General features: G+C 68.2%; 48 protein-coding genes (2 of these 48 cut by a window edge). 23 read left to right on the plus strand and 25 right to left on the minus strand.

All coding sequences use genetic code 11. The annotated features are described in order from the left end of the window. Nucleotides 1-524, plus strand: partial view of a benzoate/H(+) symporter BenE family transporter gene (locus EGM71_RS20555; RefSeq protein WP_188486802.1) — the 3' portion only. It extends 664 nt beyond the left edge of the window; 524 of the gene's 1188 nt are visible here — the last part of the coding sequence; its start codon lies off the left edge, out of view; its stop codon occupies nucleotides 522-524. A gap of 37 nt (nucleotides 525-561) precedes the next feature. On the opposite strand, the gene EGM71_RS20560 is transcribed toward EGM71_RS20555, so the two are convergent. The 6 genes from EGM71_RS20560 to egtB all read right to left on the minus strand — a co-directional run bounded on the left by EGM71_RS20560 (nucleotide 562) and on the right by egtB (nucleotide 6503). Then, nucleotides 562-1107: a DUF2628 domain-containing protein gene (locus EGM71_RS20560; protein ID WP_188486804.1), complete on the minus strand. Its 546-nt coding sequence runs from the start codon at nucleotides 1105-1107 to the stop codon at nucleotides 562-564. A 72-nt stretch (nucleotides 1108-1179) separates the two neighbouring features. Next, nucleotides 1180-1950 carry a GYF domain-containing protein gene (locus tag EGM71_RS20565; RefSeq protein ID WP_188486821.1) on the minus strand — a complete coding sequence of 257 codons (771 nt, stop codon included), beginning with the start codon at nucleotides 1948-1950 and terminating at the stop codon, nucleotides 1180-1182. 26 nt (nucleotides 1951-1976) lie between these two features. Further along, entirely contained in the window at nucleotides 1977-2867 is an 891-nt protein-coding gene (locus tag EGM71_RS20570; protein WP_188486823.1) for a D-hexose-6-phosphate mutarotase, read from the minus strand. Nucleotides 2868-2928: 61 nt separating this feature from the next. After that, entirely contained in the window at nucleotides 2929-4176 is a 1248-nt protein-coding gene (locus tag EGM71_RS20575) for a lytic murein transglycosylase (protein WP_188486825.1), read from the minus strand. An 84-nt stretch (nucleotides 4177-4260) separates the two neighbouring features. Further along, nucleotides 4261-5235, minus strand: a complete 975-nt coding sequence (gene egtD / locus EGM71_RS20580; protein WP_188486826.1) for an L-histidine N(alpha)-methyltransferase — start codon at nucleotides 5233-5235, stop codon at nucleotides 4261-4263. Beyond that, nucleotides 5232-6503 carry an ergothioneine biosynthesis protein EgtB gene (egtB, locus tag EGM71_RS20585; protein WP_188486828.1) on the minus strand — a complete coding sequence of 424 codons (1272 nt, stop codon included), beginning with the start codon at nucleotides 6501-6503 and terminating at the stop codon, nucleotides 5232-5234. Before egtB ends, egtD begins: the two co-directional genes overlap by 4 nt. Before the next feature lie 151 nt (nucleotides 6504-6654). Between egtB and EGM71_RS20590 the strand changes: the two genes are divergently transcribed. Then, nucleotides 6655-7935, plus strand: a complete 1281-nt coding sequence (locus EGM71_RS20590) for a GGDEF domain-containing protein (protein WP_188486830.1) — start codon at nucleotides 6655-6657, stop codon at nucleotides 7933-7935. A gap of 3 nt (nucleotides 7936-7938) precedes the next feature. Here EGM71_RS20590 and EGM71_RS20595 read toward each other — a convergent pair whose 3' ends face one another. After that, the gene (locus EGM71_RS20595) at nucleotides 7939-8331 is read right to left on the minus strand and encodes a YchJ family protein (RefSeq protein WP_188486832.1); all 393 of its coding nucleotides are present in this window, start codon (nucleotides 8329-8331) and stop codon (nucleotides 7939-7941) included. A gap of 102 nt (nucleotides 8332-8433) precedes the next feature. Between EGM71_RS20595 and EGM71_RS20600 the strand changes: the two genes are divergently transcribed. Then, nucleotides 8434-9213: a sulfite exporter TauE/SafE family protein gene (locus EGM71_RS20600; protein ID WP_188486833.1), complete on the plus strand. Its 780-nt coding sequence runs from the start codon at nucleotides 8434-8436 to the stop codon at nucleotides 9211-9213. Nucleotides 9214-9309: 96 nt separating this feature from the next. Here EGM71_RS20600 and EGM71_RS20605 read toward each other — a convergent pair whose 3' ends face one another. The 4 genes from EGM71_RS20605 to folE form a co-directional block, all read right to left on the minus strand. Beyond that, entirely contained in the window at nucleotides 9310-12690 is a 3381-nt protein-coding gene (locus tag EGM71_RS20605; RefSeq protein ID WP_188486835.1) for an ATP-binding protein, read from the minus strand. Nucleotides 12691-12706: 16 nt separating this feature from the next. Continuing rightward, complete coding sequence (locus EGM71_RS20610) at nucleotides 12707-13408, minus strand: DUF4194 domain-containing protein (protein WP_075675802.1); 702 nt, start codon at nucleotides 13406-13408, stop codon at nucleotides 12707-12709. Next, nucleotides 13395-14864 (minus strand): DUF3375 domain-containing protein, encoded by a 1470-nt coding sequence (locus EGM71_RS20615; RefSeq protein WP_180854315.1) that lies wholly within the window; start codon nucleotides 14862-14864, stop codon nucleotides 13395-13397. Before EGM71_RS20615 ends, EGM71_RS20610 begins: the two co-directional genes overlap by 14 nt. 112 nt (nucleotides 14865-14976) lie before the next feature. Next, nucleotides 14977-15588, minus strand: coding sequence for a GTP cyclohydrolase I FolE (gene folE / locus EGM71_RS20620; RefSeq protein WP_004141296.1), 612 nt, complete (start codon nucleotides 15586-15588; stop codon nucleotides 14977-14979). Between the two features lie 637 nt (nucleotides 15589-16225). Here folE and EGM71_RS20625 point away from each other — a divergent pair. The 6 genes from EGM71_RS20625 to EGM71_RS20650 all read left to right on the plus strand — a co-directional run bounded on the left by EGM71_RS20625 (nucleotide 16226) and on the right by EGM71_RS20650 (nucleotide 21906). After that, on the plus strand, nucleotides 16226-16681 hold the full coding sequence (locus EGM71_RS20625) for a MarR family winged helix-turn-helix transcriptional regulator (protein WP_012481667.1): 456 nt from the start codon (nucleotides 16226-16228) through the stop codon (nucleotides 16679-16681). A 108-nt stretch (nucleotides 16682-16789) separates the two neighbouring features. Next, nucleotides 16790-16999, plus strand: coding sequence for a DUF1656 domain-containing protein (locus tag EGM71_RS20630; RefSeq protein ID WP_010487502.1), 210 nt, complete (start codon nucleotides 16790-16792; stop codon nucleotides 16997-16999). Next, the gene (locus EGM71_RS20635; RefSeq protein WP_188486837.1) at nucleotides 16996-17913 is read left to right on the plus strand and encodes an efflux RND transporter periplasmic adaptor subunit; all 918 of its coding nucleotides are present in this window, start codon (nucleotides 16996-16998) and stop codon (nucleotides 17911-17913) included. The genes EGM71_RS20630 and EGM71_RS20635 overlap by 4 nt, the downstream gene beginning before the upstream one ends. After that, a complete protein-coding gene (locus EGM71_RS20640; protein WP_188486839.1) occupies nucleotides 17910-19370 on the plus strand; it encodes an efflux transporter outer membrane subunit in 1461 nt (486 codons plus the stop codon). The genes EGM71_RS20635 and EGM71_RS20640 overlap by 4 nt, the downstream gene beginning before the upstream one ends. Nucleotides 19371-19373: 3 nt before the next feature. Continuing rightward, nucleotides 19374-21413 carry an FUSC family protein gene (locus EGM71_RS20645; RefSeq protein WP_188486841.1) on the plus strand — a complete coding sequence of 680 codons (2040 nt, stop codon included), beginning with the start codon at nucleotides 19374-19376 and terminating at the stop codon, nucleotides 21411-21413. A 94-nt stretch (nucleotides 21414-21507) separates the two neighbouring features. Then, nucleotides 21508-21906, plus strand: coding sequence for a hypothetical protein (locus EGM71_RS20650; protein ID WP_188486843.1), 399 nt, complete (start codon nucleotides 21508-21510; stop codon nucleotides 21904-21906). Between the two features lie 106 nt (nucleotides 21907-22012). Here EGM71_RS20650 and recD read toward each other — a convergent pair whose 3' ends face one another. From recD to recC, 3 genes are read right to left on the minus strand one after another with little or no spacing between them, the layout of a single operon-like run. Beyond that, nucleotides 22013-23893, minus strand: a complete 1881-nt coding sequence (gene recD, locus EGM71_RS20655) for an exodeoxyribonuclease V subunit alpha (RefSeq protein WP_188486845.1) — start codon at nucleotides 23891-23893, stop codon at nucleotides 22013-22015. Continuing rightward, nucleotides 23890-27570 (minus strand): exodeoxyribonuclease V subunit beta, encoded by a 3681-nt coding sequence (gene recB, locus EGM71_RS20660; protein WP_188486847.1) that lies wholly within the window; start codon nucleotides 27568-27570, stop codon nucleotides 23890-23892. Before recB ends, recD begins: the two co-directional genes overlap by 4 nt. Beyond that, a complete protein-coding gene (recC, locus tag EGM71_RS20665; RefSeq protein WP_188486849.1) occupies nucleotides 27567-30914 on the minus strand; it encodes an exodeoxyribonuclease V subunit gamma in 3348 nt (1115 codons plus the stop codon). The genes recB and recC overlap by 4 nt, the downstream gene beginning before the upstream one ends. Nucleotides 30915-31103: 189 nt before the next feature. Here recC and EGM71_RS20670 point away from each other — a divergent pair, with 189 nt between their 5' ends. The 6 genes from EGM71_RS20670 to EGM71_RS20695 are packed head-to-tail and all read left to right on the plus strand — an operon-like array spanning nucleotide 31104 to nucleotide 35203. Then, nucleotides 31104-31892, plus strand: a complete 789-nt coding sequence (locus EGM71_RS20670) for an ABC transporter ATP-binding protein (RefSeq protein ID WP_014039019.1) — start codon at nucleotides 31104-31106, stop codon at nucleotides 31890-31892. Further along, nucleotides 31892-32641, plus strand: a complete 750-nt coding sequence (locus EGM71_RS20675; RefSeq protein WP_005414955.1) for an MlaE family lipid ABC transporter permease subunit — start codon at nucleotides 31892-31894, stop codon at nucleotides 32639-32641. The genes EGM71_RS20670 and EGM71_RS20675 overlap by 1 nt, the downstream gene beginning before the upstream one ends. Before the next feature lie 59 nt (nucleotides 32642-32700). Beyond that, nucleotides 32701-33225, plus strand: a complete 525-nt coding sequence (gene mlaD, locus EGM71_RS20680; protein ID WP_014039020.1) for an outer membrane lipid asymmetry maintenance protein MlaD — start codon at nucleotides 32701-32703, stop codon at nucleotides 33223-33225. Continuing rightward, the gene (locus EGM71_RS20685) at nucleotides 33222-33884 is read left to right on the plus strand and encodes an MlaC/ttg2D family ABC transporter substrate-binding protein (RefSeq protein WP_014039021.1); all 663 of its coding nucleotides are present in this window, start codon (nucleotides 33222-33224) and stop codon (nucleotides 33882-33884) included. The genes mlaD and EGM71_RS20685 overlap by 4 nt, the downstream gene beginning before the upstream one ends. Then, a complete protein-coding gene (locus tag EGM71_RS20690; protein WP_014648936.1) occupies nucleotides 33874-34185 on the plus strand; it encodes an STAS domain-containing protein in 312 nt (103 codons plus the stop codon). The genes EGM71_RS20685 and EGM71_RS20690 overlap by 11 nt, the downstream gene beginning before the upstream one ends. A 1-nt stretch (nucleotide 34186) precedes the next feature. Beyond that, nucleotides 34187-35203 carry an MlaA family lipoprotein gene (locus EGM71_RS20695; protein ID WP_188486851.1) on the plus strand — a complete coding sequence of 339 codons (1017 nt, stop codon included), beginning with the start codon at nucleotides 34187-34189 and terminating at the stop codon, nucleotides 35201-35203. Between the two features lie 100 nt (nucleotides 35204-35303). Here EGM71_RS20695 and EGM71_RS20700 read toward each other — a convergent pair whose 3' ends face one another. From EGM71_RS20700 to rmuC, 3 genes are all read right to left on the minus strand, one after another. Further along, nucleotides 35304-35849 (minus strand): glutathione peroxidase, encoded by a 546-nt coding sequence (locus EGM71_RS20700; protein ID WP_014039024.1) that lies wholly within the window; start codon nucleotides 35847-35849, stop codon nucleotides 35304-35306. Between the two features lie 158 nt (nucleotides 35850-36007). Continuing rightward, the gene (locus tag EGM71_RS20705; protein ID WP_188486853.1) at nucleotides 36008-36391 is read right to left on the minus strand and encodes a hypothetical protein; all 384 of its coding nucleotides are present in this window, start codon (nucleotides 36389-36391) and stop codon (nucleotides 36008-36010) included. A 61-nt stretch (nucleotides 36392-36452) separates the two neighbouring features. After that, complete coding sequence (gene rmuC, locus EGM71_RS20710; RefSeq protein ID WP_188486855.1) at nucleotides 36453-38021, minus strand: DNA recombination protein RmuC; 1569 nt, start codon at nucleotides 38019-38021, stop codon at nucleotides 36453-36455. 55 nt (nucleotides 38022-38076) lie between these two features. Here rmuC and EGM71_RS20715 point away from each other — a divergent pair, with 55 nt between their 5' ends. Continuing rightward, nucleotides 38077-38682 carry a glutathione S-transferase family protein gene (locus EGM71_RS20715; protein ID WP_188486857.1) on the plus strand — a complete coding sequence of 202 codons (606 nt, stop codon included), beginning with the start codon at nucleotides 38077-38079 and terminating at the stop codon, nucleotides 38680-38682. Nucleotides 38683-38749: 67 nt separating this feature from the next. On the opposite strand, the gene EGM71_RS20720 is transcribed toward EGM71_RS20715, so the two are convergent. Next, complete coding sequence (locus tag EGM71_RS20720; protein ID WP_188486859.1) at nucleotides 38750-39757, minus strand: zinc-binding alcohol dehydrogenase family protein; 1008 nt, start codon at nucleotides 39755-39757, stop codon at nucleotides 38750-38752. 91 nt (nucleotides 39758-39848) lie between these two features. Between EGM71_RS20720 and EGM71_RS20725 the strand changes: the two genes are divergently transcribed. Genes EGM71_RS20725 through EGM71_RS20735 form a run of 3 tightly spaced genes read left to right on the plus strand, consistent with a single transcriptional unit; the run spans nucleotide 39849 to nucleotide 41911 of the window. Beyond that, complete coding sequence (locus EGM71_RS20725) at nucleotides 39849-40820, plus strand: LysR family transcriptional regulator (protein WP_188486861.1); 972 nt, start codon at nucleotides 39849-39851, stop codon at nucleotides 40818-40820. 15 nt (nucleotides 40821-40835) lie between these two features. Next, entirely contained in the window at nucleotides 40836-41465 is a 630-nt protein-coding gene (leuE, locus tag EGM71_RS20730; protein ID WP_101766349.1) for a leucine efflux protein LeuE, read from the plus strand. After that, complete coding sequence (locus EGM71_RS20735; RefSeq protein WP_188486863.1) at nucleotides 41462-41911, plus strand: hypothetical protein; 450 nt, start codon at nucleotides 41462-41464, stop codon at nucleotides 41909-41911. The genes leuE and EGM71_RS20735 overlap by 4 nt, the downstream gene beginning before the upstream one ends. Before the next feature lie 33 nt (nucleotides 41912-41944). Here the strand turns inward: EGM71_RS20735 and EGM71_RS20740 are convergent, their stop codons facing one another. Next, nucleotides 41945-42856, minus strand: a complete 912-nt coding sequence (locus EGM71_RS20740; RefSeq protein ID WP_188486865.1) for a LysR family transcriptional regulator — start codon at nucleotides 42854-42856, stop codon at nucleotides 41945-41947. A 121-nt stretch (nucleotides 42857-42977) separates the two neighbouring features. Between EGM71_RS20740 and EGM71_RS20745 the strand changes: the two genes are divergently transcribed. Further along, nucleotides 42978-43973, plus strand: a complete 996-nt coding sequence (locus tag EGM71_RS20745; protein ID WP_188486866.1) for an aldo/keto reductase — start codon at nucleotides 42978-42980, stop codon at nucleotides 43971-43973. A gap of 175 nt (nucleotides 43974-44148) precedes the next feature. After that, nucleotides 44149-45576, plus strand: a complete 1428-nt coding sequence (locus EGM71_RS20750) for an amino acid permease (RefSeq protein WP_188486868.1) — start codon at nucleotides 44149-44151, stop codon at nucleotides 45574-45576. A 93-nt stretch (nucleotides 45577-45669) separates the two neighbouring features. Here EGM71_RS20750 and EGM71_RS20755 read toward each other — a convergent pair whose 3' ends face one another. Beyond that, complete coding sequence (locus EGM71_RS20755) at nucleotides 45670-46911, minus strand: dipeptidase (RefSeq protein WP_188486870.1); 1242 nt, start codon at nucleotides 46909-46911, stop codon at nucleotides 45670-45672. 179 nt (nucleotides 46912-47090) lie between these two features. Then, nucleotides 47091-48260: a class I SAM-dependent rRNA methyltransferase gene (locus tag EGM71_RS20760; protein ID WP_126929264.1), complete on the minus strand. Its 1170-nt coding sequence runs from the start codon at nucleotides 48258-48260 to the stop codon at nucleotides 47091-47093. A gap of 349 nt (nucleotides 48261-48609) precedes the next feature. On the opposite strand from EGM71_RS20760, the gene EGM71_RS20765 reads away from it, so the two are divergent. Both EGM71_RS20765 and EGM71_RS20770 read left to right on the plus strand, forming a co-directional pair. Then, nucleotides 48610-49572: a TerC family protein gene (locus EGM71_RS20765; RefSeq protein WP_088028162.1), complete on the plus strand. Its 963-nt coding sequence runs from the start codon at nucleotides 48610-48612 to the stop codon at nucleotides 49570-49572. 106 nt (nucleotides 49573-49678) lie between these two features. Then, nucleotides 49679-50449, plus strand: coding sequence for a rhomboid family intramembrane serine protease (locus tag EGM71_RS20770; RefSeq protein WP_188486872.1), 771 nt, complete (start codon nucleotides 49679-49681; stop codon nucleotides 50447-50449). A gap of 92 nt (nucleotides 50450-50541) precedes the next feature. Here EGM71_RS20770 and EGM71_RS20775 read toward each other — a convergent pair whose 3' ends face one another. The 4 genes from EGM71_RS20775 to yidC all read right to left on the minus strand — a co-directional run. Continuing rightward, on the minus strand, nucleotides 50542-51648 hold the full coding sequence (locus tag EGM71_RS20775) for a glycerophosphodiester phosphodiesterase (protein WP_188486874.1): 1107 nt from the start codon (nucleotides 51646-51648) through the stop codon (nucleotides 50542-50544). Between the two features lie 101 nt (nucleotides 51649-51749). Then, nucleotides 51750-53099 carry a tRNA uridine-5-carboxymethylaminomethyl(34) synthesis GTPase MnmE gene (gene mnmE, locus EGM71_RS20780; protein WP_188486876.1) on the minus strand — a complete coding sequence of 450 codons (1350 nt, stop codon included), beginning with the start codon at nucleotides 53097-53099 and terminating at the stop codon, nucleotides 51750-51752. A gap of 3 nt (nucleotides 53100-53102) precedes the next feature. Then, a complete protein-coding gene (locus EGM71_RS20785) occupies nucleotides 53103-55775 on the minus strand; it encodes a polysaccharide deacetylase family protein (RefSeq protein ID WP_188486878.1) in 2673 nt (890 codons plus the stop codon). Nucleotides 55776-55890: 115 nt separating this feature from the next. Further along, nucleotides 55891-57016 carry the 3' portion of a membrane protein insertase YidC gene (yidC, locus tag EGM71_RS20790; RefSeq protein ID WP_087924107.1) on the minus strand. 590 nt of this gene lie beyond the right edge of the window, so the window shows 1126 of its 1716 coding nt (coding positions 591-1716); its start codon lies off the right edge, out of view; its stop codon occupies nucleotides 55891-55893.

The raw sequence follows: 57016 nt of genomic DNA on the forward strand, positions 1-57016 counted from the left end.
CCCTGCCATTGTTCGTGGTCACCATGGCCTCGCAGAACATTCCCGGTGTGGCAGTGATGCGCGCGTCCGGCTACGACGCCCCGGTGTCGCCGTTGATCGGCTGGATCGGCGTGGTCAACACCCTGCTGGCGCCCTTCGGTGCGTATGCGCTGAACCTGGCCGCGATCACCGCCGCCATCTGCATGGGCCGCGATGCGCACGAGGATCCGGCGCGCCGCTATACCGCGGCGATGGCGGCCGGTGCCTTCTACATTGTCGTGGGGCTGTTCGGCGCCACGGTGGCCGCACTGTTCGCGGCCTTCCCCAGGGAGCTGGTGGCCTGCGTGGCCGGTATCGCCCTGTTCGGGACCATCGGCAACAGCCTGGCCAGTGCACTGGCAGTGGAGCGCGACCGCGAGGCGGCGCTGGTCACCTTCCTGGTTACCGCCTCGGGCGTATCCCTGGCCGGGATCGGCTCGGCGTTCTGGGGCCTGGTGGCCGGTGCACTGTGCCTGCTGGTGCTGCGGGCACGAGCGGCGACCTGAGCAACCGTAGCAGGCCGGCGTGATCAGGCCGCCATGATCAGCCCGGCAGGCGGGCGACGGTGTTGATCACCGCGCCGGCCGCCATGCCGATCACCACCGCCCACACGCTGGTGCCGCCACGACGCTGCAGTTCGGCACGAATGCGGTTGTGCTGGCCGGCGTGGGCAACCTTCACTTTGCCCAGCAGCCGCATGCAATGGCGCAGGTACAGGGTGTTGGCGGTCACCGCGATGCCGAACCGTGGCACCGTCAGCAACGCCACCGTGAGCAGCGGGCTGGCCTGGGCCGTCAGCAGCGCGATGCCGAACAGGACCAGTTCGAAGAGGATGGCCGCCAGGTACATCTTCCGGTGCAGCAGCCAGTACGTCGGCACCAGGAAGGCGGGCCAGTGCCACGGCCGCGGCGGCTGCGGCACCGGGCTGTCCAGGTGCCAGCGCTGGCGGTAGAGCGCCGCATTGGGCCCCACGAAGAGATTCAGATAGTCCGCGTCGGACGGAGCGGTCGTGCCATCCACCTCTGCAGCAGGCGCGAGATAGGGATTGTCATCCGCCGGGGACGCCGGCGGGGTATCCAGATGAGCCATGTCGGCGATTCCTTGCCCGTGATGAACCTGCGGTAGCGGCAGGTGCGGGCGAAACTGGAGCCGTCCCCGGCGTCAGCCTCCCACCACCTGCCCCACGTACATCACCGCAATGACGACGATGGTGACCATGGCCGCTGCAACGGCATTGGTATCCCCCCGTTCGGCCAGCTCGCTGCGCAGGCGTGTCTCGTCGTCTCCGGCCAGCGCGCGGGCACGGGCGATCTCACGCTGGCAATGCGTCAGGTACCAGCGGTTGGCATACACCGCAGCGGTGATGTTGATCACAAGGGTGATGACCATCGAAACGCCTTCCGGCACGCCCAGCAACGCCTCGGCGATGCTGAAGAACACCAGCATGCCGGCCCAGATCGCCGCCAGCCGGTACATCCTGCGGTACACCATCCAGATCACGCCGATCAGGAAGGCCGGCCAGTGCCAGGTGCCGTTGCCGTCGGCAATGCCCTGGTCCAGCCGCCAGCGCTGTCGATAGATCGGGAAGTTGCCGCCGACCACGGCGGCGTACAAGGCGATGTCGCCTTGCAGCTGCGGAGCGGTCGCGGCCGCGGGCGAAGCGGCGGTCGCACGATAGGGGTCGGACGGATCGGCGGTCTGGGCGTCGCTGCCGATGACGGCCTGCACGGATTCAACCGGCGGCGGGGTCGGACCGATCGGCGTCACCGAAGGATCCAGCTCGGCCAGCGGCCGCCACGATGCCATCCCTTCGCGCCACAGCAGCGTGCGTGCGGTTACGGTGCCGTCCTGCCGCAGGCGGCGCAACCCGGCCAGGTCCACCGGCCCTTCGCTCTGCTTGCTGTTGGCGTACCACCACTGTGCTTCCTGCATGCCATCCATTCCTGTCGATCCCATCGTTACTCTGAAAATCCCGCCACGGCCTGCAGCGGTTCACTGGCCAGCACCTGCACCAGCTGGTGGCGCGCGCCGGGTGCAAGGGTAATCTGCTCTGGCCCGGCATTGGCCACTTCCAGGCACACGTAGTCGTGCCAACCGTCGCCGACATCAGCCATCTTCGCCGCCGCCTCCGCGCCCGGGTTCCAGGCCACCAGGGTCTGGCTGCCTTCGCTGCGGATCTCGATCCGCCGCTGCAGGACGGGATCGCGAAGCAGGTAGTGGCCACCGGCACCGGTATAGATGCGGTCGCTGCGCCCCGGATCGCGCGGGTCACGCAACGACCAGGGCCCCTGTTGCTGGTGCAGGTGCGCGTAGTCCTCGTACTTGTCCAGATAACGCAGGCCATCGAGGCCATCGACCTCGACACGACGGGCATCGCCTACCCGGAAGTAGCTGTGCAGGGCCTGGGTGAAGGTCACCGGGGACGTGCTGGTGTTCTCGGTGGTCAGCTGCTGGTGCATCTGGCGACCGATGCGCAGCTGCATCTGCAGGCGCAGGCCACATTCGGCAATCGACAGAGGCGCCAGCTGCAGCTCCAGCTCACCGTCATCGCCCTGGCGGGCCTGCAGCAGCTCCCAGCGCGCGGTGCGCACCAGGCCGTGTGCCGGCACGTCACCACTCTGGCCCTGGCGACCAAACCACGGCCAGCACACCGGAACCCCGCCCCGTATCGGCGTGGGCAGCCCGGCACGTTTCGGCGACAGCCACAGTACGTCCGGCTGCCCTTCCGGAATGAACGACAACAGTTGTCCACCGAACACGCTGATGACCGCGGTGGCGCTGGGGGTGCGTACCTGCCAGGCCTCCAGCCCGTGGTACAGGCCGGTGCTGATGTCCGGGTTCGACTGCATGCGATGACGCTCCTTGAAGACCGCGGCGATGATGTCGCGGCCAGCCTGCGAACGGCAAGGCCTAGCGTGTGGCGGGCGACATTGCTGCTGCCTCCTGCTGCAATGCGCGCAGGATGCGCTGGCCGGCGCGCCCATCCGCATTGGCCCAGCCCAGGCGCTGCTGCTCGGCCTGGATCGCGCGACGCGTGGCGGTGCCGATCATGCCGTCGGCGCTGCCGATGTCGTGGCCACGCGCCAGCAGCAGGGTCTGCAGCTGGCGGCGTTCATCGCGGCCGAGGCCGGGATCATCGGTCGGCCAGGCCGTGGCCAGGCCGGTGCCGCCACGCAGCTGGTCGGCCAGCGTGGCAATGGCCAGTGCATAGCTTTCGGCGGCGTTGTAGCTGTAGATCGCATCGTAGTTGCGGAACACCAGCAGCGCCGGGCCCTTGATGCCGGCCGGCAGCAGCAGGGCCGCGCGCGCGTCTGCCGGCAGGTTGGCCGGGGCCAGCACGCTGCCATCGAGCGCGGTCACGCCCTGCGCGCGCCAATCGGCAAGGGCTCGACGCTGGGTGCGGCCGGCCTGGCTGGCGTTGAAGCCGGCGGGAATACGGACCTCCATGCCCCACGGTTCGCCACTGCGCCAACCGGCACGCTTCAGATAGTTGGCGGTGGAGGCGAGCGCGTCGGGAATGCTGCCGACCAGATCGCGGCGGCCATCGCCATCACCATCGACCGCGATACGTGCGTAGGTGCTGGGCATGAACTGGGTGTGCCCGAAGGCGCCGGCCCAGGAACCGGTCAGCCCCTGGGCCTGCAGGTCACCGCGATCGATCAGCTTGAGCAGCGCCAGCAGTTCGCCACGGAAGAAAGCCTGGCGGCGGCCGGCACAGGACAGCGTGGCCAGCGACTGCAGCAGTGGGCGTTTGCCGAATACGCGGCCATAGTCGCTCTCCACCCCCCAGACCGCGACGATGGTGGCCGGATCGACGCCGTACTGCGCGGAGACGCGATCAAGCAGATCGCGTTGTTGCTGCAGCTGGGTGCGGCCATCATCGACGCGCTGGCGGTCGACCAGCGCGGCCAGGTAATCCCAGATCGGCGTGGTGAATTCCGGCTGTGCGTCGAGCAGCCCGAGCACGCTCGGGTCCGGCGTGAGTCCGGCGGTGATCTCGTTGAAACGGTCGGCGCCGATGCCCTGGGCCGCGGCGGTAGCCTGCAGGCCCGCCAGGCAGCGAGTGAACGCCGGATCGTTGCTGGCGGCGGGGGCCGCAGGCAGCGTCGGGTTCGACGCGAGGGCGGCCGCCAAGCCGAGCGTGGTCAGAATGGGCATGGCGTCCTCCGTGTTGCCGTTGCACGGCCATCTTAGGGGCAGCGGTGCGGCCGAACCTGAAGGGGCACCGGCTGGCCGCTCGCCCTAGGCGCTGCGCAGCAGGCGCAGGCCATAGGCGGGGCTTTCGGCATCCCATCGTTGCGCGACCTGCAGGCCGGCCTGCTGCAACAGCGCGTCGAAGCTGTCATCGGTGTACTTGTGGCTGTACTCGACGCGGATGGGTTCACCGGCGGCGAAGTGGAAGGTGCGGCCCTCCAGGTGGACGTCCTGCGCCCGCTGGCTGACCAGGTCGGTTTCAATGCGCAGCCGCGCGGTGCTGTAGCGGGCGCGGTGGCGGAATCCGTCGAGATCGAAATCACTGCCGATCTCGCGATTGAGACGGGCCAGCAGGTTGAGAGTGAATGCGGCGGTGACGCCCTGCGCATCGTTGTAGGCCGCCTCGATCAGCGCCGGATCCTTGTGCATGTCGATGCCGACCAGGGCCAGGCCGTCGCGGCCCATCGTCTGGCGCATCGCACGCAGCAGGGCGAAGGCATCCTCTTCGGCGAAATTGCCCAATGTGGAACCGGGGAAGAACAGCATGCGGCGTGCCGGCGTGCGCTCGGGTGTGGGCACGGCGACGGCGCGGGTGAAGTCGGCGCAGACCGGCAGCATCTCGACCTCGGGCAGCGCGGGTGCCAGATGGTCGATGCTGGACAGCAATGCGGCTCGCGAGATCTCGATCGGGGTATAGGCCACCGGATCCTGCAGCGCAGCCAGCAGCAATGCGGTCTTGCGGCCACTGCCGCTGCCCAGCTCCACCACGTGCAGGCGCGGGCCAACCACGCGCGCGATATCGGGCAGCACCCGGGCCAGCAGCGCCAGCTCGGTGCGCGTGGGGTAGTACTCGCGGGTCTGGGTGATCTGTTCGAACAGACGCGAGCCGCGAGCGTCATAGAAGTACTTGGAGGGCAGCTGCCGCGATGCGCGTGACAGCCCGGCCACCGCATCGGCCAGGATCTGCTGGCGGCTGGGGGTCAGGTCGGTCAGCGCCTGCAGAGCGTCCTGCACCGTACTCATGCGGGATCCCGGGCCAGGCGCAGGCCTGAGAACTGCCAGCGTGCCGGTGGCATGAAGAAGTTGCGGTAGCTGGCGCGTACATGATCGCGGGGCGTGGCACAGCTGCCGCCGCGCAGCACCCATTGGCCGCACATGAACTTGCCGTTGTATTCGCCGAGGTTGCCGTCAAAAGGACGGAAGCCCGGGTAGGCGCCATAGGCGCTGGCGGTCCACTCCCAGACATCGCCGAACAGCTGCCGCAGCCCACTGCCCTGCCCCGCCCATGGGTGCAGGTGATCGTCGTCGGCAAAATGGCCGCGCGTGGGCTGCGACGCAGCGGCGGCCTCCCACTCGAACTCGCTGGGCAGGCGTGCACCGGCCCAGCGGGCGCAGGCGTCGGCCTCGTAGTAGCTGAGGTGGCAGACCGGCGCATGCGGATCCAGCTCGCGCCAACCACCGAGGGTGTACTCGCGCTGCAGGGCATCGTCCCAGTACAGCGGGTGCCGCCAGCCCTCGGCTTCACGCAGCGCCCAGCCTTCGCTGAGCCACCAGCGCGGTTCGCGGTACCCCCCAGCTTCGATGAAGGCGCGGTACTCGGCGTTGCTGACGGGGCGCTCGGCCAGCGCATGCGCGGGCAGCAGCACGCGGTGCGGTGGCGATTCGTTGTCGTAGGCGAAGGCGGCGTGCCGGGGCCAGGCCGCGGCACCGACGGTGACGATGCGTTCGGGTGTTTCGATCCAGCCCTGCGCCGTGGCGGTGCTGGCGATGGGCCGCAGATCCTCCCGATAAGCGGGCTGCAGCGGATTGCACCAGAACGCATGCTTGACGTCGGTCAACAGCAGTTCCTGGTGCTGTTGTTCGTGCTGCAGGCCCAACTGAAGGTGCTGCAGCGCCTGCGCGTCAAGGTCGCCTGCCGCCAGCCGCGATTGCACCTGCATGTCGACCTGTTGCCGGTAGTCGCGCACCTGCTGCAGCGAGGGCCTCGACAGCAGACCGCGCTGCGGCCGCGCATGCGCCGGGCCGATGCTCTTGTAGTAGCTGTTGAACAGATAGTCCCAGGCTGGATCATGCGCCGGCGCGGTGGCGAATCCGGCCAGCACGAAGCGTTCAAAGAACCAGGTGGTATGGGCCAGGTGCCATTTGCTGGGACTGGCGTCGGCCATGCTCTGCAGCATGGCGTCCTCGGCACTGAGCGGCGCGGCCAGCTGCATGCTGCGGGCACGCACCCGTGCGAAGCGGTGGGCGAGATCGTGCTGCGGGGCAGCGACGGCGGCGGGTACGCTGTCCATGCGTGCAGCATCGACGCAGTGTGGTGAGTGCGACGTCATGGCACCGCACTGCGCCGTTCACATGGTTGCGGGCGTACCTATTCAAGAAGCGCGTGAGGACGCCGCTAACGGCAATGTTGCGGCCGCATCGCCACCGCACTGGACTTCCCGCGTGCCCCTGCATCCTCTCCGCCAGCCTGCGCATTACCTGTTCGTGCTGCCCGCCGTGCTGGTCGTCCTGGTGCTGTGGATGGCGCTGGGCACCGAGGATGTGGCCAGCCCGGCCCAGCGCATCCTGCCCTGGCTGCTGGCCTGCCTCGGCGCCGGCCTGGCCCTGCTCTACCACCAGATGCGCACGCTGTGCCTGCTGCTGGTGGTGGCAGTGGTGTTCGCCCTGCTGCATCGGGACGTCGCTGGCTACCTGCGCAGTGGCCATGTCGACGCCTTGACCCCACTGCGCTTCCACGCGATATCGGCGTGGGTGCCACTGCTGTTCGCCGGACTGGCGCTGTGGCCGGAACGCGGACGCCGACGCCAAGACCTGCTGCTGCGCGGCGTGGTCTACGGCGCGGCGCTGGTAGTCTTCCTGCTGCTGGCGGCACAGCAGCCGCAGGGCATGCACGATCTGCTGTCGAACCGTCACTGGGCCTGGATTCCCGCCGACTGGAACGCGCTGGCGCAGCTGCCGGCGCTACTGTTCCTGCTGGCGACCGCCGCGCTGGGCTGGCAGGCGTGGCGGCATCCGCGGCCACTGCACACGGCGATGCTGCTGGCCCTGCTGTGCCTGTGGTGGATGCTGCCACGGATCTTCCTGCAGCCCGTGCTGCTGCCGGCGCTGAGCAGCGCCGCCCTGCTGCTGATGCTGGGCGCGATGCTGCAGGAATCCTTCCACATGGCCTTCCGCGATGAGCTGACCGGCCTGCCGGGGCGGCGCGCGTTCAACGAGACCCTGCAGCGGGCGCGCGGCACCTACAGCATCGCGATGGTGGACGTGGACCACTTCAAATCGTTCAACGACACCCATGGCCACGACACCGGCGACGACGTGCTGCGCCTGGTGGCCTCGCGGCTGGCGCGGGTCGGCGACGGTGGCCGCGCTTTCCGTTATGGCGGCGAAGAGTTCGCGGTGGTGTTCCTGGATCGCCCGACGGCGGCCTGTGTCGATGCCGTGGAAGCGCTGCGGCAGAGCATCGAGGACACCCGCATGCAGCTGCGCGACCGCAGCACCCGCAGCCGTGACGACGAAGCCGGCCGCCAGCAGCGCGGACGCGGCGGCAACGGCCAGGTGGTGCAGGTGACGGTAAGCATCGGGCTGGCCGACAGCCGCGTGGATCCGCGGCCGACGGCAGTGGTCAAGGCCGCCGACCAGGCCCTGTATGCGGCCAAGGACGGGGGACGCAACCAGGTCCGCGCGCACGGCGGCCCGCGCGTGCTGGCCGCATCAAGCGTGTAGAGCTCAGACCGCGTCGAGGTAGTACCAGCGGCCATCGATGCGCTGGAAACGGCTGTGCTCGGTCATCTTCACCGCGCTGCCGCCGCCCACCCGATAGCGCGCGGTGAACCTGACCTCGGCACTGTCGGTACCGGTGATCGCGTGGTCATGCACGGTCAGGCCCAGCCAATGCGTACGCTGGCCGGGGGCATCGTCCAGCGACAGCTCGGCCGGACGCGTGTCCGGATGCCAGGTCTGGCGCAGGTAGTCGGCCAGGCCACGCACATAGGCGCTGTAGCGCGAACGCATCAGGTGCTCGGCATCAGGCGCGGCTTCACCGGCATGGAAACGACCACAGCAGGCGGCATAGTCGGCGGGAAGGCCACAGGGGCAGGGATCAGCGGGTTTTCGGCTCATGCCGGCATTGTCGCCGGGTTGCAGGGATTGATCCACGCGCGGCGGGAGTCACCTGGAGCAGGACAGGCGTATGCTGTCGCGCCCCCACATTGATTGATCGCCGTGCTGGAACTGGTTCCCTCTGAGTTGTGGTGGCTGGTGGTGATCGCCTTCATCGCCGGTCTTGTGGATGCCGCTGTGGGTGGCGGTGGCCTGGTGCAGCTGCCCGGCCTGTTCACGGTGCTGCCGCAGCAGACGCCGGCGATGCTGTTTGGTACCAACAAGTTCAGTTCGATGTTCGGTACCGGTGCGGCGGCCTGGCGCTATGCGCGCAATGTGCGCTTCCCGTGGAAGCCGGTACTGTTCGCGGCCGGCACGGCCTTCATATTCTCCTTCGCCGGGGCCACTGCGGTAAGCCTGCTGCCCAAGGACGCGGTGCGCCCACTGGTGCTGGTGCTGCTGATCGCGATGCTGGCCTACACGCTGTGGAAGAAGGACTTCGGCGCATTGCACCGGCCACAGGAGATCGGCCGCCGCGAACTGGTGATCGCGCTGGCGATCGGCGCGGCGATCGGCTTCTACGACGGCTTCTTCGGGCCGGGCACCGGCAGTTTCCTGATCTTCCTGTTCGTGCGCTTCTTCGGCCTGGATTTCCTGCGCGCCTCGGCGGCGTCGAAGGTGGTGAACCTGGCAACGAATGTTGCAGCGATCTCGTTCTTCGTGCCGACCGGCAACATCCTGTGGCTGTTCGCGCTGCCGATGGCGGCAGCCAACATCATCGGTTCGGTGGTGGGCACGCGCCTGGCGCTGAAGGGCGGCACGCCGTTCATCCGCAAGCTGTTCGTGGGGCTGGTGGTGGTGCTGATCGCACGGATGGCGTGGGACACGTTCCGTGGAGCGTGAATGCGGTTGCCGGCCAGCGGCCGGCACCACCGGGCCATGAACCCTGCCCATGGGTAGTGCCGGCCGCTGGCCGGCATTCCCCTTCAATCGGCCGGGTCAGGCCTCGGCTTCTTCCGGTTCGTTGGCCTGCTGTCGGCTACGCTCGGGCAGCTTCAGGCGCTTGCCTTCCTCGTCGTACTCGATCAACAGCACGCCGGAGTCGTGGCGGCCGCTGATTTCGACGAAGCAGGCACCACCGATGAACGGCTCCAGCGTCATCACCGACTTCAGCGGGGTGGCGACCACCATCTGGAAGCCGAAGTTGTCGAAGATGTTCATCGCCAGTGCGGTGAACTCGTTGTCGGCCTTGTCGAAGGCTTCGTCGAGCACGACCGCGGCATAGCTGGGCAGCTGGCTGTCTGCACCGCCGAGCTGGTAGCGCAGCGCCGCCGCCAGGCAGGTGGTGGCCAGCTTCTGGCGCTGGCCGCCGGACTTGCCGGCACCGCTGCGGTAGATCTCGACCTGCTGGCGCGTCTCTTCATCCAGCTCGACGCCGATGAACTCCACGTGCATGCGCACGTCCAGCACCAGCTCGCGCCAGCGCTTGTCCTCGCCTTCCTGCGAGCCGAGCCGGTTGACCAGCTGGCGCAGCACGGTGAACTGCGACTCGGCCAGCTCGCGCTGCTCGGTCTGCTGCTGCGACAGCACTTCACGCAGCTGCAGGTGGAATTCGCCGACTTCCGGCAGGCGGCGATCGCTCAGTTCGATGGTCAGCAGCGTGCCACGGTTGAACGGCACCTGCTCCAGGCTGGCGTTCACTTCGTCCAGGCGCTGGCCAATCGACTTGCGTGCCTCTGCACTGTGGCGCTGCAGGGCCAGCAGGTTGTTCTTGCTCTGGTTCTGCAGCAGATCGAAGAAGCGCTCTTCGTGCTGCGGCAGGCCATCGCGCTCCAGCCGTTCGAGGCGGGCGAGGAAGTCCTCGGCCGACGCCACCGACACGGTGAAGTCACCCGACTCCTCCGGCCATTGCTGGATGAAGCGACGGAAGCAGCCGATCAGCTGGTTCTCGATGCGGTTGAGGTCCTGCTGCGAGGACGACAGCTGCTCGTTCAGCGCATTGCTGACCTGGCGCATGTGCGCTTCGAGCGTTTCCAGGCTGAGCGGACCCTGTTCCTGCAGGCGCTCGGAAAGGCCGGCTTCCTGCTCCTGGGCCAGGCTCGGCAGCACCAGCGCACGGCTCTGCTGGCGTGCGCGGTCCAGGCGATCGCGCTCCTTGACCAGCTGGCCACGTTCGACGCGGACGTCTTCATAGGTGCGGCGGGACTGCTCGATGTCGGCGCGCACGGCGTCGATCTGCTTGGCCAGCTTGGCGAGATCGGCGTTGCCTTCGCGCAGGTCGCGCAGGGTGGCCTCGATATCGGTCAGGCGCTGCTGCGGGGCGGCGATGTCGATCTCGTTCCAGCTGATGCTGACCAGCTCGTGGCAGGCCAGGCGACGTTCGTTGTCGCGGTCACGCTGGCCGCGCAGGCGCGCGATGTCGGTCTCGCAGCTGGCGATGCGCTTGGCCAGTTCCTGCGCTTCGCGCTCGAAAGCGCCCACCTTGTCGTGGTTGTTGAAGCCGAGGATCCAGCGGCGACGGTCGCCCACCGCACTGCGGTCGTCCTTCTCGAAACGGTCGCCCGGATGCTTGACCTGGCCTTCGCGGGTGATGCCACGGTCGACGTTGCGCAGCTGCTTGGCATCCACGCACTCGTAATCGAAGCGCTTGCCAAGCTCACGGCGCAACCAGCTTTCGAACACGTGCTCGCGCAGTTCCAGCTTGTGCAGCAGCGACTTCGCCGACGGCTCGCGGGCGAACGCATCGTCGTTGCGGCGCACGCGGTAGTAGGTGAATCGCATGCCCAGGTGGGTACGGTTCACCCACTCGGCGACGTCGTTGTAATGCTTGTCGTCGACCAGCAGTGACAGCGCGAAGCCACCCAGCACACGCTCGATGGCGCCCTGCCAACCCTGCTCTTCCGAGCGGACCTGGATCAGCTCGCCGACAAACGGCAGCGCCGCTTCGGCGATGCCGGTTTCCTCGGCCAGGCGCGCGCGCAGCTTCTGCATCGGCGCCGGGATGTTGGAGGGGGTGCGCTGCATCGCTTCAAGTTCGATGCGTACTTCGCCGAAGCGGCGCTCGTCATCGCGCTTGCCGCCGAGGCGATCGCTGATCGCGTCGTCCAGTGCCGCCGAGGCACGCTGGCGGTCCTGCAGTTCGTTCTGCGCGCGCTCGACCAGCTCGGCGAAGCCATGGGCATCGTCGGGCAGTTCGGCTTGCAGCTGCTGTGCAGCTTCCTGGGCCTGGTCACGCTTGGCCTTGCGGCGGTCGCGCTCGGCTTCGGCGCGGCCCTGCTCGCGTTCCAGTTCCTCGATGCGCTCACCGCCCTGCTGGCGGCGCTGCAGTTCCAGTTCGGCCAGGCGCTCGGTGTGGTTGTCCAATGCGGCGCGACGCTGGGCTTCTTCGCCAAGCAGGCCACGGTCACGCACATCCATCTCGCGCAGGCGCGCTTCGATCAGCGCCTGGCGGCGGCTTTCGCGGAAGCTGTCGACGCCGAGCTTCAGCGCTTCGTCGTCACCGCGCTGGCGGTGCATTTCCTTCAGATCGTTGTAGTAGGCGCGTGCCGGCAACAGGGTTTCCACCTGGCGGCGTGCGGTGACCACTGCCTGGTGCGCGCCATCGAGCTCGGCGAAGTCGCTGACCAGACGCTCGGCGGCGTCGAAGGTCTTCGGCGTGTCGAGCATGAAGTCGCGCAGGAAGACGTTGAGGTCGCCCAGGTTCTTCGCCGACTGGGTCTTGTGCAGCAGGCGCAGCGCCATCTCGTTGTCGATGCCGAGCAGGTCGCGGAAGCGCTCGGCGTAGCCGGAGAAGGTGTCGAAGTGATGCAGGTCGGACAGCTTCTGCTTGAGCTTGCGCAGGTCCAGGTCGAAGCCGCCGAGATCCTTGGCAATGTCGAACGGACGCTCGGCGATCATGTAGTGCTTGCGCACGTCGCCGGCCGAGGTGCCGTTGCCGGAGATCCACAGCAGGCGCACCAGGCTGACCACGCGGCCATCACCGGCGCGGTATTCCAGCACCAGTGCGGTCCAGGTCGCGCCCTTGCGCAGGTACTGGGTGGCGATTTCGCCGGTGCCACTGTCCTGCTGGTCGGCCCACGCGCCACGCACGTAGGACACCAGGTTGCGGTCGCGGCCACTGCGCTCGGCTTCACGCGCGGCGGCGTTGAAGTCGACGATGGCCGGCGGCGTCAGCAGCGCGGACATGGCATCGAGCAGGGTCGATTTGCCCGAGCCGGAACGGCCGACGAACAGGAAACCGCGCTCGGCGATCGGCACTTCGGTCAGGCCGTTGAAGGTGCCCCAGTTGTGCACCTGCAGGCGGCGCATGCGGAACTGCTGCAGGCGCGGGTCCGGCAGGCCTTCGTTGAACAGGGCGGGGGTGTGCTTGGAGATAGCCATGCGATGGTCGGGTCTCTCAGGCCTCGGCGGCCGGGGTTTCGCGCAGCTGGCGGTAGACCGCCGAAAGCTGGGACACGTCTTCGGCGGAGAACAGCAGCTTCAGCGCCGGCGAGACTTCGTGGCGGTCTTCCTGGCCGCTGAGGCGGGTCAGGATGTGGTTGTCCTTCATCTTCTGCACCGCCGAAGCGACACGGCGGTTGAAGCCGGCGCGATCGGTGGACAGGTTCTTTTCGTAGATGGCCAGCGCTTCGGCCATCTCGGCGTCGGCGACCACCGCGCGGTTGCCACGCGCATCGGCCTCGGCCAACTGCTGGCGCAGGAACAGCAGCAGCACCGAATCAATGAAGGTCAGCGGCGAGGTGCGCAGCAGCACCGGCGCATCAACATCTTCGGTATCGGCCTGGCGGGTGAAGGCCACGCCGCTGTCACGGTCGAGCACCAGTTCCAGGAACAGGTCCGCCAGCGACGAACGGATGGCCGCCTCGCTGCGGATCAGCGCCGGCCACAGCTTGGCGTGGCGCAGCTGGTCGATGCTGGGGCCGATCAGCAGCTGGCACAGCGCGCGACGCGCATCCAGCGGCAGCCGCCCGGTATCGCCGAGGTAGTACACGTCGTTGCCACGGCGGGGCTGCGCCACGGTCGCCACCGGCTCGGCCTCGTAGGCGTCTTCCGCCACGTCGGCCAGCGGTGCTTCGATGGGGTCTTCATGCCAGCTCATGGCGTCTCTCCTGGGTGAACCAAACCAGCGGGATGCGGGCACGACGGATCTGGCCGTCGCCACCACGCCATTCGGCAAGCTCCTGCTCGCCGGCGACCACGTTGCCGAAGCGCGTGCCCAGCGACAGGTAGCCGATGACGCTGCCGAGACCCTGCGGTGCTTCGCGCTGCGACAGGGCCTGGGCGATGCTGAGCCGCGGCTGCGCATCGAGCAGGTCGTGCAGGTCGCGGCGCAGGGTACGGAAGTCGATTTCGGATGACGCGACCAGATCGCCGACGCTTTCCAGGCTGATGGCCGCGGCGTCGTTGTACTCGACATTGCCATCGACCTGGGCACTGCGCGGATCGTGCAGCTTCCACTGCGACCACGAGCGCAGGCGGCTGGTGGTCAGCTGCAGATCGCGGCCGATGCCTCGCTGTGCGGGGAATTCGTCACGCAGTGCCAGCGCTTCGGACTGCGCCTGCTTCAGCAGCTGGTTGAGGCGGCGCTGCTCCAGATAGCCACGGCTCTGCACGAAGCCACGCAGGCTGCGCGCGAAGTTCTGCAGCACGTCGTGCACCTGCCCACCGCGTTCGAGCATGGTGCTGGTGAAGCCGCGCAGGAAGTTGCGTTCGTTGCGGTCCAGGCGGCGGGCAAAGCCGCGCGCCAGCACCGCTTCCAGCGCGGCATCGAGCTGGGCGCTCTGCTCGGCGTCGTTGAGCAGGCGCCAGAACGCCTGGAAGCTGCGGCCGGCATCGCTCTCGCCGATCACATCCACGCCTTCGAACAGCTGCGACAGCACATCGCCGCGCTCGCCCTCGTCGTCGATGATGCGTTCGCGGAAATCGCGGTTGAGCTGCTCGAAGTCGTCGCGCACGCGGCGGAAGTCCTCGGTCAGCTCGTCGGCCAGGCCGATGATCTGGCGCGCACGTTCCAGCGCGCGCTTGCCATCCAGCGCGATCACGCGGCCAGCGCCGACACGGGCGATTTCGGCGTCGATGCGGTCACGCTCGTCGCGCAGTGCCGACAGGCGTGCATCCGGATCGGACTCGGTCTGCGCGGCCAGCTGCGAGAGCTGTTCGATGACCAGTGCCAGCCGGCTTTCGGTGGCGGCCACGCGAGCCTGCTCGAGGCCGTCGGCGAAGCGGATCGCCTGCAGTGCCGCGGTCGACAGTTCGTACTGCTCCTGGTCGGCACCTTCGGGCAGGCGACGTTCCAGCCAGCCCTGGGCCAGCCAGTGCGCGATGTAGGCCTGCGCGGTACGCGGCAGGTCGCGCGACAGTTCGTCGCCGTTGAGCTGGTCCAGCGCGCGTTGCAGGCGCTCGTTGAGCACCGACGACGACAGCGTGCGCTCGCCGTCCATCAGCAGCCCCTGCAGCAGGCCGATGATTTCCGGGGCGTGGTCGGCGGCAAGCAGCTTCCATTGAGGCTGTTCGCGCAGATGGCGGTAACGGGAGATGCGTTCGCGATGCTTCATGCAGCGAAAGGAGTCATGAGGGCTGGCGGGGACGAGCAGCCACGCACGGCGGCCGCGCGGGCAGCCGTGGGCATGCCGGCCCGCAGGGGCCGGCGGAGTGCGGGCAAGCGGCTCAGCGCTTGCCGCCCACTTCGATGAAGCGCAGGAACTCGGCGCGGGTACGCGCGTCGTCGCGGAAGCTGCCCAGCATCTTGGAGGTGACCATGCTGACGCCGCGCTTGTGGATGCCGCGGGTGGTCATGCATTCGTGGGCGCCTTCGACAACCACGCCGACGCCGATCGGCTGCAGCACATCCTGGATGCACTGGGCGATCTGCGCGGTCATCTTCTCCTGCACCTGGAAACGGCGGGCGTAGGCTTCGACGACGCGGGCCAGCTTGCTGATGCCCACCACCTTGCCGGCCGGCAGGTAGCCGACGTGCACGCGGCCGATGATCGGCGCCATGTGGTGTTCGCAGTGGCTTTCGTACTCGATGTCACGCAGGACGATCAGTTCGTCATAGCCGGCCACTTCCTCGAAGGTCCGCTCCATGTAGGCGCGCGGATCGTCGCGGTAACCGCTGAACCAGTCGCCATAGGCTTCGGCGACGCGGCGGGGGGTATCCAGCAGGCCTTCACGGGACGGGTCCTCACCGGCCCAGCGCAGCAGGGTGCGCACGGCATCCTCGGCCTGGTCCTGGGTCACGTCGCCCTGCGGGGCGGCCTTTTCGTTGTTCTTGCTCATTGCGTACAGCGTCCCGAACGGGGGGCGAGCATCGTACCCGACCGGGGGGTGGGTCGTCCTGTTGGGACGGTTCATCGGGGGGTTCTTGCGGCGCCTCATGGCTGCTGAGCGAGAGGGGGAGGGGCAGGCCAGGCAGGACACGCCGCAAGTACGTCCCTGTAGGCTCGGCCACGGCATCCATGCCGTGGACGGTCCTGCCCGGCCTGCCCCTCCCCCTCTCCGACAATTTCTCGCGGGCGCGGTCGGACCGCCCGAAAGCGGGGTCAAAAGCTGGGGTTCATGGCTTCGGAAACGGCGCGCCGCTGCTGTGGTGTCTTCTGCATTGGTGGGTGCGGACCTTGGTCCGCACTGCATCTGCTTCTGCCTTTAAAGAGCCAACCCACCGCGCTCGCGGGATGTGGCGGAGGGCCGGACGGGGCACGGCCGTGAGGCGCATGGATGCGCCGATCGAGCTTACATGGGTGAGGGCGCTTAGCTTGCGAAGCCCCGGAGGGGTACTTGCAGCGTGCCCTGCCCCGTCCGGCCCTCCGCCACCCCAGCCGATAGCCAGCAGGCGCAACGCTTTCCTCACTACACCCCGCCCATTCATAAAAAACCATTGATAGGAATGAAATTAGTAGTATCCTATCTATCTCTTATGGACCGACCCCTCGACGAGCGCACCGTGCTGCAGATGCAGCTCAGCTCCGGCCTGCTTTACGCAGGGCGGCAGTGGCAGCGCCTGGCCGACAGCCGGCTCGGCAGCTACGGCATCTCCACCGCCTGCACCATGCCCCTGCTGATGATCGGCCGCTCCGGCGGTGGCATCCGCCAGGTGGCGCTGGCCCAGCAGCTGGGCATGGAGGGTCCCTCCCTGGTGCGCCTGCTGGACAAGCTGTGCGCCAGCGACCTGGTCCGCCGCGAGAGCGACGCCAGCGACCGCCGCGCCAACCTGCTGTGGCTGACCGATGCGGGCCATGCGCTTGTCAGCGAGCTGGAAGACCAGTTGATCGGCCTGCGCCAGGACGTGTTCGGCGAGCTTTCCATGGATGAACTGCACGCCGTGCTGAAGGCATGGCGCCTGCTGGCCGAGGCCGCCGACCGCATCACGTAAGACCGCTGCCCCCGAACACCGCCGCTGCCGTGCACACGCCAGCGGCTTTTGCCCGTTGCCGTTGTTCTGTTGTCCCTCCCCTCCCCCTCCTCGCCCCCGCCCCTACCAATGCCCGGTGAATTCAGTCTCCACGGAGTGTTCGTCCCGACCCTGCTCGGGTTGATGTTGTTGGCCTATCTGGTCAACAGCGGCCTGCACGCGCTGCTGCAGCGTGCCGGCGCCTATCGCCATGTCTGGCACCCGGCGCTGTTCAACCTGGCGCTGTACGGGATCGTGCTTGGCCTGCTGTTCCACCTCCTGCGTTGGATGCAATCGTGAACAAGATCGTGAAGAAGACCCTGCCGGTGCTGCTCACCAGCGCAGCCGTGATCGTCGCCCTGCTGGTGCTGCGCCAGCTGTGGGTCTATTACATGGATGAGCCGTGGACCCGCGACGCCCACGTCGGTGCCGACGTGGTGCAGGTGGCGCCGGACGTGTCCGGGCTGGTGGAAACGGTGCAGGTGGCCGACAACCAGGCGGTGAAGAAGGGCGACCTGCTGTTCGTGGTCGACCGCGCCCGCTACCGCATCGCGCTGGAGCAGGCCCGCGCCAGCCTGGCCGAGCGCCAGGCCTCGGTGGCGCAGCTGCGCCGCGAAATCGGCCGTGACCGCAGCCTGCAGGACCTGGTCGCCGCCGAGGACGCCGAAGTGCGCCGCGCCAAGCTGCAGGCCGCACAGGCTGCGCTGGCCACCGCGCAGGCCGCGGTCGACCTGGCCGAGCTCAACCTGGGCCGCACCGAGGTGCGCGCGCCGGCCGATGGCCGCGTCAACGACCGCACCATGCGCGTGGGCGACTACGTGGTGGCCGGCAAGCCGGTGCTCGCGCTGTTGGACACCGGCTCGTTCCGCATCGATGGCTACTTCGAGGAAACCCGCCTGCGCGGCGTGGCCCCGGGGCAGAGCGTGGACATCCGCCTGATGGGCGAATCGGCACCGCTGCGCGGCCATGTCGAGAGCATCGCCGCCGGCATCGAAGACCGCTACCGCAGCAACGGCAGCAGCCTGCTGCCGAACGTGACCCCGGCCTTCGACTGGGTGCGATTGGCGCAGCGCATCCCGGTGCGCATCGCCATCGACGAAGTACCCAAGGGCGTGGAACTGATCGCCGGGCGCACCGCCACGGTGACCGTGGACACCGGCCGCCATCCGCACAACGACAAGGCCGGCACTTCGCCGACACAGGCGGGCCTGTGAACACCGCCCTGCCCCGTCTCGGCCTGATCGTCGCGCTGGCCAGCCTGGCCGCGTGCAGGACCGTCGGCCCGGACTATGCATTGCCGGAAGGCTCGGCGTTCAAGCGCCCGGAGGCCAATGCGGCCTTCATCGATACGCAGAACCCGCAGGTAGCCGCCAACCAGGCGCTGCCCGACCGCTGGTGGTCGCTGTACAACGACCCGGTACTGGACGGCCTGATCACCCGGGCACTGCGTGACAACGTGGAACTGAAGGCCGCCGATGCGCACCTTCGCCGTGCCGCAGCGGTGTACGAACAGGCACTGGACGCCGGCGGCTTCGAGTACGAGGCCGAGGCCGGCGTCAGCCGCGCGCAGCTGTCGGCCGAATCGTTCCTGCAGGAGCACGAACTGCCGGTGATCAACCTGGCCGATGGCAAGTTCGCGGTCAGCTACCAGTTCGACCTGTTCGGCAAGCTCAAGCGCGGCGCCGAAGCGGCGCGTGCCGACGAGCAGTCGGTCGCCGCAGCGCGCGACCTGGCCCAGGTCAGCGTGGTCGCGCAGGTCGCCGACAGCTACCTGGAAATCTGCCACGCCAACCACGAACTGCACGTGGCCGAGCATTCGCTGCAGCTGCAGCAGCGCAGCCGCACGGTCACCGAGCGCCTGATCGCGGCCGGACGCGGCACGCCACCGGAGCTGGCCCGCGCCAATGCCCAGGTCGCGCTGCTGGAAGCTGCACTGCCGCCGCTGCATGCGCAGCGCTCGGCAGCTGCCTATTCACTGGCCGCCCTGCTGGGCCAGACCCCGGGGCAGCTGCCGGCCGGCGTGATCGACTGTGCGCATGCCCCCGGCCTGGCGCAGCCGCTGCCGGTCGGTGATGGCCGCGCGCTGCTGCAGCGCCGCCCGGACGTGCGCCAGGCCGAGCGCAAGCTGGCTTCGGCCACGGCACGGATTGGCGTCGCCACTGCCGAGCTGTACCCTGACATCCGCTTGGGGGCCTCGCTCGGTGCCGCCGGCCTGCTGGAGGATTTCGGCACGCCGATGACCCAGCAGTGGTCGATCGGCCCGTTGATCTCGTGGACGCTGCCGTCGTCCGGCACGCACGCACGCATCCACGCTGCCGAAGCGGGTGCCGATGCGGCCCTGGCCGAGTTCGACCACACGGTGCTGCAAGCACTGCGCGAGACCCAGACCGCGCTGGACCGCTATGCGCAGGATCTGCGGCGGCTGCAGTCGCTGCGCATCGCGCAGGAGCAGGCCGCGCTGGCCGCCGAGCAGAACCGCCGGCTTTACCAGGGTGGCCGTACGCCCTATCTGTCCAGCCTGGATGCCGACCGCAGCCTGGCCACCAGCGACGCCACCCTGGCCGCCGCCGAAGCGCAGGTCTCGCGCGACCAGATCCACCTGTTCCTGGTTCTGGGTGGCGGCTGGCAGGCCAGTGCCGCCGCGTCCAACGCCACCACTGCCGCGAAGTAAGCCATGAACGCGCTGACCGACCGCCAGGCCTGGCTGTTCTCGATCAAGACCTACCTGGCCGCGGTGGCCGCGCTGTACATCGCCATGGCCGGCAACCTGTCGCGCCCGTACTGGGCGATGGGCACGGTGTACATCGTCAGCCAGCCGCTGCTGGGCCCAACCCGGGCCAAGGGCGTGTACCGCATCGTTGGCACCCTCGTGGCCGGCCTGGCCACCCTGCTGGTGCTGCCGGCGCTGGTGGAAACGCCACTGGTGCTGAGCGCGGCGATGTCGATCTGGCTGGCCGGCTGCCTGTTCATGGCCCTGCTCAACCGCGGGCCGCGCGGCTACGCGTTCCTGCTGGCCGGCTACACCACCGCCTTCATCGGCTTCCCGGCAGTGACCTCGCCGGAAACCATCTTCGACACGGTGGTAGCACGCAGCGAGGAGATCATCCTCGGCACGGTGGTGGCAGTGCTGTTTGCTTCGCTGCTGTTCCCGGCCTCGGTACGCCCGATGCTGCGCGCCCGCATCGGCAACTGGATGGAGGACGCCGCGCAGTGGTGCCGGCAGATCCTTGAACGTGGCCGCGCGCATGCGCCGCGCAACCGCCTCGCCGCCGACCTGGTGCAGTTCGAGGCGCTGATCGAGTTCCTGCGCCGCGATGATCCGCGCCATGCCGGTTCGGCGGTGTCGATGGAGCGCCTGCGCGAGCGCATGCTGCTGCTGTTGCCGGTGCTGTCCTCGATCGCCGATCGCCTGAGTGCGCTGCGCAGCGACGGCCAGGCCCTGCCGGAAGGGCTGCCGGCACTGGTGGACGATATCCATGACTGGCTGGATGGCCCGACCAACGCCAGCGAGTACGCCCGCCTGCGCGCGCGCATCAGCGCACTGAAGCCGCAGGTGGACCGCGACCTGCAGCACCTGCAGCTGGCCAGCCTGCTGCTACGCCTGGAGGAACTGGTCGACCTGTGGCAGGACTGCCGCACCCTGCAGCACGCGATCGACCACGGCACCGCGCCGCTGGACCGCGCGCACTACCGCATCCGCACCGAGCGCGTCGCCGCCGACAAGCACGTCGACTACGGCATGGCGCTGTTCTCCGCGCTCAGTGCCGGCGTGGCGCTGATGAGCTACTGCGTGCTGTGGATCGCGCTGGGTTGGGAAGGCGGTGGCAACGGCGCGATGATGGCCGCAGTGACCGCCGCGTTCTTCGCCGCACAGGACGATCCGGCACCGAGCATGGTGTCGTTCCTGGTGTGGGCGATGGTCGCCTCGGTGGTGGCCGGCGTGTACCTGTTCGGCGTGTTCCCGGCGGTGCACGACTTCGGCCTGCTGGCACTGGTGCTGGCGGTGGCGTTCCTGCCCCTGGGGCTGATGCTGCACCACCCCAAGAGCGCGCTGTTCGCGCTGCCGCTGACGGTGAACCTGGCCGCACTGTTGAGCCTGCAGAACACCTACAGCGCCAACATCCAGACCTTCCTCAATTCGTCGATCGCGATGTTCATCGGCATTGGCTTTGCGGTGGTGATGACCCGCCTGTTCCGTTCGGTGGGTGCCGAGTGGACCGCGCGCCGGTTGGTGCGGCAGGGCTGGACCACACTGGCCGAAGCCGCCGAAGGCCGTGGCCAGCAGGACCGCCAGCGCTTCGCCGCACGCATGCTCGACCTGCTGGGCCTGCTCGCACCGCGCCTGGCGGCCACGCCGGAGGGCAGCGACATCGCCTCGGTGGACATGCTCAATGAGGCGCGCATCGGCCTGAACATCCTGCAGCTGCGCCGCGCACGGCTGGAACTGCCCGAGCGCAGCCGCGAGGCAGTCGAGCACATTCTTGAAGAGATCGCCGTGCACTACCGCCGGCAGATTGCCGCGCGCAAACCGATTGTGGCCGCCGAAGCGCTGCGCGAGCGGCTGGATACCTCGCTGGGCCGGGTGGGCAGCGTTGCGGCCTGCAAGGCCCGCGATGAAGCCCTGATGGGTCTGATCGGCCTGCGCTTCGCGCTGTTCCCGGAGGCGAAGGCATTGGCGCCGGGGTTGGCGATGAGCGCGGCCGCGCAGCCGTAGCGCGATACCCTGTGCGTCCACAGACCCCGTTGCCGAGGTCGGATCCTTCGCCCCGGGCGAAGGCTCTGCCCCCTGCTCTGCACAGGAAGCTCCAATGAGTTACGACATGATGGTGTTCGAGGCCAGCGCCGCTCCACGTGAAGCGGCGGCCTTCATCGCCTGGTTCGAGAAGCAGACGCAGTGGAACGAGCGCCACGAGTACGACGACCCGGCGGTCAGCAGCCCGGCGCTGCAGGCGTGGTTCGCGGAGATGGCACAGGACTTCCCGCCACTGAATGGGCCGCTGAGCAACGACGATGACGACCGTGACGAGGTGACCGAGTACAGCATCGGTCAGCAGGTGATCTACGGCGCCTTCGCGTACTCGGTGGCCGAACGTGCGCATGGCCGCGTGCAGGACCTGGCCGAGACGCACGGCGTGGGGTTCTTCGATGTGAGTGCCGATGAAGTGGCGATCGTGTTCCCTGATGGGTTGGTACTGATCGCTGAATGACGCCGGGTCACAGCCCTCCCGGAGGGAGGGCTGTGACCCGGAGCATGTGTGCCTCGGCGACGAGGATCAGAGCCCGTTCCCGGTGGGAACGGGATCCGACCCCGATTCAGAACAACTGGCCCTGCACCGTGGGCTGTTCGATGCGCATCGGTTGTTCGGCGACCGTTTCCACACCCAGCCGCCAGGCCAGGCCACCCAGCCGGCTGGCGTGGCGCTTCAACGCCGCCTGCAGCACGTCAGCGCCGCCCGCCACATGCAGCACCTGGCGGGCGCGGGTCAGGCCGGTATAGACCAGTTCGCGTGACAGCACACGGCTGTCCTGGCGTGGCAGCTGCAACCACACTTCATCGAACTCCGAGCCCTGTGCCTTGTGCACGGTCATCGCGAAGGCGCTTTCGTGAGCGGGCAGTGCCGCCGGGTGGAAAGCACGTGGTTGTTCAACGGTGTCGCCGGGGAACCAGGCCACCATCGCGCCACTGCCATCGCGCAGGCAGATGCCGATATCGCCGTTGAACAGGCGGTGCCGGTAGCTGTTCTCGGTGACCAGCAGCAGGCGGCCCTGGAAGTAGCCCGGGGTGTTGCCGGCCAGCAGCTGTTCGATGCGGCTGTTGAGGCCGCGTGCACCCTGCGGGCCTTCGCGCAACGCGGTCAGCACGCGCAGGCGCCCAGCCTGCTGCAGGGCGAGCACTGGATCGGCCGCGTCGGCCAACGCGCGCCAATGGCCGAGCAGATGCTCGCGCTGGCCACGCAATGGATCGGCCTCACCTTCGTGGAAATGCACGCCAGCCAATGCACCGCCGCGCAGCAGCTGCAATGCGGCGGCGCTGTCGCCCTCGCGCACGGCATCGGCCAGCGGTGCCAGGTCCAGCGCATCGCTCTGCCGATAACCGCGCTGCAGCTGCACGCGGCGCCCGGCGAAGGCGCGTGGCACGGCCTGCGGCTGCAAGGTGGCCGGCGCCAGCAGGCCATGCAACGCCTGCGCGTCGTCGGCGCGGGTACCGATGCCATCACCGCTGGCGCGCAGGATCGCGCTGAGCACGTCGCCGGCCTCGACCGATGGCAACTGATCGGGATCGCCAAGCAGGATCAACCGGGTGCCGCTGGCAATCGCATCGACCAGCTTGGCCATCATCGGCAGATCGATCATCGAGGCTTCGTCGACCACCACAACATCCACCGGCAACGGATTGTCGGCGTGGTGGCGGAAGCGCGGTGAATCGGGAATCACCCCGAGCAGGCGATGCAGGGTGGTGCCGGTACTGGGCAACCCCGCGCACAGCGTCGGATCCAGGCCTTGTTCCTGCAGCCGTTGCACAGCCACCCGCAGGCTCTCGGCCATGCGCTCGGCGGCGCGACCGGTAGGCGCGGCCAACGCCACCTCGGGCAGCGGCAGGCCGGCATGCCGGGCCTGCGCGGCCAGCAGCAGCAACAGGCGCGCGATGGTGGTGGTCTTGCCGGTGCCGGGGCCGCCGGTGACCAGCGCCAGCGGATGGCGCAGGGCCACGCCGGCCGCGCGTGCCTGATGATCTTCACTGCCCGATGCCTGCGGGAACAGCTGCGCGAACAACGGCGCCAACGCCATCATGTCCGGTGCCGGCAGCGGATGCCGACCGATGCGCTGCAGCCCAACGGCCAACTGACGCTCGTACTCGCGGTAGCGGCGCAGGTAGAGCAGGCCGTTCTCCAGCACCAGCGGCGCATCCTCGGCAATGGCGTCGGCTTGCTCCGGTGTCGCTACCCACGGCGATGCACGCAGCTGTGCCAACCAGTCCTGCGCGGCAGGCCACTCAGGCACGCCTTCCAGCAACCGCTGCGGTTGTGCCGGATCGAACGCGGCGTGGCCCTGCGACACCGCCAGCGAGGCCAACGCGGCCGCCAGCGCCACGCTGTCCGGGGTGTCGTCGCGCAGCCGCTGCAGGCTGGTCGCCAACGCGTGATCGAGGGTACGCAGCTGGCCCTTCTGGTGCAGTTCCTTCAACAGGCTCATGCGCTGGCTCCGCGCGCACGCTCGGCCAGCTCGGCCTGGGCCTGTTCGCCACCGGCGAACAGCGCATCGAGTGCATCCACCAGCGCCAGCGGGAAGCGGTCCACATGCACGCCGTTGCCGGCAGCATCCAGGCCGCGGCAGAACAGGTAGCGGATGCCGCCCATGTCGCGCTCGTAGTCGTAGGCTGCGCCCAGGCGGAAGCGCAGCCAGCGATGCAGCGCCACGGTATAGATCAGCGCCTGCAGGTCGTACTCGCTATGGCGCATGGCAATGGCCAGCAGGTCCGGGCTGTAGCCGGGCAGGCGGTTGGATTTGTAGTCGAGCACGTACCAGCGCCCGTCGCGCACGTAGGTCAGGTCGATCATGCCGGTCATCAGCCCTTCCAGGCGGCGGCGCTGGCCGAAGCCCCGGCGCGCGCTGGAAACGCCGTGCGCATGCAGCACCTGCAGCAGCGCCGGTACCGTGGTCGGTTCGATGGCGAAATGGAAGTCGATTTCCGCGCGGCGCTCCCCTTCACCCAGGCTGTGCAGCGCACCGCCTTCGGGCAGCGGCACGGTGAGCGTGTGGCCCACCAGCGGCACCAGCACCGCCACGCCATCGTCCAGATCGACGTCGGCATAGCCCTCATCGTGCAGCGCCTTGTGCAGCACCTCGGCCTGGCCCTCGGGAGCTTCCAGGCCCGGTTGCCAGTCACCCCAGGCCGCGAAGTCGACGTTCTCCATCGCCTCATGCAGCACATTGCCGAAGCGACTGCCCATGAAACGCGGATCGACCGGTGTGCTGTCCTCGGCCGCCGCAGCGGGTTCCGGCAGCGCGGGCTCCAGCGGCAGTTCCGGGCCCGCGGGTTCATCGGCGGCCGGTGCCGGCAGCTCGGTGGCCGCCGCTTCGATATCGCTGCCCGCACCGGCATCGGCGTGGGCCAACTGGGTGAAGCTGTACACCCACCAGTCGTGCGGCACGCGCCGGGTCAGGGCACGCACTGCCGGAAGGTCACCTTCCACTTCGGCCGCCAACGGTGGCGGGGTGGCCGGAGCCTCGCTGTCGTCGATATGCACATCGGCGTGCACGCGCAGTGCCTGCAGGTCGCCCAGCAGCGGTGCCAGCCGCGTCCTGCCCAGGCCGGCCAGATCACCCACGGCGAGCCACAGCGCATGCTCGGCACGGGTCAGTCCCACATATAGCAGGCGCGCATCCTCGGCGCGCTGCTCGCGCTCACGCTGGCTGCTGGCCGCTTCCCAGGCCTCGTCCCTGTCCAGCTTCCAGTGCAGCTGGCGCTGGCCGCCGACGTGCACGGTGCAGTGCGATGCAGTGTTCGGTGCACCGCCGTCGATACCGACGAAGGGCAGGAACACCAGCGGGTACTCCAGGCCCTTGCTCTTGTGCAGGGTGATGATCTGCACGCGGCGCGCATCCGATTCCAGGCGCAGCAGCTGCTGCTCGTCATCCTGGTCGGCGCTGGCCATCTGGCCCTGCAGCCAGTCCAGCAGGCCGTGCATGCCCAGCGCCTGCGCCGAGGCTTCCTGCAACAGTTCGCCCAGCTGCAGGTAGTTGGTCAGGCGGCGCTCGCCATCGATCAGCGCCAGCAGGCGTTCACCCTGGGCGGCACAGACATCGGCAATCACCGCGAACGGACCGCCGCGCTGCCAGCGCTCACGCCAGTGCAGCAGCTGTGCCTGGAACTCGCGTTGCAGGTCGCCCTCGCGCTCCATCGCGGCAATCGCACTGGCCCGCTGGCCAAGCAGCACAGTGGCCAGCACCGCACGCAGGCGGCCTTCGTCGGCCGGCTGCAGCAACGCCAACAGCAACGCACGCAGATCACGCGCTTCGGGGGTGGCGAACAGGCTCTGCTTGCCCGCTGCCACGGCAGGAATGCCGACCGCGGCCAGCGCCCGTTGCACCAGCGTGGCCTCGCGATGCGAGCGCACCAGCACCGCGATGTCACCCGGCCGCACCGGATGACCACGCAGCACGGCCTTGCCGGCGCGGGCATCGACCAGAATCTGGTGGATCGCCGCCACGCAGGCCTGGGTCGCCGCCTCACGCGAAGCATCGGCACTCATCGCCTTGTCACCGCCACTGCGCAGTACACGCAGGGTCAGGCCCGCCACAGCATCGCCGTCGCGCAGGTAGTCCGCATCGCTGCGCACGCCACCGGGACGCACCGGCTCGAACTGGATGTCACGCTCGAGGAAGGCGTCTTCGCCACCGTTGTCGTACAGCGCCTGCAGCGCGCGCAGCACGGCCGGTCGCGAGCGGAAGTTCTGGTCCAGCACCGGCGCCTGCTGGGCCACCTGCTTGGCCTTCAGGTAGGTGTGGATGTCACCGCCGCGGAACCCGTAGATCGCCTGCTTGGGGTCGCCGATCAGGAACAGCGCCGGCACCAGGCCCAGCTCGCGTACCTCCGGCGAATCGCCGAACACGCTGTGGAAGATGCCCCACTGGCGATCATCGGTGTCCTGGAACTCGTCGACCAGCGCAATGCGGTACTGCGCGCGCAACTGCTTGACCAGCGCCAGCCGCTGCGGACCTTCCAGGGCCAGCGCCACGCCATCGATCAGGTCGTCGTAGGTCTGGACCCGGCGCGTGCGCTTCAGCGCCTGCAGGCGCTGCGTGGCTTCTTCGCGCAGGCGGTGCAGGAAATTCAGCGCAGTGCCGCGCAACCAGGCATCGCGTTCGGCCAGCAGCGCGACATAGCGCGCCAACGGCGCCTGCAGCGGCGACGACGGCGTGCGATCGGCGAATTTCTTGTTGGTCTTGTCAGCCAGCACCTCCGGCAGCAGTGCCGGCAGGCGCTCGCTGACCAGCAGCTCGCGCGGGTCGCCGCGCTCGGCCCAGCCCAGCAGCTGCCGGCCCAGCGGGTGCAGCCAGCCCAACTTGTAGGACACACCGTTGAGCCACTTGTTGTCGACCGCATCGCAGAGGTCGATGAAGAACTGCTCGCCATGCTCGCGCACGCTTGCCGACAGTGCTTCCGCTGCCCTCTGCAATGCCGGGTGTGGATCGGCCAGCGCCACCGGCCGTGGCAACGGATGCAGCGGCGGCGCGCCCAGCAGCGCGCGCAGATCGGCGGCCAGCGCGTCCGGAGTGGACCACAGCCAGGTCAGCGGCTCCAACGTAGCCGGGTCATTGGCATGCACGCGCCACAGGTCGGCGGCCAGCTCTTCCAGCAACTCACGGTCGCTGGCCAGCAGCTCCGGCGGATCGAAGGTGTGGCCGCTTTCCAGCGCGTGCTCGCGCAGCACCCGGGTGCAGAAGCCATGGATGGTGAAGATGGACGCCAGGTCGATTTCGTCGGCGGCCACCTGCAGGCGGCGCTTCAGTGCGGCAGCGCTCTCGGTGCCCCCCTGCAGATGGCGCTGCAGCACCTCACGGGTCAGCCTCGTGTCCGGCGCTTCGCCCTCGGCCGGTTCCAGGTCGACCAGGCGCGCGGCCAGCGCCAGGCGCTCGCGGATGCGCTTGCGCAGTTCCTGGGTGGCGGCATCAGTGAAGGTCACCGCCAGGATCTGGCCGATGCGCAGGCCCTGCTCCACCACCAGGCGGGTGAACAGCGTGGCCAGCGTGAACGTCTTGCCTGTGCCGGCGCTGGCTTCGATCAGGCGGATGCCGTCCAGCGGCAGGGCCAGATAGGGGTCGCCGCTGAGAGATTCGATGCCGTCCTCGGCGATGGCGGTGCTCATGTGCCACGCCCCTGGCTCACGTCAACGCCAAAGGCACGGCCTTCGCGCAACGCACTGAAGACCACCTGGCTGTTGCGCAGCAGGTCGGCATAGCTGGCATCGGTAGCGAACGGGTCGGCACCACGCAGCAGCAGCTGCCAGGCGTCGCTGCTGGATTCCCCCCAGCTGCGGTCGCTGCCGTGCCATTGCTTCCAGCCTTCGCTGCGCTGTTTTTCTGTCGGCGCGTTGTACAGCACCCAACCGGTATACGGGGCGAAGCGCAGCGGCTCGCGCAGGCCGCGTTGGCGCAGCTGCAGCAGCGCGCGCAGCGCCGCGCGTGCAGCGGAGGCGCTCAATGCCGGCAGCACATGCGGGCCAGGACCGGCATCACCGCCATCGTGGAACTGCACCAGCGGCAACGCATCGCCGGCAGCGTTGGCCAGCAGCCAGTCCAGGCCCTGGCGGATCACCGCATTGCCATTGAGGGTACTGGCGCGCAGGCGCACCAGGCCTTCGGGATGACGATCAGCCACGCGGCCATGCAGGCGCACGCCGTCGATCTCCACCTCGTAACGACGGCTCTCCAGCGGTTCGCCCTGCATCCAGCCCAGCAATGCACTGGCATACGGGCGGGTCTTCAACTGCTCCACCTCGAACTGGCGCTCGCCCAACGGACCCGACGGCAGCAGGCCGCGCGCGCGCAGCCGCGGGTACAACGGCTCGGTATCGCCGCTGAGCGTGGCACGCACCACCGCCGCCTGTACGCTGCGCTTTTCCGGGCCGCGCGATGACAGCACCAGCGGTTCCAGGTCATCAACCTCCTCGGCGGCGTCGGCCAGGCGCAGGCCCAGCGACTGTGCGAGGAACTGCCCGGCCGGGTCGCACAGGAAACGGCGCAGGGTATCGAGCGTGACTTCGTCTTCCACCGCATCGTCGAGCGGCGGCGGCAACGGTGCGTCGAACCACGGCTGCAGGCCCCCGCGCTGGCCGGTGAGGCGACCGGCAGCCGGATGCCACTGCCGCCGATAGCTGAAGCGGCGTGGATCGCCATCACCGAACGCCGCCGGTGAGAACGGCTGCAATGCATGGCGCACGGTGAAGTCGCGGACCGCCGCAGGCGGATCCAGGTGATACGCGGCGGCGGCATCGATCAGTTCGCTGACCAGCACCGACGGCTCGCGCACGCTGCCATCGCGCGGGTCGGCGCCGAGATAGCTGAGGTAGAACACCTCCTGCGCGGCGGCGAACAGCTGCAGGAACAGGAAGCGGTCATCCTCGCGGGTGGAGCGGTCGCCCGGACGGCGACGCGGTGTGTCCAACTCGGCGGTGAGCTGGTTGAGACCGGCAGCCGGGTCACGACGCGGGAAGTCGCCATCATTGAGACCGAGCACGCAGATCACCCGGAACGGCAGCAGGCGCATCGGCACCATGCGGCCGAAACTGATGCCACCGGTCAGCAGCGGTGCGCGCGTATCGGCCTCGCCCAGCGCGCCGGCGAAGTGCGAACGCACCACCTCCGGTGGCACACCGTCTTCGAAACCGGCTTTGGCAGCATCGTCGGCGAACTGGTTGAGCAGCTTGCGCAGGCGCTCGAGGGCACGCTGGCTGTTGGGCGAGCTGGGTGCGTCCGGCAGCAGCGCGTCCAGCAGCGACAGCAGCCGCTGCCGCCACTGCGCCGGCGTAAGCAGCTCGCCGAGGCGACGCTGGTAGACCGCCAGCACGCGCAGCAGGCGCAGCAGCCTGTCCAGCGCTTCCAGCGCGCCGCCTTCCAGTTCGATCCACGGCGCCACGCCGGCCAGGTCAGCCTCGCTGCCGGTCGCGTGACCGAGCACCAGGCGGTCCAGTGCGAACTGCCAGGTGTAGGCGTCGTCGGCCGGCGCCTGGTGCTGGTTGCGGTGTTTCGCATCCAGGCCCCAGCGTGCACCGGCCTGCTGCAGCCAGCCATGCAGGCGATCGAAGTCCACCGCCTCCAGCCCGGCCGCTTCGGCCAGTGGCGCGCTGGCCAGCAGGTCCAGTACTTCATTCAGGCCAAAGCGCGAGACCGGCAGGCCCAGCAGGTGCACGAACACGTCGGCCAGCGGCTCGCCTGCGAGCGGACTGCTGTCGGCCAGCGCATAGGGAATGTGCTCGTCCTCGCCCCCGCGGCCGCCGAACACCGCTTCCAGGTACGGCACATAGGGATCGATGTCCGGCGCCAGCACCGCGATCTCGCGTGCCTGCAACGGCGGGTCGAAGCGCGGGTCCTGCAGCAGGCTGCGCAGCTGATCGTGCAGCACCTGCAGCTCGCGCAGCCGGGTATGGCAGGCATGCACCTGCAGGCTGGGATCGTCGCTGCGCAGCCCGTCGCGCAGCTCGCCCGAGGGCAGTGCGCGGCGGTGGAACAGATCGCGCTGCAGGCGATGCAGCAGGCTGTCGGACAGCCCCCCTTCGGCCAGGGTTGGCCGGGTGTCGTCCTCCGGATCGGAATAGGCCGCGATCTCGCCGGCCGGATGCACCACCTCGTAGCTGCCCAGCACCGCCATGAAATCGCGCCCCGCAGCGCCCCAGGCTTCCAGCAACCGGTTCTCGCCCGCGGCTTCACCGAAGGGATCCGGTGCACCGCTGCGCAGGCGCTCGGCCAGGGTCTGCAGGTCGCCCCAGTACGACTGCACGGGGGTGGGCATATAGAAGTGCAGCTCGCCCACCCGCGCCTGGGTGGCCATCACCCGCAGCACGTCGGGTGAGATGTTGAGCGTCGCGAACGCCGAGATGCGCGGCGGCAGGCCCTGTGGCAACGGCTGGCCAGCGCCCTCGAAGCGATCCAGGTAGGCCTGGATGCGGCGGGCGCGGTAGTCATGGCCACCGGCGATGGTGCGCCACAGGATCGCCTGCGGGTCGGCCGGGTCGGCGCCGGCCTCCCAGCGCAGCAGCCAGTCGCGGCGCCAGGCCTGGTACTTCTCGAACACCGATGCCAGTTCACCGGCCAGTGCCCACGGCTTCAGCGCATCGCCGCCGGCAAGATAGGACTGCAGCGCACGCATCGGTGGCTGTGCCAGCAGCGCCGGGTCGCGCAGTGCCTGATACAGCTTCCAGTGCAGGCCGGCCGCGTCCAGGTCGTCGCGTTCACCCGGCACATTGGCGTTGAGCGCCCGGGCAACGAACTCGCCCGGGGTCAGGAACTCAAGGTTGGCGGCCACGCCATATTCGGCAGCGAGTGTCGCTTGCAGCCAACGCCGCATCGCCACCTGCGGGATCAGCACCACCTCCGGCGCGAGCAACGGCTGGCCCGGAACCGGCGCACGCACGTTGCGCGCCAGCAGCGCGGCCAGCACGTCCAGGGAGTTGGAATGGTAGAGGCGGAAATCGCTGCCCGGGTCACTCATCATGCACAGTGTGCAGCACGGCAGGCAGTATTCAATGGTCAGCCCATCGCCGGTACGGATTGTTCCGGGCTGCCGGCCGATTGTCCCGGCCTGGCTAGGGTCTTGCCGTGCCACAATACTGGACCGTCCAGTCTGCTTATGTTCAGCCGACGGGCCCGATCCTTCGATGTCTAAAAAACGTTAATGGTGCCCATGTCGGCTTCCACCTCCAGTCTGGTGCAGTTATCCAACGTCCGCATCGACCGGAGCGGGCGCACGATCCTGCGTGACGTGTCGCTGCAGGTGCCCAAGGGCAGCATCACGGCCGTGCTGGGTCCGTCCGGCAGCGGCAAGTCGACCCTGCTGGCGGCACTGACCGGCGAACTGCGTCCGGTCGCCGGCGAGGTCACCCTGTTCGGCAAGCCGATTCCGCATGACAGCGGCGCGCTGCTGGAAATGCGCAAGAGCGTGGGTGTACTGCTGCAGGGCAACGGCCTGCTGACCGATCTGACCGTGGCCGAAAACGTCGCGCTGCCGCTGCGCACGCATACCCGCCTGCCGACCGCCGTGCTGCGCCGCCTGGTGGAAATGAAGCTGCATGCGGTGGGCCTGCTGGCCGCTGCCGATGCCTGGCCGCGCGAACTGTCCGGCGGCATGGCGCGCCGCGTCGCGCTGGCCCGCGCGCTGGCACTGGATCCGCCGCTGATGATCTACGACGAGCCGCTGACCGGGCTGGACCCGATCGCCTCGGGGGTGATCATGAGCCTGATCCAGCGCCTCAACCACAGCCTCGGCCTGACCAGCATCATCGTCAGCCACCACGTGCACGAGACCCTGCCGATCTGCGACCAGGTCATCGCCATTGCCAATGGCGGCATCGTGTTCCAGGGCACGCCCGAGGCGCTGCAGTCCAGCCAGGACCCGCTGCTGCGGCAGTTCCTGCACGGCCAGCCCGATGGCCCCATTCCGTTCGATGCCGCGCCGCGCGCGAGGGTCGCCTGATGCCGTTCGTTCAAGCCACCCGCTCGCTGGGCCGTGCCGGCCTGTTCTCGCTGACCGTGCTGCGTGGTTCGCTGCCGACCCGTGATTTCCTGGCCGAGCTGACCCGCGAGATCTACAAGATCGGTGCGCGCTCGCTGCCGATCATCGCCGTCGGTGGTGCCTTCGTCGGCCTGGTGCTGACCCTGCAGGGCTACCGCACGCTGACCACCTTCGGTGCGGCCGACGCGCTGTCGACCCTGCTCGGCCTGTCGCTGTACCGCGAACTGGCACCGGTGCTGACCGCGCTGCTGTTCATCGGCCGCGCCGGCAGCTCGATCGCCGCCGAACTGGGCCTGATGCGCGCCACCGACCAGATCAAGGCACTGGAGCTGATGGCGATCGACCCGGTGGCCAAGGCCGTCGCGCCGCGCTTCTGGGCGGCGGTGCTGACCGTGCCGCTGCTGACCGGCATCTTCTGCTCGCTGGCGATCAGTGCCAGCTACTTCGAAGCGGTGCACGTGCTGGGCCTGGACAATGGCGTGTTCTGGTCGGCGCTGCGCAACAGCGTCGATTTCTGGGATGACTTCGGCGTGGCGATGCTGAAGTCGGCGATCTTCGGCGGCACCGCCGCACTGGTCGCCGCCTACGTTGGTTTCCACGCCGAGCCGACCATCGAGGGCACCTCGGTGGCGACCACCCGTGCGGTGGTCAACGCCTCGCTGCTGGTGCTGATGTTCAACTTCGTGCTGTCGGCAATGTTGTTCACCTAACCCCTCCACCGGCGGTGCGCATGCGCGCGCGGCCACCACGACTCGATCAGGTAATCCACATGGCCATCCGCGGTCCCAGACTCGAATTCTCTGTCGGCGCATTCCTGCTGCTGGCCCTGGCCTCGCTGATGGTGCTGGCCGTGGCCTCGACCAACCAGCGCTGGAGCTGGGGCAGCCAGGGCTACGAGCTGAAGGCGCGCTTCTCCCAGGTCGGCCAGCTGCGCAAGCAGGCGCCGGTGAAGATCGGCGGCGTCACCGTCGGCCAGGTCGCCTCGATCGACCTGGATCCGGTGAAGTTCGAATCCATCGTGACCCTGCGCATGGACAGCAAGGTCAAGGACCTGCCGGCGGACACCTCAGCCGGCATCTTCACCAGTGGTTTGCTGGGCGAGAGCTATATCGGTCTGCAGCCGGGCGGTGACCCGGACGTGCTCAAGGCCGGTGACGAGATCGTCTTCACCCAGCCGGCGGTTGACCTGATCCAGCTGGTCGGCAAGTACATGTTCAGTGGCGGCGCCGGTGGTGGCGCAGGCCAGAAGCCCAACGATGGCGCGCAGGCGCCTGCAACGGAACCGCAACCATGAAGATGAAACTGATCCCGGCCCTGCTCGCCTCGACGCTGCTGCTGGCCACGCCGTTCCTCGCCCAGGCCCAGGCCGCCGCCCCCGCCGCAGCCGCGACGCAGGGCCAGGCCGGCAAGGTGGTGATCGATGCCAGCACGCGCATCCTCACCACCCTGCAACAGCGCCGGAGCGAGTTCAGCAGCAACCCGGCCAGCCTGCGCAGCTACATCGACAGCGAATTGAACCGCACCTTCGACCGCGACTATGCGGCACGCCTGGTGCTGGGCCCGCACGCCCGCGGCGCCTCGGATGCCGACATCAAGCTGTTCGCCGATGCCATGGCCGACAGCCTGATGCAGCGCTACGGTTCGACCCTGCTCAACATCCAGGGCAAGCCGAGCTTCCGCCTGAAGGGTGAAAGCCCGTTGCCGGGCAATCGCGGCGTGCGCGTGAGTACCGAACTGGTGCGCGCCGGCAGCGAACCGACGCCGGTCGAGTACTGGATGCGCAACGTGAACGGCCAGTGGAAGATCTTCGACGTCAACATCGAAGGCATCTCCTACGTGCAGACCTTCCGCAACCAGTTCGATACCCCGCTGCGCCAGAAGGGCATCAAGCAGGTGGCCAGCGAACTGCACAGCGGCAGCATGCAGGCCGGGCCCGCGGGCAATGGCAAGTAACGCACTGGCGCTGCTGGAAGGCGACACCCTGCGCCTGCGCGGGGTGCTTGACCGTGCCGCGGTGATCGCACTGTGGCCGCAGCTGCAGGCCCTGCCGGCCAAGCTGGCACGGCTGGAGCTGGGCGAGGTCGAGCGCGTGGACAGCGCCGGCCTGGCCCTGCTGGCCGAACTGGCGGCCCGTGCACGCAAGGCGGGCCATGCGCTGGCCATTTCCGGCGCACCGGCCGGCTTCAACGAGCTGAGCGCAGCCTACCGGCTGTCGCCCGACCTGGATTTCAACGCTACTTCTGCTGCGAGCTGACATGAACGTCGTACGCACTTTCCCCCTGATCCTCCTGGCCACCGCCCTGACCGCCTGTGCCGGCAAGCCCGCGCGCAGCGATGCACCGGTCGCCAGCACCGTGGTTGCGCCCAGCCCTGCTGCCGAAGCGCCGGCCGCAACGGCCGATACCGGCGTGGTCGACGCTGCTCCGGTCACCCCCGTGGCCAACCCTGCGGCGCCCGCCACTTCGTCGCCGACGGCTGCGCCGCAGGGCGCAGCGGCCGGCCCACCGAAGGCCGCAGCGTCCACCGCCGCCGCCGGCGACGATGATTTCGACGCCCTGTATGGTGGCACCGGCAACACCGGCAGTGCGGCGGCCTACGATCCGTGGGAACCGTTCAACCGCAAGGTGCACACGTTCAACAATGCGGTCGACCGCGGCGTGGCCCGCCCGCTGGCCACCGCCTACACCCATGTGGTGCCGCGCTTCGCGCGTACCGGCGTCAGCAACTTCTTCAGCAACCTGCGCGCGCCGGTCACCATCACCAACCAGCTGCTGCAGGGCCGCGGTGCCGATGCGTGGGACAGCCTCGGCCGCTTCCTGATGAACAGCACGCTGGGCATCGGTGGCCTGTTCGATCCGGCCAGCAAGGCGATGGTGCCGCGTCGCAATGAAGACTTCGGCCAGACCCTGGGTGCCTGGGGCTGGCGTCGTTCGCGCTACGTGGAACTGCCATTCTTCGGCCCGCGTACCGTGCGCGATGTGTTCGGCCTGGCCGGTGACATCCCGTTGTCGCCGATGCGCCGCATCGAAGAAGACAAGATCCGCATCGGCCTGCAGGGCCTGCAGCTGGTCGATACCCGCGCGCAGCTGCTGGCGATCGACGATCTGCGCGACACCGCAGTGGACGAGTACGCCCTGGTCCGCGATGCCTGGATGCAGCGCCGCAACTACCAGATCGAGAACGATCTGCGCAGCAAGCGCGACCGCGGCCACGACGATGCCAATTCGCCGATCCCGGTCGATGCGATGCCGATGCCGCAGTGGACGCACTGAGTCCGGTCTGCAGCGCATGAAAAACCCCGCCTCGGCGGGGTTTTTCTTTTCCGGCGGGGTTCCTTTCCGGTAGGTGCCAACCTTGGTTGGCACGCGTTCCTCAGGCCGCCAGTGCCGCCTCGATGGCCTCGCGCAGGCGCGCATCATCGGCGGCCACATCCGGCGCAAAGCGGGCGACGACCTTGCCATCGCGGCCGACCAGGAACTTCTCGAAGTTCCACAGCACCGCCGGTGCCGGATGGATCGGGATCTCCTTGCTGGCCAGGCGCTCGCGCAGCGGGCCTTCACCGATCGACTGCGGCTGCGCAGCGGTCAGCTGCTGGTATAGCGGGTGGGTGTCCTCGCCAGCCACGCTGATCTTGGAGAACATCGGGAAACTGACATCGTAGGTGAGCTGGCAGAACTGCTGGATCTCGGCCTCGCTGCCCGGCTCCTGGCCGAGGAAGTTGTTTGCGGGGAAGCCCAGCACTTCCAGGCCCTGTGCATGCTTTTCCGCATACAGCGCCTGCAGGCCTTCGTACTGCGGGGTCAGGCCGCACTTGGAGGCAACGTTGACCAGCAGCAGCACCTTGCCCTGGTAGTCGGCAAGCGAGGACGGCTGGCCGTCGATGGTGGTGAGGGAAATGTCCTGGATCGGGGTGCTCACGCGGGGGCTCCGGCTACGGCGGGGAATGGCCCATCAGCATAGCGCCGCGCGATGCCGGTAGTGCCGGCCGCTGGCCGCTGGCCGCTGGCCGCTGGCCGGCGATCGTGCGACCGTTCGCAAGGGTTCATGAGGTTGCCGGCCAGCGGCCGGCACGACGATCAGTCCACGCAGATCGTGCCCTGCGCCTTGCCGTCATCGATGCGCTGGCGGCACCCGAAGTTCTGGCGGGCATCACGCTGGCAGGTACCGGACGCCACAGCACCGGGCGCCACCTCGCCCCCGGCCAGGCACTGGCCCGTGCAGTCACTCTTGCGGCTGCAGGTCTTGCCGGCGTCGGCATAGGGAATCACGCACTGCTCGCGCTGCAGCCGGCCGAGCCGCTGCAGGGCGCCACCGGCGGCCTGGCAGTCGACGTCACGTGCTTCGCGGTAGGCCTCGCTGGCTTCGGGTGTTGGCGTTGCCGTATCGGCGATCGGCGCGGCGCTGCTGCATGCGGCCAGCAACGCTGCCAGGACAAGAACGGCACAGGAGCGCAAGCGCATGGGGATACCCGCCACGGATACAGGGCGCCCAGCATAGCCAGGCGCGGGTGCAGAGGAAGTGTCAGCCCGCATTGCCGTCCTCGTCGTCCTCCGATGCGCCCAGCTGCTGCATCGGGTCGGGCGTCAGCTCCGGCGGCAGCGCGCGCTTGGCCTTGCTGCCCAGTTCGGCAAGCCGGCGGGCGCGGCTGATGGCCGACTGCGGCGAGTCGATCAGGCGATTGCGCGCATCGGCGTAGACCTTGGCGGCATCGTCCAGCTTGGTGCCCACGGCATTGAAATCCTTCAGGAACCCGGTCAATGCGTCCAGCACCAGACCGCCGGCCTCACTGATCTTCAGCGCCTGCTTCTGCACCTTGTCGCGCGTCCACAGGCGCTCGGCCACGCGCAGCAGCGCCATCAGGGTGTTGGGCGAGGCGAACACCACGCGGTTGTCGAAGGCGAACGCCTGCAGGCTGCCATCGGCGCCCAGTGCGGCCGACAACGCACCCTCGATGGGAACGAAGGCAATGGTGATGTCCAGTGTCTCGCTGCCCAGTGCCTTGGGATAGTTTTTGTCGCCCAGGTCCTTCACGTGCTGGCGCAGCGCAACCGCGTGCCGGCGCAGCGCATCTTCGGACTGCTCCGGGGTGGCGGCATTCATGGCTTCCTGCCAGGCGATCAGGTTCACCTTGCTGTCGATCACCACGCTGCGTTCGTCGGGGAACTGCACCACCACGTCCGGCCGCAGACGCGCACCGTCGTCATCCACGGCATGCTTCTGCCGCTGGTAGTGCACGCCCTCTTCCAGGCCCGATCCGCGCAGGACGTTGTCGAGCATCAGCTCGCCCCAGTCGCCGCGGACCTTGGCATTGCCCTTCAGTGCATTGGTCAACGCCGATGCCTGCGCGGCCATGTCCTGGTTGAGCGTCTTCAGTTCGCCCACCGCACCCAGCAGGCTGGCGCGCTGGCGCGCTTCCTCGCCATACAGGGTGTCGACGCGGGTGCGGAAATCACCCAGCTTGTCGGCGAACGGCTTGAGCAGCCCCTCGATATCCGCGCGCGACTGCACCGTCGCCTGCCGCACGTTCTTCTCGAACTGCTGTCCGCGTTCGTCGAACACCTTGCCCGCCAGTTCGGCGAAGGCGCCGGACAGCTTTTCCTTGGCGGTATCGAGATAGCTGCGCAGTTCGGCACTGGCCCGTTCGGAGTGCTGCAGATTGGCTACCGCGCGGGCATGTTCACCGTGCAGCTGCTGGTAGCGCTGCTGCGCCTGCTGCAGCTCGCTGCTGGTATCGGCAACGGCAGCGCGCGCCTGCGCCAGCGCCGCTTCACGTTCGGCCAGTTGTGCTTCGCGGCTGGCCGACAGCGCTGCTTCGCGCTCCACCCGGGCGGTCAGCGTGGTGACCGCCTGCGCGTGCTGCTGGCTGCGGCCTCGTTCGTTTTCCAGTTCCGCGCCCAGCGCATCGAGGCGGCCGCGCAGCTGGCCGGCATCGACCAGGGCGAGACGATGTTGTTCGCGTTCGCTGTCCAGCTGCCGCTGCAGATCGTCGGACGCTGCGTTACCAGGGGTGCGACGCCACAGCAGCAACAGTGCGACCAGGGTCGCCAGCAGCAGGACCACAGCCAGGATCATGAGGACTTCGATATTCATGCGATCAGTTTAGCCCCGCTGCGCTAGGCTGGGTCGGCCCGCCCCGGAAGCCCCCATGCTCGCTCTGTACGGAAAGCCCACCTCCATCAACGTACGCAAGGTGATGTGGCTGTGCGCCGGCCTCGACCTGCCACTTCACCACGAGCCAGAACCGCTGGCAGACCTGTTGGCCACATGGAACCCGAACCGGCAGGTGCCGGTCCTGCGCGATGGCGACTTCGTGCTGTGGGAGTCCAACAGCATCTGCCGCTACCTGGCCGTACGCGCTGGCCGTGACGACCTGCTGCCCGGTACGGCGCAGGGCCGCGCCCGGGTCGAGCAGTGGATGGACTGGCAGGCCAGCGACCTCAACAGCGCCTGGCGGCACGTGTTCATGGCGCGCGTGCGCCAGCATCCGGACTACCCGGACGATGCCCGCGCCGAGGCCAGCCTGGCGCAGTGGAACCGCTTGATGGGCGTGCTCGACACACAGTTGGCCGGTGGCCATTCGCACGTGGCGGGCAACACTTTCACTCTGGCCGACATCGTGCTCGGGCTGTCGACCCAACGCTGGCGCAGCACGCCTGGCACCAAACCGGCGCTGCCAAACCTCGCAGCATGGTTCGAACGCCTGCGGCAGCAGCCCGGTTTCTCCGCCCACGTCGACAACGGCGTGGCCTGAGGCAGGGGTCAGATCCCTTTTCCTTTGGGAAAGGGATCTGACCCCAAGGGTGCGGGAATGACCGGCCTTACCAGCCTTCCAGCACGATCTTGCCCTTGGCGCGGTGGCTCTCCAGCAGCGCGTGGGCGCGCCGCAGGTTGGCCGCGTCGATGCGTCCGAAGTGCTCGCCCAGCGTGGTCTGCAGCACGCCCGTGTCGATCAGCTCGGCCACCCGGTTCAACAGATCATGCTGGCGCTGCATGTCGGCGGTGCGGTACAGCGGCCGGGTGAACATCGATTCCCAGTGCAGTGACAACGCCTTGCGCTTGAGCGCCATCACATCGACCTGGCCGGGATCATCGATCAGCCCCAGCTGGCCCTGCGGCGCCAGCAGCTCGACGATCTGCGTGTAGTGCTGGTCGGAATGGGTCAGGCTGGCCACGTGCTGCACCTCGCTGATGCCCAGCCGTGCCAGTCCCTCGGCCAGCGGCAGGCTGTGGTCGATCACATGGTGTGCGCCCATTGCGTACGCCCAGTCCTGGGTATCCGGACGCGAGGCGGTGCCGATCACGGTCAGCTTGGTCAGCTTCCGCGCCAGCTGCACCAGGATCGAACCGACACCACCGGCCGCACCGATCACCAGCAGGGTCTGGCCTTCGCCACCGCCCTCGGGGATGCGCAGGCGGTCGAACAGCAGCTCCCATGCAGTGATCGCGGTCAGTGGCAGTGCGGCGGCGGCCGCATCATCGAGGCTGGCCGGCTTGCGGCCGACGCTGCGCTCGTCCACCAGCTGGTACTCGGCATTGCTGCCCGGGCGATCGATGACGCCGGCGTAGTAGACCGCATCGCCGGGCTGGAACAGGGTCACCTCGCTGCCCACCGCGTCGACGATGCCGACCGCATCCCAGCCCAGCACGCGCGGGCCGTCGGTGGCCACGCCGCGGCGGACCTTGGTGTCGACCGGGTTCACCGCCACCGCGCGTACCGCCACGCGCAGGTCACGCGGGCCGGGCTGCGGCAGCTCCAGTTCGATGTCGGTCAGGGCCCGGGGATCATCGATCGGCAGGCCGGCTTGGGTATAGGCAATGGCGCGCATGGCAGCGGTCCAGTGGGGAAGGAGGCGACAGGTTGCGCCGCGCGCGCTCCCGCAGAAAGGCGCAGAATCGGGCAGCACTTTCACTCTGGCAATGAAGATGATCCGCTTCGACGATCTGCAGCTGTTCGTCCGCACTGCCGCACTGGGCAGCTTCTCGCAGGCAGCCCGCGAGGCCGATCTGCTGCCTGGGCAGGTCGCCGCGGCGGTGGCGCGGCTGGAACGCGAGCTGGACCTGCGCCTGTTCGTGCGCACCACCCGCAGCCTGCGCCTGACCGGTGAGGGCGCGCTGTACCTGCCGTATGCGCAGGAGGTACTGGCCACCCTGCGCGAAGGCCAGGCGCGCGTGCAGGGCGAGGACACCGAGCTGCATGGCACCCTGCAGCTGTCGGCGCCGTCGGATTTCGGCCGCAACCTGCTGCTGCCCTGGCTGAGCGCGTTCCGCGCCGCGCACCCGCGGCTGCGCCTGCACCTGCGCCTGTCCGACGAAGTGGCCGATGTGTTCCGCGACCCGGTCGACGTGGCCATCCGCATCGGCCACTTCGACAACGCCAACTACGTCGCCCTGCCCCTGCTGGAAGGCAACCGGCGCGTACTCGCGGCCTCGCCCGGCTACCTGCAGCGACGCGGTACGCCCACGCGGCTGGACGAGCTGCGCGAGCACGATTGCCTGGTCTATCAGCTCAGTGGCCGCGCCTACGATCGCTGGTCGTTCGACGTCGAAGGACGCCGCAGCGTGATTCCGGTGCGCGGCCCGCTGGTCTGCGACGACGCCGACGTGGTGCGGCGCTGGGCCGTCGCCGGCGAAGGCATCACCTACAAGTCCTGGTTGGACCTGCGCGAGGACGTGCTGGCCGGGCGCCTGCAGCTGCTGCTGGACGGTGTCGGCAGCAGCATCCCACTGCAGCTGGTGTGCCCGCATCGCAAGCAGTTCTCACCCGCCGTGCGGCAACTGCACGCGCAGCTGCGCCAGCACCTGCAACCGCTGCTGTCCGGGATGCCGGTTGGCCCCACCGGCCCCCTGTCGCCCGCCGTGGCGCTGACCGACAATGGCGGTCCCCCGTAACAAGAGAACGCCGCCATGCCGTGGATGGGCATCCAGGACCTGTGGACGTTTCTGGTCGCCGTGCTGGTGTTTCTCGCCCTGCCCGGCCCCGGCACCTTCACCCTGCTGACCGCCACGGGCCGGGGTGGCGTGCGTGGCGGCTACACCGCGTTGGCCGGCCTGCTGGTCGGTGACCAGATCCTGATGTGGCTGGCGCTGGCCGGCGTGGCCGCGCTGCTCAAGGCCAACCCGCTGGTGTTCCACGCCGTGCAGTACCTGGGTGCGGCCTACCTGGTGTGGGTCGGCATCAGCCTGCTGCGCACGCCGAAGCACGAGGGCGGTGACGCCGGCCCGATCCGCATGCAGCCGGGCCGCTACTTCCAGCAGGCGATCCTGGTCAGCCTGCTCAATCCGAAGGCGATCCTGTTCTACATGGCCTTCCTGCCGTTGTTCATCGATCCGAAGGCGCATCAGGGCATCGCCACCTTCGCGGCGTTGGCCGGCATCATCCTGGTGGTCAGCATCGCCTACTGCTCGATGCTGATCGGGGTCGGCAACCTGGCCCGCCGCCGGTTGATCCAGCATCCGCGGGTCAGCGATGCACTGCGCCGGGTGGCCGGCCTGTTCCTGGTGGGGTTCGGCATCCGCTTGGGGCTGAACGGATGAACGGGCGGCTGCCACTGCTTGGCCTGACCCTGCTGCTGGCCGGTGCCGCCTCTGCCAACACCGTGCGGGACCATCGCTGCCTGACGGGCGGTCGCAACGACAGCATCCACCTGCTGTGGCGCTGGCTGGACGATGGCAGGGCCGACGTGCAGTACGCCGGGCAGCGCGGCCGCCTGCAACTGCAACAGGTGTCGCAGGAAACGACGGTGCTGGCCGAAGATCGCCCCTACCAGTTCGACAGTGTGTGGGAAGAACGCATCGATGGGCGCCTCAACGGCCGCTACCTGCTGAGCACACAGGGCGCACTGGTGCTGGATCTGAGCTACGAACGCGCCCGTGATGGCCATCGCACCCCCTTCCACGATGACAGCGCGGCGTGGCAGGAGGATGGCTGCCATTGGCCGGGCGTCGAGCCGCTGACCGTCGCGCCGGGCGGGCTCGACTGAGCCGACGCGACGTCCGCCAACCAGGGTTGGCGTCTACCAGGGCTGCGAATCATGCATTCCCGCGCGCAGGTGATCGATGAACACCCGCAGCTTGGGCGCCATCTGCTCACGCGCGGGGTAGTACAGGTGGAAGCCGGGGAATGGCGGCTGCCAGTCCTGCAGCACGCTCTGCAGTCGCCCAGCAGCGATGTCGTCGGCCATCAGCGAGGCGAAGCCCTGGGCCATGCCCAGCCCCGCCAGCACGGCGCGATGGGCGACGCCGGCATCGTTGAACACCAGCCGCCCGCGCACTTCCACGTCCAGATCGTGCCCTTCGCGGCTGAACTCCCAGGGCATCAGCCGGCCGTTGGCCAGGCGGTGCACGATGCAGGCGTGGCCCTGCAGGTCATGCGGGGTCTGCGGCATGCCATGGCGTTCGAAGTAGGCCGGCGTGGCCACCACCACCTGCCGCTCGGGTGGCCCGACCGGCACCGCGATCATGCCCTGTGCGAGTGATTCGCCCAGGCGGATGCCGGCGTCGAAGCCCTCGGCCACCAGATCGGTCAGCGCGGGGTCGACGCACAGTTCCACCTGCACCTGCGGGTAACGCGCAAGGAAATCGGGCAGCCGCGGCAGCACCATGCGATCGGCGACGATGCGCGGCAGGGTCACACGCAGCCGCCCGGCAGGCACCGAGCGCGCGCTGTCCAGTTCGGCAAAGGCCTGGTCAATCTGATCGAGGCCGCCGCGCACACGCTGCAGGAAACGCGCGCCGTGTTCGGTCAGGCTGACCCGCCGCGTGGTCCGCTGCAGCAGCCGCACGCCCATCCGCGCTTCCAGCGCGCGCACGCTCTGCGACAGCGCCGAGGTCGACACGCCCAGGGCATCGGCGGCGCGGGTAAAGCTGGCGTGCTCGGCCACGTGGACGAAGGCGACCACAGCGGTGAGGGGGACGGAAGCATCCATTGTGAAGCCATTCTTCAAGGTAAGTCCGGTGGTACGCAGTTTATCCACATGATCGAGAGGAGGAAGCTAAGCCCCACGCCGCCGCCCATCCGGGCACGGCGCTTCCCCCAAGGAGATCCGCATGAAGACCCGTACTCTCGGCCCCGCCGGCCCTACCGTGTCTGCCCTCGGCCTGGGCTGCATGGGCATGAGCGCCTACTACGGCGGCCGCGGCAGTGACGATGACGGCATTGCCGTCATCCGGCACGCGCTGGACCGTGGCGTGACCCTGCTCGATACCGCCGATGTGTATGGCCCGCACACCAATGAGGTGCTGGTCGGCCGCGCGATTGCCGGGCGCCGCAACCAGGTGTTCCTGGCCAGCAAGTTCGGCATCGGCCTGGACCCGACCGACCCGAAGGCGCGGCAGGTCAACGGCCACCCGGACTATGTGCAGGCCGCCTGCGAAGCCAGCCTGCGTCGGCTGGGCGTGGACCATATCGACCTGTATTACCAGCACCGCGTCGACCCCACCGTGCCGATCGAGGACACCGTAGGTGCGATGGCACGCCTGGTGGAACAGGGCAAGGTGCGCTGGCTGGGCCTGTCCGAGGCCTCGGCGGCCACCGTCCGCCGCGCCCATGCGGTGCACCCGATCACTGCGGTGCAGAGCGAGTACTCGCTGTGGTCGCGCGAGCCGGAGCAGAACGGGGTGCTGGCCACCACGGCGGAGCTGGGCATCGGCTTCGTGCCGTATTCGCCGCTGGGCCGTGGCTTCCTGACCGGCGCCATCCGCAGCCCGGATGACTTCGACGCCGATGATTACCGACGCACCTCGCCCCGCTTCGAAGGCGAAAACTTCCAGCGCAACCTGGCACTGGTGGACACCGTGCAGGCGCTGGCCGCCAAGCGTGGCATCGCCGCCTCGCAGCTGGCGCTGGCCTGGGTGCTGTCGCGCGGCAAGCACATCGTGCCGATCCCGGGCACGACGCGGCGGGCACGGCTGGACGAGAACCTCGCTGCGCTGCAGGTGGAGCTGGATGCGGCCACGCTGGATGCACTGGATGCGGCCTTCCCGCTGCATGCCGCTGCCGGTGACCGGTATTCGGTCAGTGGCATGGCCAACATCGAGCCGTAGCAGCGGCCGGGACGAACGCACATGGGTGGCTGCCGCCGGATTGTGCCGATTCCGGCAGCCCGCTCGCGGTGCAGCGCGCGGCGTGTCGGGTATGACCCCCGTCAGTGGTAATGCTGCGCTGCGTTCGGTCACACTCGGGGACTTGTCGTTCTTAGTCACCCCTTCCGAGGCCTGCATGTCCCTGTTCCGGCGCAAGTCCCTAGATTCCGTCACCGTCCACGAAGCCGGCAGGCGCCTGATCCCGACGCTCAGCTGGCCGCACCTGATCGCGCTGGGCATCGGTGCCATCGTCGGTACCGGCATCTACACGCTGATCGGCGTGGGTGCCAACCTGGCCGGTCCGGCCGTGCTGATCTCCTTCGCCATCGCCGGTGCGGTCTGCGCCTGTGCGGCGCTGTCCTACGCCGAGCTGTCGACGATGATGCCGGCCGCCGGCAGTGCCTACACCTACAGCTACAGCGCGCTGGGCGAGGTGTTCGCCTGGGTGGTGGGCTGGAGCCTGATCCTGGAGTACTCACTGGTGGTGAGTACGGTGGCGGTGGGCTGGTCCGGCTACTTCGTCGGCTTCCTCGAATGGGTCCACACCCAGTTCGGCTGGAACGTGCACCTGCCAGCCTGGCTCGCAGCCGGCCCGCACGTGGAAGGCGGCATGATCAACCTGCCGGCGATCGTCATCACCTGGCTGGTGGCCGGCATGCTGATGGCCGGCACCAAGGAAAGTGCCACCCTCAATGCCATCCTGGTGGTGTTCAAGCTGATCGCGCTGGCCATCTTCGTGGCCGTGGCCCTGCCCGCCTTCGACAGCGCCAACCTGCAGCCGTTCATGCCGTATGGCTTTGCCAAGTCGATGGGCCCTGATGGCGTCGAACACGGCGTAATGGCGGCGGCAGCGATCATCTTCTTCGCCTTCTACGGCTTCGATGCGATCTCCACCGCCGCCGAAGAAACCAAGAACCCGGGCCGCGACCTGTCGATCGGCATCATCGGCTCGATGATCGGCTGCACCATCGTCTACGTGCTGGTCGCGCTCGCGGCCGTTGGTGCGATGAGCTATGCGGTGTTCGGCCACAGCGCCGAGCCGCTGGCGCTGATCATGCGCCAGCTCGGCCATCCGACCGCGGCAATGGTGATCGGCGTGATCGCGATCATCGCGCTGCCGACCGTGCTGCTGGCCTTCCTGTACGGCCAGAGCCGCATCTTCTTCGTGATGAGCCGCGATGGCCTGCTGCCGCGTGGCCTGTCCAAGGTCAATGCGCGCACCGGCACGCCGGTGGCGACCACGCTGTTCACCGCGGTCGTGGTGTCGGCCCTGGCCGGCGTGGCACGCCTGGACGAGATCGCCGCGCTGGCCAACGCCGGCACCCTGGCTGCGTTCACTGCAGTGGGTGTCTGCCTGGTGGTGCTGCGCCTGCGCGAACCGAACCGCGAGCGCAGCTTCCGCACTCCGGCGGCCTTCGTGGTGGGCCCGCTGGCCGCACTGGGCTGCATCTATCTGTTCATCAGCCTGCCGCACACCACGCAGCTGTACTTCCTGCTGTGGAACGTGGTCGGCCTGGTGCTGTACTTCCTGTACAGCCGCCGCCACGCACTGATCGCGAAGTAAACGGATCACCGGTAGTGCCGGCCGCTGGCCGGCATTGCCCGTATCAACACGATGCGAGTTGCCGGCCAGCGGCCGGCACTACCGCAGGGCGTTTCACCCGCCCCGTTTTGCCGCGTAATCCTGCGCCTGGCGCATCACCCGCAGCAGGTTGCCGCCCCAGATGCCGGCAATCTGCTTCTCGGTATAGCCCTTGCGCAGCAGCCAGGCCGTGATCTTCGGCAGCTGGCTGACATCGGGCAGGTCACTCAGGCCACCGCCGCCATCCCAGTCCAGGCCGATGCCCACGTGCTCGGGGCCGACCACCTTGAGGATGTGCTCGAAGTGGGCGAAGAAATCGTCCAGGCTGGCATGGCGCACCGGATGTTCATGGTCCAGCGCCTGTTCGGCTTTCAGCAGGGCCACGCCCTGCTCGATGCCCATCCCTTCCCAGCCGCCCAGCTGCTTGCTCAGCGCTTCTTCGGCCTGCTTGCGCTCGGGCGTCTTCGCCGTGTCGATCAGGTAGCCGCCAAAGGCGTTCACCTGGATCACGCCACCGGCCTTGGCCAGCTTGCGCAGGCGCGCGTCATCCAGATTGCGCGGGTGGTCATACACGGCCTTGGCCGAGCTGTGCGACAGCACGAACGGCACCGGCATCATCGCCAGCAGGTCATCGAACACCGCGTCCGAGGCATGCGACTGATCGATCACGATGCCCAGCTTCACTGCCTGCCGTACCAGCTCCTTGCCGGCCGGGCTCAGGCCCTTCCACTCCGCGCCCTTGGGGTCGGTGGCCGAATCGGCGAACTCGTTGTTGGCGAAGTGCACGGTGCTGAGCAGGCGCAGGCCGGCACGGTGGTAGAACGAGAGCAGGCTCGGGTCTTCCACCAGCGGGCTGGCGTTTTCCATGCTGACGTAGACCACGCGCTTGCCGGCGGCCTTGATCCGCGCGGCATCATCGGCGGTCAGTGCCAGCGCGAAGCGCTCGGGATTGGCCGCCAGCATCTCTCGGATTTCCAGCAGTCGCTGCAGGCCGTGGTCACGCTCGGCCAGATGGGCGGCGGCGGTGCGGTCGCCCTGGTCGGTGTAGATCGCCCAGAAACCGCCGTCCAGCGCGCCCTCGACCATGCGCGGGTAATCGACCTGCGAAAGGGCGTTGCGGTCGTGGCGTTGCTCGATGTCGAAACCGCTGCGACCGAAGTTGGCCGGCGTATCCAGATGGCTGTCGAGCGTGACCAGGCGTTGCTGCAGGGTTTTGGCGCGGGCCAGTTCCTGCGCACTGAACTCGATGGCATGGGCCGACAGCGGCGCGCACAGCGCCACGGCAAGCACGACGGACAGCTGGCGCAACGAAGGCATGGGCGCTCACCGCGAATGGGAAGAGCCCGACCATAGCGCTGCGGCCACGCATTGGGTAGCGCCGGGCAGTGAATCATGTTCACTGCCCGGCGGCCAGCTTCCCGCGCATTGCGATGCGTTCGCAAGAATGGCGCCCCATTGATCAGGTGGCGCGGCTCGGCTCTACAGCAACAGACGGCTCAGTCCACCACGCGGCAGAACACGGCCTTGAGGTAACGCGATTCCTGCACGTGGGCCATGAACGGATGGTCCGGACCCGCACCAGCGACCTTCAGGATCTGGATCGTGCGGCCGGAGAAGTAGGCCGCGCGGCGCAGCATGTCGAGGAACTGGTCCTCGGCCACCAGGCCGGTGCACGAGAAGGTGGCGAACAGACCGCCCGGCTTGACCACGCCCAGCGCCAGCTTGTTCATGTCCAGGTACTTCTTCAGCGCGGTGATGACCTGGTCGCGGTCGCGGGTCATCTTCGCCGGGTCCAGGATCACCACATCGTACTGCTCACCGCGGTTGGCGGCGTCGCGCAGCCACGGGAAGATGTCGGACTGGACGAACTTCGGGCGCACGTTGTTCAGGCGCGAATTGCCCTTGGCGATCTGGATGACGTCCTCATCGATGTCGATGCCAACCACTTCGGTGGCCCCACGTGCAGCGGCATACACGGCGAAACCGCCGGTGTTGCAGCACAGGTCCAGCACGCTCTTGCCTTCCACCTGCTGGCTCAGCCACTCGCGGTTCTCGCGCTGGTCGGCGAAGAAACCGGTCTTGTGCGCACCGGCCGGGTCGGCGCGGAACTTGATGCCGTACTCGGTGATCACCGACGCTTCAGTGGTGGTGTTGCCGTGGAAATCGAAGCTTTCCTGCTTCTGCACGTGCTCGTCGGCGAAGCTGTGGAAGCGGCAGCCCGGGAACTGCTCGCGCAGGGCGTCGTAGATCCACTCACGGTGGCGGAACATGCCGGCGGCGAAGAATTCGACCACCACCAGGTCGCCGTAGCGATCCACCACCAGGCCGGACAGGCCGTCGCCCTCGCTGTGCACCACGCGCCAGGCGTCGGACACCGCGTCGAGCTTCAGCACCTCACGGCGCAGCGACACCGCCTGGGCGATCTTGCGCGAGAACCAGCCGGCATCCACCGGCACGTTCTGGTCGGTTTCAAGGATGCGCACGGCAATGCGCGAATGCCCGTTGTAGAACCCGCGGCCAATGAACTCGCCATCAATGCCGACCACGTCGACGATGGAACCGGGCTTGGGCCGGACGGTCGGCTTCTCGACCAGTTTCTGGAAGATCCACGGGTGGCTGGAGCGCCACGCGTTCTTGAGGCGGACAATCGGAAGGGGGGTATTCATCCACCTATTGTAAACCGGGCGCCGGGTCAGATCCCCGCAGGGGCTCTGACCCCGGCCGGCATGCCAGCCAAGGTTGGCATCTACCGGAGCGGGGACCCCGGCCACCCGGCATTTGACGGCGGCCCGGCCAGACGGCAGAATCGGCGCCAGAAGGGGAGTAGCTCCCAGACGTTGTCGCCGTCATTTCGAGCCCGCAGGCTCCGGTGCAACGGCAGTTCCAGCCGACTGGAACTGCGAGCGAGACCTTCGCCGTACTGGCGAAGCTCTGTCCCTGGATCCCCCCTCCCGATCCTCCGTTGCAGATCCTCGCCGTCCGGCCTGGCATTCATCTTTCCAACGGACATTCCCAATGCAGACGATCGGTAACGTGTGGTTGTGGGGCGGCTTCGCAGCGGTGGTGGTCATCGCCCTGCTGGTCGACCTCGTGTTGATGCGCCATGGTGGACCGCACAAGGTCACCTTCAAGGAGGCCCTGTGGTGGTCCATCGGCTGGGTCGCGCTGGCCCTGCTGTTCAACGCGGGCCTGTGGTACTACCTGAATGAGACCGCCGGCCAGGTTGTGGCCAACAAGGTCGGCCTCGAGTTCCTGACCGGCTACCTGGTCGAAAAGGCGCTGGCGGTCGACAACATCTTTGTCTTCCTGATGATCATGAGCTACTTCGCGGTGCCGGAGGAGCAGCGCCAGAAGGTGCTGATCATCGGCATCCTGGGTGCGATCGTGCTGCGTACGATCATGATCTTCGCCGGCAGCGTGCTGATCAGCCAGTTCCATTGGCTGCTCTACGTGTTCGGTGCCTTCCTGCTGTTCACCGGCTGGAAGATGTGGTTCGCCGCCGGCCAGGAGCCGGACCTGGAGACCAACCCGGCCCTGCGCTGGATGCGCAAGCACCTGCGCCTGCTGCCGGACTACGCCGGCAACGCGTTGAGCGTGAAACGCGATGGCGTGCGCTGGTTCACCCCGCTGTTCGCGGTGCTGATCCTGATCGCGGTCACCGACGTGATCTTCGCGGTGGACAGCATCCCGGCGATCTTCGCGATCACCACCGACCCGTTCATCGTGCTCACCTCCAACGTGTTCGCGGTGCTGGGCCTGCGTGCGATGTTCTTCCTGCTGGCCGGCATGGCCGACCGCTTCCACCTGCTGCCGTACGGCCTGGCGCTGGTGCTGGGCTTCATCGGCATCAAGATGATGATCATCGACCTGTTCAAGATCCCGACCCCGATCTCGCTGGGCGTGGTGGCGGTGATCATCGCCGCTACCGTGGTGTTGAGCCTGAAGTACCCGCCGAAGGAAGGCGAAGGCCAGGCCTGAGCCTGACCCGCTGGATGGCGCGGCCGGTGGGATTGTCCCGCCGGCCGTTTCCACTCTCCCGCGGCGGTGGCCTTGGTTTCGCACCAACCACCGCCATTGCTGAGGTATGAACAACAACGCGCCCCTGCCCGCTGGCGACGTGCCGGCCCCCCGCAATGACCGCTCGCGCATCCTGCGGGCGTTCAATGTCAGCTTGGCCGCCGTGCTGGTGCTGGTGGCCGTGTTCGCCCTGCAGGGCACGTTCGACTGGCGACCGTGGGCAGTCGCGCCGCTGGAAGCCAAGGGCCTGCTTGGCCTGATCGGCGGCCCGATGCTGCATGCCTCGGTCGAGCACATCGCCGCCAACAGCATCGCGATCCTGATCCTCGGCACGCTGGCCGGCAGCGTCTACCCGAAAGCCACCGTGCGCGCCCTGCCCCTGCTGTGGCTGGGCTCGGGCATCGGTGCGTGGATGCTGGGCAATCCGGGCAGCGTGCACCTGGGCGCCAGCGGCGTGACCCACGGCCTGATGTTCCTGCTGGCCAGCCTGGGCCTGCTGCGCCGCGATCGCGCGGCCATCGCCACCGGCCTGATCGGCATGCTGTTCTACGGCGGCATGCTGATGACCATCCTGCCGCACGCCGATGGTGTGTCCTGGCAGTCGCACATGGGCGGCGCCTTCGCCGGCATCATCGCTGCGCTGCTGTTCCGCAACGCCGACCCGCTGCCACCGCGCCCGCGCTACAGCTGGGAAGATGAAGAGGACGAGGTCGAGCCGCTGGCCGACGACGAGCTGGAACCGCCGTCACCGCAGCGCGTGCCGGTGCTGTGGCAGCCGCGCGAGGGCCAGGACTACGTGGTGATCCCGTTCCGCCGGCCGGACGAGCCGCGCGGTTGAGCGATGGTAGTGCCGGCCGCTGGCCGGCAACCTCATGAACCTTCGTTGGCAATCCTCGCGTTGCCGGCCAGCGGCCGGCACTACCGGGAGAATCAGTTCCCCGCCGTGCCCATCCCGTCCACCGCCTGCCGGCCCAGCGCCGGATCATCGGTGAAGAAGGCATCGATGCCGGTCGCCAGGTAGGCGCGCATCTCGGCGATCGAGCCTTCGACGTTGCGCGCGTTGTCCGCGCCCTTGCGCAGGTTGCTGGGCTGGAAGTGGTTTTCCGGGCGGAAGGTGTATGGAATCACCATCAGGCCGGCCGCGTGCGCATCATGTACCAGCGACGTCGGCGTACCCAGCGCGCCCTTGGCATCCAGCGGAATGATCGAACGCAGCTCGGGGCCGATGCCATCGGCGTAGCCGGCGATGTCCTTCAGCCCGGCCGGGGTCATCATCTGTGCGTAGGTCAGCGTGCCGCCGGCCTTGGCGATGTCGGCCGGCTGGGTATCGCCCTTCCACAGCAGCTGCAGCAGGCGGATGTTGCTGCCCCGCCCGATCTTGCCATGCAGGTAACGCAGGTTGGCGGTCTCGAACGACTGGATGGTGACTGGGCCGACGTTGGTGTACGCATTGCCACGCAGCGCCGCCAGCAGCTTGTCCTCCATCGGCAGGCCGATGGACTGGAAGTAGGTCGGGTGCTTGATCTCCGGCACCAGGCCGATGCCGCGGTTGGCGCGCCCGGCCTGCTGCACCAGGAAGGCCAGGATCTCGTCCAGGCTGGCGATGCGGAACTGGCCGTCGTAGGCGGTGCTGCGCAGTTCCGGCAGGCGCTCACGGGCGTACAGGGTCTTCAGCTCTGCCAAGGTGAAGTCTTCGGTGAACCAGCCGTCGACCTTCTGCCCGTCGATCACCTTGCTGGTGCGGCGGCTGGCGAACTCCGGATGCGAGGCGACGTCGGTGGTGCCACCGATCTCATTCTCGTGGCGGGCCACCATCACCCCGTCCTTGGTCATCACCAGGTCCGGTTCGATGTAGTCGGCGCCATCGGCGATGGCCTGCGCATACGAGGCCAGGGTGTGCTCGGGCAGCAGTGCGCTTGCCCCGCGATGGCCGTAGACCGACACCTTGGGTGCGGCCGGGGTGGAGGATTCAGCACTCATGGCCACCGATGGTGCCATGGCCAGCGACAACAGCAACGCACAACCCCACGACTTCACTGCGACTTCCCCAAGCGGTATGTGATGGGCGTCAGTATGAGGCGGCAATGTGACAGGTGGGGGAACTGGGGTCAGAGCCCCTTTGGGGATCTGACCCCGTGTTACTTCCCGATGCAGAAACTGGAGAAGATCCTTCCCAGCAGATCATCGGCACTCATCTGCCCGGTGATCTCGCCCAGCGCATCGTGGGCCAGCCGCAGTTCCTCGGCGGCCAGTTCCAGGTGCTCGTGGGCCAGCTCGCCATCGGCGCGCTGCGCATGTTCCTGCGCGCGTTCAATCGCATCCACGTGTCGCGTACGCGCAGAGAATTCGCCGTCCACCTGCTCGCCTGCCCCGGCGCTGGCGATGCTGCGCAGGCGCGCATGCAGATCTTCCAACCCGGCGCCGGTCGCAGCTGAAACAAACACGCGGTCCGGATCATCCAGCGCCGGCAGCACGTCCAGCAGATCCGACTTGTTGTGGATGTAGACCTTGTGCGGCACCGCCGCCACGGCCTCGCCCAGTGCCGCTTCGCCGGCCGCCGGATCGCGCGCATCCAGCACGATCAGCGCCAGGTCGGTGCGCTCGATTTCCACGTGGGCGCGGCGCATGCCTTCGCGTTCGATGGCGTCACCGCCGTCGCGAAGGCCGGCGGTGTCGACCAGGGTCAGCTCCAGGCCGTCCAGGCGGATGGTCTCGCGCAGGGTGTCGCGGGTGGTACCGGCGATGTCGGTGACGATGGCGCGCTCGCTGCCAGCCAGGGCATTGAGCAGTGAGCTCTTGCCGGCATTCGGCGGACCGATCAGCACCGCATGCAGGCCATCGCGCAGGCGGCGACCGCGTTCGGCGTCCCGCCGCAGCAGGGCCAGGTCGGCGCGTGCCTGCTCCAGGCCACGCCGCACCTGCGCGCCGCCGAGCGTGTCCAGCGGTTCGTCGGCGAAGTCGATGGCCGCTTCGACATGGATGCGCAGCAGCACCAGCTGTTCGATCACCGCGTCGATCCGGCGCGAGAACACACCATCCAGCGAACGGCGCGCCGCGCGTGCGGCGCGGTTGTCGCCGGCGGCGATCAGGTCGGCAATGGCCTCGGCCTGGGCGAGGTCGAGCTTGCCATTGAGAAACGCCCGTTCGCTGAACTCACCCGGTCGCGCCTGGCGCGCACCGAGCCCAATGCAGCGCGCGACCAGTTGCTGCAGCAGCACCGGGCTGCCGTGGCCCTGCAGTTCCACCACCTCTTCGCCGGTGAAGCTGTTCGGTGCCGGGAACCACAGCACGATGCCATCGTCGATGACTTCGCCATCAGCGTCGCGCAGGCGTGCGTAGTGCGCGTGGCGCGGGCGCAGTGCAGGCGCGCCCAGCGCATTGGCGATCGCCGCGGCACGCGGGCCGGACAGGCGCAGCAGACCAACCCCCCCGGCGCCGGGGGCACTGGCGATGGCCACGATGGTGTCGGTACGGATCGCGTCGCTCATGGCTCAGAGCTTCTCCAGCTGCGCGCGCGCCTGGGCCGCGCCGCTGCCCTGCGGCTGCAGCGCCAGGTAAGTCGTGTAGGCCTGCCTGGCCTTGGCCTTGTCGCCCGCGTTGAAGTAGGCATCGCCCAGGTTCAGATGGGCCACCGCGCGCGACGGGTCGATCTTCAAGGTGTTCTCCAGCCAGCGTGCGGCTTCCGCATAACGCTGCTGGCGGTAGTAGACGAAGCCGAGGTTGTTCGCAGCCTGGGCAAAGTCAGGGCGCAGCTTCAGCGCTTCGGCGAACTGCGCGGCCGCCTCGTCGTACTGCTTCTCGCGGTACAGCTGCAGGCCGCGGTCATTGGCCTGCTGCGCGCGCTGGCGGTCGGACGCCGGGCCGGCGGTGGGCACCACCAGCTTGGCCTTGCCGCCCTGCAGGTCGGCCACGGTCACCGGTGCCTGGCTGCCCTTGGCTTCGCTGGCGGCATCCACCTTGTTGTTCAGTGCAATCGCATCGGCGGTCAGCTGGCGCGTATCGGCGTTGAGGAATTCCTGGCTGTCCGGCACCTGGAACACGAACTCGCCCCCCTGCGAACCGGGCAGGCTGCCGAACGCCGGGGTCTGGTGCGAGACCGCCGATACGGCCGGCGCCACGTAGGCGGCCAGCTCGGTACCGGTGATCAGGCCGTCGCCGTTGAGGTCACCCTTGCCGGCCAGCGCCTGCAGCAGCACCCAGGTGAACACCGAGTGGCCGTTCGGGCCGGCATCGGCCACCTGCTGGTCGGCACCACCGGCGGTCAGCATCTGCCGCGCGCTGCGGCGGGCGTTCTCGCGCAGGAACGACGACGACGACGGGCCACCACGGGTCAGGCCCAGGCCGCTGTAGCAGGCATCCATTACGAACATCACATGCTTGGCCTGCATGCTTTCGGCGATGTTCTGGATGTCGGTCATCGCAATCGCGTCGGTGGCGAATTCCTTCGGATCCGAATCGACCGGAATGATGTAGCCGAGGTCGCGCCCGGAGGCGAGCTGGCGGGTCGCGCCATGGCCGGCGAAGAACACGAACACGCGGTCGTTCTTTCCGGTGCGGTCGTCGGCCAGGCGGTCGTGGAAGGCCGCGAGGATGTTGTTGCGGGTGGCCTGCTCGTTCTTCAGCACGATCACCTGCGAGGACGGGAAGCCGAACTGCCCGGTCAGGGTATCGGCCACCGCCTGGGCATCATGGCTGGCGTACTCCAGCTTCGGCCACTTGGCGTAGTTGTCGATGCCGACCACGATCGCCCACGACTTCTCGTAGCCGGTGGTGACCGTGGCGGCACCGGCATCACCCTTGCGCGCTCGTGCAACGGTGAAGTCGCGGCCGTTCCATCCGGCGAACTGGTAACCATCGGCAATCAGCCGATCGAGGATCTGCGGCAGCGCCTTCACCGCACGATCGTGGATGTCGTGGAACAGGATGATGCCGCGCTGTTCCTTGTTCACCTGGTCGAGTACGCGCTGTACGATCGATTCCGGCACCGGGTCGGCCCAGTCCATCGAGTCGATGTTCCACATGATCGACTTCAGCCCGGCTTCGTTGAGCAGCTGCAGGCCTTCGGCATTGCGCGCGCCATACGGGAAGCGGAACAGCGGTGCGCGCTTGCTGTCGACATCCTTCAGCAGCGTGTCGGTGTCCAGCACCTGCTGGCGCAGCGCGTCGCCGGTGGTGCGCGACAGCTGGGCGTGGGTCAGGCTGTGGTTGCCGACCGCATAGCCCTCTTCCATCAGGTTGCGGCTGATCTTCGCCATCGGGCCGAGGCTGACCTTGCCGTCGGCCTCGACCTTGCCCAGGTTGCGGCCCACTTCGAAGAACACGCCCGGCACATCGTAGCGCTTGAGGATGGCCACCACTTCATCGGTGTAGGCCTTGTGCGGACCGTCGTCGAAGGTCAGCACCACGGTCTTGGCCGGCAGGTCGCGTCCGAAGATCTCGCGGTCGCTGTCCTTCATCGACATCGGATACGGCTCGATCACGCCATAGTCGCGCAGGATCGCTTCGCGGCTGTAGTCCTTGTGCAGGTGGGCGATGTAGTCGTCCCACTTCTCGCGCTTCAGTTCGATGGCGCGGGTGCGCTCGAAACGGCTGAAGATGCGGGTCAGTTCCTGGTTGTAGTTGCGCTCGATCTCATCGAGCGCCTCCAGGTCCTCACCGATGCGCTGGTGCAGTTTCACCGCCGGCAGCGAGGAATCGGTGCCGACCCGCTCATGCAGATCACGCAACACTTCGCGGAAGGCCAGGCGGTCGGCGTCGAACAGCTCGGGCGCCGACTCGATGTAGTCCAGCACGGTGCCGAGGGTGGCGAAGCGCTGTGCGCTGGAACCGCGCAGCAAAGTGTCGAACTGCGCGGCGATGGCCGTGCGCTGTTCCAGGCCATCGTGGAACAGCTGTTGGCCCACGCGCGTGGAAGTGCCGCGGTCGGCGGCCGACTGCTGTTCCTCGTCGGCCAGCAGCACGATGATCCGGCGGTAACCGTCGAGCTGCTTCTGCAGCGCCGCCAGCAACGGCGCTGCGGCGGGATCGGCGGCGGCCGCGGCCTGCGCGCTCGGCTGGGTGACCGTGGTCGCCGGCGCCTTCGCGTCCTTGTCGCCGCAGCCGGCAACAACCAGCGTCAACAACAGCGAGGGCAGGAACAGGCGGAACGACGACGCACGCAGCATGGTGGACTCGAAGGTGGGAGGAACGATGTGCAGGCGATTCTAACGCCGCATGCGAAAAGCCCGCCTTGCGGCGGGCTTTTGCTGGGGTCAGCCGGCCAGCGGCCGGCTCTACCGATTACTTCTTCTTGACCGGGGCCGGAGCGGTGGTGGCCGGGACTGGCTCGCCGCCATGGCGCTTGGTCATCCACCACTGCTGCAGCAGGCCCAGGCCGCCGTTGACCACCCAGTACAGGACCAGGCCGGACGGCATGAAGGCCATCATGACGCCGAACACCAGCGGCATGAACTGCATCATCTTCTGCTGCATCGGGTCCATGCCCGGTGCCGGGGTCAGCTTCTGGGTGAACCACATCACTGCCACGTTGATCACCGGCAGGATGAAGTACGGGTCGCGCGCGGTCAGGTCCTGGATCCAGCCGAACCAGGGCGCCTGGCGCAGTTCGACCGATTCCACCAGCACCCAGTACAGGGCGAAGAAGATCGGCATCTGGATGAGAATCGGCAGGCAGCCGCCCATCGGATTGATCTTTTCCTTCTTGTACAGCTCCATCATCGCGGTCTGGAACTTCTGGCGGTCGTCGCCATAGCGTTCCTTCAGCTGCGCGATGCGCGGCTGGAAGCGGCGCATCTTGGCACCGCTCTTGTACTGGGTCGCCGACAGCGGGTACAGCACCAGCTTCAGCAGCACCACCAGGCCGACGATCGCCCAGCCCCAGTTGCCGACCAGCTTGTGCACCTGGTTCAGCACCCAGAACAGGCCCTGGCCGATCACCGCCATCATCGAGAAGCGGCTGTAGTCGACCACGCGGTCCAGGCCCGGCACGTCTTCCTTGGCGATCAGGTTGACCAGCTTCGGGCCGACCCACAGGCGGGCCTCGGTGCTGGTGGACTGGCCCGGGGCCACAGTGAAGGCCGGGCCACGCGCTTCGATCAGGTCACGACCGGCCACCTGCGACAGCACGTAGTGCGCGGTCTGGTCCTTCTGCGGGATCCAGGCGGTGAAGAAGTGGTGCTGCAGCATCGCCAGCCAGCCGCCGGTGATGTTCTGGTTCAGCGCGCCGTCGTCCAGATAATCCTTGAACGCACGACGCTGGTACTTCTTGTCGTTGTCGTACCAGGTGGCACCGTTGAAGCTGAAGGAATCCGGGTTGGTCATGCTCCGCGACAGGATGGTCGGGGTGCGGTCCAGGGTGCGGTAGACGTAGCCGTTCCACGGCGCGGCGCCGGCGTTGCTGACTTCG

Source organism: Stenotrophomonas maltophilia (assembly GCF_006970445.1).
GTDB classification, from domain to species: domain Bacteria; phylum Pseudomonadota; class Gammaproteobacteria; order Xanthomonadales; family Xanthomonadaceae; genus Stenotrophomonas; species Stenotrophomonas maltophilia_AU.

Excerpts from the sequence above, each read along its gene's own strand:
- EGM71_RS20560 (WP_188486804.1), bottom strand. The coding sequence starts at position 1,107 with ATGGCTCATCTGGATACCCCGCCGGCGTCCCCGGCGGATGACAATCCC.
- EGM71_RS20565 (WP_188486821.1), bottom strand. The coding sequence starts at position 1,950 with ATGCAGGAAGCACAGTGGTGGTACGCCAACAGCAAGCAGAGCGAAGGG.
- EGM71_RS20570 (WP_188486823.1), bottom strand. The coding sequence starts at position 2,867 with ATGCAGTCGAACCCGGACATCAGCACCGGCCTGTACCACGGGCTGGAG.
- EGM71_RS20575 (WP_188486825.1), bottom strand. The coding sequence starts at position 4,176 with ATGCCCATTCTGACCACGCTCGGCTTGGCGGCCGCCCTCGCGTCGAAC.
- egtD (WP_188486826.1), bottom strand. The coding sequence starts at position 5,235 with ATGAGTACGGTGCAGGACGCTCTGCAGGCGCTGACCGACCTGACCCCC.
- egtB (WP_188486828.1), bottom strand. The coding sequence starts at position 6,503 with ATGGACAGCGTACCCGCCGCCGTCGCTGCCCCGCAGCACGATCTCGCC.
- EGM71_RS20595 (WP_188486832.1), bottom strand. The coding sequence starts at position 8,331 with ATGAGCCGAAAACCCGCTGATCCCTGCCCCTGTGGCCTTCCCGCCGAC.
- EGM71_RS20605 (WP_188486835.1), bottom strand. The coding sequence starts at position 12,690 with ATGGCTATCTCCAAGCACACCCCCGCCCTGTTCAACGAAGGCCTGCCG.
- EGM71_RS20610 (WP_075675802.1), bottom strand. The coding sequence starts at position 13,408 with ATGAGCTGGCATGAAGACCCCATCGAAGCACCGCTGGCCGACGTGGCG.
- EGM71_RS20615 (WP_180854315.1), bottom strand. The coding sequence starts at position 14,864 with ATGAAGCATCGCGAACGCATCTCCCGTTACCGCCATCTGCGCGAACAG.
- folE (WP_004141296.1), bottom strand. The coding sequence starts at position 15,588 with ATGAGCAAGAACAACGAAAAGGCCGCCCCGCAGGGCGACGTGACCCAG.
- EGM71_RS20625 (WP_012481667.1), top strand. The coding sequence starts at position 16,226 with ATGGACCGACCCCTCGACGAGCGCACCGTGCTGCAGATGCAGCTCAGC.
- EGM71_RS20630 (WP_010487502.1), top strand. The coding sequence starts at position 16,790 with ATGCCCGGTGAATTCAGTCTCCACGGAGTGTTCGTCCCGACCCTGCTC.
- EGM71_RS20645 (WP_188486841.1), top strand. The coding sequence starts at position 19,374 with ATGAACGCGCTGACCGACCGCCAGGCCTGGCTGTTCTCGATCAAGACC.
- EGM71_RS20650 (WP_188486843.1), top strand. The coding sequence starts at position 21,508 with ATGAGTTACGACATGATGGTGTTCGAGGCCAGCGCCGCTCCACGTGAA.
- recD (WP_188486845.1), bottom strand. The coding sequence starts at position 23,893 with ATGAGCCTGTTGAAGGAACTGCACCAGAAGGGCCAGCTGCGTACCCTC.
- recB (WP_188486847.1), bottom strand. The coding sequence starts at position 27,570 with ATGAGCACCGCCATCGCCGAGGACGGCATCGAATCTCTCAGCGGCGAC.
- recC (WP_188486849.1), bottom strand. The coding sequence starts at position 30,914 with ATGATGAGTGACCCGGGCAGCGATTTCCGCCTCTACCATTCCAACTCC.
- EGM71_RS20670 (WP_014039019.1), top strand. The coding sequence starts at position 31,104 with ATGTCGGCTTCCACCTCCAGTCTGGTGCAGTTATCCAACGTCCGCATC.
- EGM71_RS20675 (WP_005414955.1), top strand. The coding sequence starts at position 31,892 with ATGCCGTTCGTTCAAGCCACCCGCTCGCTGGGCCGTGCCGGCCTGTTC.
- mlaD (WP_014039020.1), top strand. The coding sequence starts at position 32,701 with ATGGCCATCCGCGGTCCCAGACTCGAATTCTCTGTCGGCGCATTCCTG.
- EGM71_RS20685 (WP_014039021.1), top strand. The coding sequence starts at position 33,222 with ATGAAGATGAAACTGATCCCGGCCCTGCTCGCCTCGACGCTGCTGCTG.
- EGM71_RS20690 (WP_014648936.1), top strand. The coding sequence starts at position 33,874 with ATGGCAAGTAACGCACTGGCGCTGCTGGAAGGCGACACCCTGCGCCTG.
- EGM71_RS20695 (WP_188486851.1), top strand. The coding sequence starts at position 34,187 with ATGAACGTCGTACGCACTTTCCCCCTGATCCTCCTGGCCACCGCCCTG.
- EGM71_RS20705 (WP_188486853.1), bottom strand. The coding sequence starts at position 36,391 with ATGCGCTTGCGCTCCTGTGCCGTTCTTGTCCTGGCAGCGTTGCTGGCC.
- rmuC (WP_188486855.1), bottom strand. The coding sequence starts at position 38,021 with ATGAATATCGAAGTCCTCATGATCCTGGCTGTGGTCCTGCTGCTGGCG.
- EGM71_RS20715 (WP_188486857.1), top strand. The coding sequence starts at position 38,077 with ATGCTCGCTCTGTACGGAAAGCCCACCTCCATCAACGTACGCAAGGTG.
- EGM71_RS20720 (WP_188486859.1), bottom strand. The coding sequence starts at position 39,757 with ATGCGCGCCATTGCCTATACCCAAGCCGGCCTGCCGATCGATGATCCC.
- EGM71_RS20725 (WP_188486861.1), top strand. The coding sequence starts at position 39,849 with ATGAAGATGATCCGCTTCGACGATCTGCAGCTGTTCGTCCGCACTGCC.
- leuE (WP_101766349.1), top strand. The coding sequence starts at position 40,836 with ATGCCGTGGATGGGCATCCAGGACCTGTGGACGTTTCTGGTCGCCGTG.
- EGM71_RS20735 (WP_188486863.1), top strand. The coding sequence starts at position 41,462 with ATGAACGGGCGGCTGCCACTGCTTGGCCTGACCCTGCTGCTGGCCGGT.
- EGM71_RS20740 (WP_188486865.1), bottom strand. The coding sequence starts at position 42,856 with ATGGATGCTTCCGTCCCCCTCACCGCTGTGGTCGCCTTCGTCCACGTG.
- EGM71_RS20745 (WP_188486866.1), top strand. The coding sequence starts at position 42,978 with ATGAAGACCCGTACTCTCGGCCCCGCCGGCCCTACCGTGTCTGCCCTC.
- EGM71_RS20750 (WP_188486868.1), top strand. The coding sequence starts at position 44,149 with ATGTCCCTGTTCCGGCGCAAGTCCCTAGATTCCGTCACCGTCCACGAA.
- EGM71_RS20755 (WP_188486870.1), bottom strand. The coding sequence starts at position 46,911 with ATGCCTTCGTTGCGCCAGCTGTCCGTCGTGCTTGCCGTGGCGCTGTGC.
- EGM71_RS20760 (WP_126929264.1), bottom strand. The coding sequence starts at position 48,260 with ATGAATACCCCCCTTCCGATTGTCCGCCTCAAGAACGCGTGGCGCTCC.
- EGM71_RS20765 (WP_088028162.1), top strand. The coding sequence starts at position 48,610 with ATGCAGACGATCGGTAACGTGTGGTTGTGGGGCGGCTTCGCAGCGGTG.
- EGM71_RS20770 (WP_188486872.1), top strand. The coding sequence starts at position 49,679 with ATGAACAACAACGCGCCCCTGCCCGCTGGCGACGTGCCGGCCCCCCGC.
- mnmE (WP_188486876.1), bottom strand. The coding sequence starts at position 53,099 with ATGAGCGACGCGATCCGTACCGACACCATCGTGGCCATCGCCAGTGCC.
- EGM71_RS20785 (WP_188486878.1), bottom strand. The coding sequence starts at position 55,775 with ATGCTGCGTGCGTCGTCGTTCCGCCTGTTCCTGCCCTCGCTGTTGTTG.